The 56,118-nt window shown below is 58.1% G+C and carries 53 protein-coding genes (1 of these 53 only partly in view); 31 read left to right on the top strand and 22 right to left on the bottom strand.

The window, feature by feature from the left end; genetic code table 11:
- Positions 1-1,372, bottom strand: partial view of a 2-isopropylmalate synthase gene (locus ABJM03_RS07905; protein ID WP_348416864.1) — the 5' portion only. Its footprint begins 194 nt before the window's first position; 1,372 of the gene's 1,566 nt are visible here — the first part of the coding sequence; it begins with the start codon at positions 1,370-1,372; its stop codon lies off the left edge, out of view.
- A 281-nt stretch (positions 1,373-1,653) separates the two neighbouring features.
- Here ABJM03_RS07905 and ABJM03_RS07900 point away from each other — a divergent pair, with 281 nt between their 5' ends.
- Together ABJM03_RS07900 and ABJM03_RS07895 are read left to right on the top strand one after the other, a co-directional pair.
- A complete protein-coding gene (locus tag ABJM03_RS07900; protein ID WP_348416863.1) occupies positions 1,654-2,319 on the top strand; it encodes an SDR family NAD(P)-dependent oxidoreductase in 666 nt (221 codons plus the stop codon).
- Positions 2,313-3,842 (top strand): cryptochrome/photolyase family protein, encoded by a 1,530-nt coding sequence (locus ABJM03_RS07895; RefSeq protein WP_348416862.1) that lies wholly within the window; start codon positions 2,313-2,315, stop codon positions 3,840-3,842. Before ABJM03_RS07900 ends, ABJM03_RS07895 begins: the two co-directional genes overlap by 7 nt.
- Positions 3,843-4,036: 194 nt before the next feature.
- Here ABJM03_RS07895 and ABJM03_RS07890 read toward each other — a convergent pair whose 3' ends face one another.
- On the bottom strand, positions 4,037-4,381 hold the full coding sequence (locus ABJM03_RS07890) for an antibiotic biosynthesis monooxygenase (protein WP_348416861.1): 345 nt from the start codon (positions 4,379-4,381) through the stop codon (positions 4,037-4,039).
- A 29-nt stretch (positions 4,382-4,410) separates the two neighbouring features.
- On the bottom strand, positions 4,411-5,847 hold the full coding sequence (locus tag ABJM03_RS07885; protein ID WP_348416860.1) for a 2-isopropylmalate synthase: 1,437 nt from the start codon (positions 5,845-5,847) through the stop codon (positions 4,411-4,413).
- A 160-nt stretch (positions 5,848-6,007) separates the two neighbouring features.
- Between ABJM03_RS07885 and ABJM03_RS07880 the strand changes: the two genes are divergently transcribed.
- The 3 genes from ABJM03_RS07880 (at position 6,008) to gltX (ending at position 9,943) form a co-directional block, all read left to right on the top strand.
- Positions 6,008-7,666, top strand: a complete 1,659-nt coding sequence (locus ABJM03_RS07880) for an NAD+ synthase (RefSeq protein WP_348416859.1) — start codon at positions 6,008-6,010, stop codon at positions 7,664-7,666.
- Between the two features lie 72 nt (positions 7,667-7,738).
- On the top strand, positions 7,739-8,536 hold the full coding sequence (locus ABJM03_RS07875) for a prolyl oligopeptidase family serine peptidase (protein ID WP_348416858.1): 798 nt from the start codon (positions 7,739-7,741) through the stop codon (positions 8,534-8,536).
- 72 nt (positions 8,537-8,608) lie between these two features.
- Complete coding sequence (gltX, locus tag ABJM03_RS07870; RefSeq protein ID WP_348416857.1) at positions 8,609-9,943, top strand: glutamate--tRNA ligase; 1,335 nt, start codon at positions 8,609-8,611, stop codon at positions 9,941-9,943.
- 46 nt (positions 9,944-9,989) lie between these two features.
- Here gltX and ABJM03_RS07865 read toward each other — a convergent pair whose 3' ends face one another.
- Entirely contained in the window at positions 9,990-10,550 is a 561-nt protein-coding gene (locus tag ABJM03_RS07865) for a gamma-glutamylcyclotransferase family protein (RefSeq protein WP_348416856.1), read from the bottom strand.
- 130 nt (positions 10,551-10,680) lie between these two features.
- Between ABJM03_RS07865 and gcvH the strand changes: the two genes are divergently transcribed.
- Positions 10,681-11,046 (top strand): glycine cleavage system protein GcvH, encoded by a 366-nt coding sequence (gene gcvH, locus ABJM03_RS07860; RefSeq protein ID WP_348416855.1) that lies wholly within the window; start codon positions 10,681-10,683, stop codon positions 11,044-11,046.
- Between the two features lie 3 nt (positions 11,047-11,049).
- Here gcvH and ABJM03_RS07855 read toward each other — a convergent pair whose 3' ends face one another.
- The 3 genes from ABJM03_RS07855 to ABJM03_RS07845 all read right to left on the bottom strand — a co-directional run bounded on the left by ABJM03_RS07855 (position 11,050) and on the right by ABJM03_RS07845 (position 15,207).
- Entirely contained in the window at positions 11,050-11,955 is a 906-nt protein-coding gene (locus ABJM03_RS07855; RefSeq protein ID WP_348416854.1) for an inositol monophosphatase, read from the bottom strand.
- 70 nt (positions 11,956-12,025) lie between these two features.
- Positions 12,026-14,542, bottom strand: coding sequence for an FtsX-like permease family protein (locus tag ABJM03_RS07850; protein ID WP_348416853.1), 2,517 nt, complete (start codon positions 14,540-14,542; stop codon positions 12,026-12,028).
- A complete protein-coding gene (locus ABJM03_RS07845) occupies positions 14,539-15,207 on the bottom strand; it encodes an ATP-binding cassette domain-containing protein (protein ID WP_348416852.1) in 669 nt (222 codons plus the stop codon). Before ABJM03_RS07845 ends, ABJM03_RS07850 begins: the two co-directional genes overlap by 4 nt.
- Before the next feature lie 48 nt (positions 15,208-15,255).
- Here ABJM03_RS07845 and ABJM03_RS07840 point away from each other — a divergent pair, with 48 nt between their 5' ends.
- From ABJM03_RS07840 to preA, 4 genes are all read left to right on the top strand, one after another.
- On the top strand, positions 15,256-15,903 hold the full coding sequence (locus ABJM03_RS07840; RefSeq protein ID WP_348416851.1) for an arylesterase: 648 nt from the start codon (positions 15,256-15,258) through the stop codon (positions 15,901-15,903).
- Between the two features lie 127 nt (positions 15,904-16,030).
- Positions 16,031-17,353: an NAD(P)-dependent oxidoreductase gene (locus ABJM03_RS07835; protein WP_348416850.1), complete on the top strand. Its 1,323-nt coding sequence runs from the start codon at positions 16,031-16,033 to the stop codon at positions 17,351-17,353.
- A gap of 28 nt (positions 17,354-17,381) precedes the next feature.
- Positions 17,382-17,729, top strand: a complete 348-nt coding sequence (locus ABJM03_RS07830) for a DUF1428 domain-containing protein (protein ID WP_348416849.1) — start codon at positions 17,382-17,384, stop codon at positions 17,727-17,729.
- A gap of 11 nt (positions 17,730-17,740) precedes the next feature.
- Complete coding sequence (gene preA / locus ABJM03_RS07825) at positions 17,741-19,045, top strand: NAD-dependent dihydropyrimidine dehydrogenase subunit PreA (RefSeq protein WP_348416848.1); 1,305 nt, start codon at positions 17,741-17,743, stop codon at positions 19,043-19,045.
- Positions 19,046-19,048: 3 nt separating this feature from the next.
- Here the strand turns inward: preA and ABJM03_RS07820 are convergent, their stop codons facing one another.
- Positions 19,049-19,522: a hypothetical protein gene (locus tag ABJM03_RS07820; protein ID WP_348416847.1), complete on the bottom strand. Its 474-nt coding sequence runs from the start codon at positions 19,520-19,522 to the stop codon at positions 19,049-19,051.
- A gap of 73 nt (positions 19,523-19,595) precedes the next feature.
- Positions 19,596-20,216: a TetR family transcriptional regulator C-terminal domain-containing protein gene (locus ABJM03_RS07815; RefSeq protein WP_348416940.1), complete on the bottom strand. Its 621-nt coding sequence runs from the start codon at positions 20,214-20,216 to the stop codon at positions 19,596-19,598.
- Between the two features lie 210 nt (positions 20,217-20,426).
- On the opposite strand from ABJM03_RS07815, the gene ABJM03_RS07810 reads away from it, so the two are divergent.
- From ABJM03_RS07810 to ABJM03_RS07785, 6 genes are all read left to right on the top strand, one after another.
- Positions 20,427-21,677 carry a Zn-dependent hydrolase gene (locus tag ABJM03_RS07810; RefSeq protein ID WP_348416846.1) on the top strand — a complete coding sequence of 417 codons (1,251 nt, stop codon included), beginning with the start codon at positions 20,427-20,429 and terminating at the stop codon, positions 21,675-21,677.
- A gap of 85 nt (positions 21,678-21,762) precedes the next feature.
- Positions 21,763-23,223, top strand: coding sequence for a dihydropyrimidinase (hydA, locus tag ABJM03_RS07805; RefSeq protein WP_348416845.1), 1,461 nt, complete (start codon positions 21,763-21,765; stop codon positions 23,221-23,223).
- A 47-nt stretch (positions 23,224-23,270) separates the two neighbouring features.
- Positions 23,271-24,044 (top strand): ABC transporter ATP-binding protein, encoded by a 774-nt coding sequence (locus ABJM03_RS07800; protein ID WP_348416844.1) that lies wholly within the window; start codon positions 23,271-23,273, stop codon positions 24,042-24,044.
- Positions 24,045-24,092: 48 nt separating this feature from the next.
- Positions 24,093-25,013, top strand: a complete 921-nt coding sequence (locus ABJM03_RS07795; protein WP_348416843.1) for an ABC transporter permease subunit — start codon at positions 24,093-24,095, stop codon at positions 25,011-25,013.
- Positions 25,010-25,852 carry an ABC transporter permease gene (locus ABJM03_RS07790; RefSeq protein ID WP_348416842.1) on the top strand — a complete coding sequence of 281 codons (843 nt, stop codon included), beginning with the start codon at positions 25,010-25,012 and terminating at the stop codon, positions 25,850-25,852. Before ABJM03_RS07795 ends, ABJM03_RS07790 begins: the two co-directional genes overlap by 4 nt.
- Before the next feature lie 56 nt (positions 25,853-25,908).
- Positions 25,909-26,904 carry an ABC transporter substrate-binding protein gene (locus ABJM03_RS07785; protein ID WP_348416841.1) on the top strand — a complete coding sequence of 332 codons (996 nt, stop codon included), beginning with the start codon at positions 25,909-25,911 and terminating at the stop codon, positions 26,902-26,904.
- A 161-nt stretch (positions 26,905-27,065) separates the two neighbouring features.
- On the opposite strand, the gene ABJM03_RS07780 is transcribed toward ABJM03_RS07785, so the two are convergent.
- Both ABJM03_RS07780 and ABJM03_RS07775 read right to left on the bottom strand, forming a co-directional pair.
- Positions 27,066-27,617 carry a L,D-transpeptidase gene (locus tag ABJM03_RS07780; RefSeq protein WP_348416840.1) on the bottom strand — a complete coding sequence of 184 codons (552 nt, stop codon included), beginning with the start codon at positions 27,615-27,617 and terminating at the stop codon, positions 27,066-27,068.
- Positions 27,618-27,775: 158 nt separating this feature from the next.
- Positions 27,776-27,982 carry a cold-shock protein gene (locus tag ABJM03_RS07775; RefSeq protein ID WP_007117950.1) on the bottom strand — a complete coding sequence of 69 codons (207 nt, stop codon included), beginning with the start codon at positions 27,980-27,982 and terminating at the stop codon, positions 27,776-27,778.
- 690 nt (positions 27,983-28,672) lie between these two features.
- On the opposite strand from ABJM03_RS07775, the gene ABJM03_RS07770 reads away from it, so the two are divergent.
- Positions 28,673-29,647 carry a response regulator gene (locus ABJM03_RS07770; protein ID WP_348416839.1) on the top strand — a complete coding sequence of 325 codons (975 nt, stop codon included), beginning with the start codon at positions 28,673-28,675 and terminating at the stop codon, positions 29,645-29,647.
- A 79-nt stretch (positions 29,648-29,726) separates the two neighbouring features.
- On the opposite strand, the gene ettA is transcribed toward ABJM03_RS07770, so the two are convergent.
- Positions 29,727-31,382, bottom strand: coding sequence for an energy-dependent translational throttle protein EttA (gene ettA, locus ABJM03_RS07765; RefSeq protein WP_348416838.1), 1,656 nt, complete (start codon positions 31,380-31,382; stop codon positions 29,727-29,729).
- Positions 31,383-31,470: 88 nt separating this feature from the next.
- Here ettA and ABJM03_RS07760 point away from each other — a divergent pair, with 88 nt between their 5' ends.
- Both ABJM03_RS07760 and ABJM03_RS07755 read left to right on the top strand, forming a co-directional pair.
- On the top strand, positions 31,471-32,802 hold the full coding sequence (locus tag ABJM03_RS07760; protein ID WP_348416837.1) for an alpha/beta hydrolase: 1,332 nt from the start codon (positions 31,471-31,473) through the stop codon (positions 32,800-32,802).
- 80 nt (positions 32,803-32,882) lie between these two features.
- The gene (locus ABJM03_RS07755) at positions 32,883-33,494 is read left to right on the top strand and encodes a nicotinate-nucleotide adenylyltransferase (RefSeq protein WP_348416836.1); all 612 of its coding nucleotides are present in this window, start codon (positions 32,883-32,885) and stop codon (positions 33,492-33,494) included.
- Here the strand turns inward: ABJM03_RS07755 and ABJM03_RS07750 are convergent.
- Positions 33,477-34,301 (bottom strand): DMT family transporter, encoded by an 825-nt coding sequence (locus ABJM03_RS07750; RefSeq protein ID WP_348416835.1) that lies wholly within the window; start codon positions 34,299-34,301, stop codon positions 33,477-33,479. The genes ABJM03_RS07755 and ABJM03_RS07750 overlap by 18 nt on opposite strands.
- Positions 34,302-34,389: 88 nt before the next feature.
- Between ABJM03_RS07750 and dacB the strand changes: the two genes are divergently transcribed.
- Positions 34,390-35,886, top strand: a complete 1,497-nt coding sequence (gene dacB / locus ABJM03_RS07745) for a D-alanyl-D-alanine carboxypeptidase/D-alanyl-D-alanine-endopeptidase (protein WP_348416834.1) — start codon at positions 34,390-34,392, stop codon at positions 35,884-35,886.
- Here dacB and ABJM03_RS07740 read toward each other — a convergent pair.
- The gene (locus tag ABJM03_RS07740) at positions 35,883-36,305 is read right to left on the bottom strand and encodes a tellurite resistance TerB family protein (RefSeq protein ID WP_348416833.1); all 423 of its coding nucleotides are present in this window, start codon (positions 36,303-36,305) and stop codon (positions 35,883-35,885) included. The two genes, dacB and ABJM03_RS07740, sit on opposite strands and share 4 nt — an antisense overlap.
- A 118-nt stretch (positions 36,306-36,423) precedes the next feature.
- Between ABJM03_RS07740 and ABJM03_RS07735 the strand changes: the two genes are divergently transcribed.
- Both ABJM03_RS07735 and ABJM03_RS07730 read left to right on the top strand, forming a co-directional pair.
- Positions 36,424-38,004, top strand: coding sequence for a lysine--tRNA ligase (locus ABJM03_RS07735; protein ID WP_348416832.1), 1,581 nt, complete (start codon positions 36,424-36,426; stop codon positions 38,002-38,004).
- Between the two features lie 206 nt (positions 38,005-38,210).
- Positions 38,211-40,490, top strand: a complete 2,280-nt coding sequence (locus ABJM03_RS07730) for a glycosyl hydrolase family 28-related protein (RefSeq protein WP_348416831.1) — start codon at positions 38,211-38,213, stop codon at positions 40,488-40,490.
- Between the two features lie 38 nt (positions 40,491-40,528).
- Here ABJM03_RS07730 and ABJM03_RS07725 read toward each other — a convergent pair whose 3' ends face one another.
- On the bottom strand, positions 40,529-41,191 hold the full coding sequence (locus tag ABJM03_RS07725; RefSeq protein WP_348416830.1) for a hypothetical protein: 663 nt from the start codon (positions 41,189-41,191) through the stop codon (positions 40,529-40,531).
- Positions 41,192-41,320: 129 nt separating this feature from the next.
- Positions 41,321-41,506, bottom strand: coding sequence for a PLDc N-terminal domain-containing protein (locus tag ABJM03_RS07720; protein ID WP_348416829.1), 186 nt, complete (start codon positions 41,504-41,506; stop codon positions 41,321-41,323).
- Between the two features lie 89 nt (positions 41,507-41,595).
- On the opposite strand from ABJM03_RS07720, the gene ABJM03_RS07715 reads away from it, so the two are divergent.
- Positions 41,596-41,988: a hypothetical protein gene (locus tag ABJM03_RS07715; protein ID WP_348416828.1), complete on the top strand. Its 393-nt coding sequence runs from the start codon at positions 41,596-41,598 to the stop codon at positions 41,986-41,988.
- Here the strand turns inward: ABJM03_RS07715 and uvrB are convergent.
- On the bottom strand, positions 41,985-44,189 hold the full coding sequence (gene uvrB, locus ABJM03_RS07710) for an excinuclease ABC subunit UvrB (protein WP_348416827.1): 2,205 nt from the start codon (positions 44,187-44,189) through the stop codon (positions 41,985-41,987). The genes ABJM03_RS07715 and uvrB overlap by 4 nt on opposite strands.
- A 159-nt stretch (positions 44,190-44,348) precedes the next feature.
- Here uvrB and ABJM03_RS07705 point away from each other — a divergent pair, with 159 nt between their 5' ends.
- Positions 44,349-44,660, top strand: a complete 312-nt coding sequence (locus ABJM03_RS07705) for an ETC complex I subunit (protein WP_348416826.1) — start codon at positions 44,349-44,351, stop codon at positions 44,658-44,660.
- A 36-nt stretch (positions 44,661-44,696) separates the two neighbouring features.
- Here ABJM03_RS07705 and queF read toward each other — a convergent pair whose 3' ends face one another.
- Genes queF through queC form a run of 4 tightly spaced genes read right to left on the bottom strand, consistent with a single transcriptional unit; the run spans position 44,697 to position 46,938 of the window.
- The gene (queF, locus tag ABJM03_RS07700) at positions 44,697-45,158 is read right to left on the bottom strand and encodes a preQ(1) synthase (RefSeq protein ID WP_348416825.1); all 462 of its coding nucleotides are present in this window, start codon (positions 45,156-45,158) and stop codon (positions 44,697-44,699) included.
- Between the two features lie 18 nt (positions 45,159-45,176).
- Complete coding sequence (gene queE / locus ABJM03_RS07695; protein WP_348416824.1) at positions 45,177-45,887, bottom strand: 7-carboxy-7-deazaguanine synthase QueE; 711 nt, start codon at positions 45,885-45,887, stop codon at positions 45,177-45,179.
- Positions 45,884-46,237: a 6-carboxytetrahydropterin synthase QueD gene (gene queD / locus ABJM03_RS07690; protein ID WP_348416823.1), complete on the bottom strand. Its 354-nt coding sequence runs from the start codon at positions 46,235-46,237 to the stop codon at positions 45,884-45,886. Before queD ends, queE begins: the two co-directional genes overlap by 4 nt.
- Complete coding sequence (queC, locus tag ABJM03_RS07685; RefSeq protein WP_348416822.1) at positions 46,237-46,938, bottom strand: 7-cyano-7-deazaguanine synthase QueC; 702 nt, start codon at positions 46,936-46,938, stop codon at positions 46,237-46,239. Before queC ends, queD begins: the two co-directional genes overlap by 1 nt.
- Before the next feature lie 203 nt (positions 46,939-47,141).
- Here queC and ABJM03_RS07680 point away from each other — a divergent pair, with 203 nt between their 5' ends.
- Positions 47,142-49,460 (top strand): Tex family protein, encoded by a 2,319-nt coding sequence (locus ABJM03_RS07680; protein ID WP_348416821.1) that lies wholly within the window; start codon positions 47,142-47,144, stop codon positions 49,458-49,460.
- 10 nt (positions 49,461-49,470) lie between these two features.
- Here ABJM03_RS07680 and ABJM03_RS07675 read toward each other — a convergent pair whose 3' ends face one another.
- On the bottom strand, positions 49,471-50,160 hold the full coding sequence (locus ABJM03_RS07675; protein WP_348416820.1) for a GntR family transcriptional regulator: 690 nt from the start codon (positions 50,158-50,160) through the stop codon (positions 49,471-49,473).
- 253 nt (positions 50,161-50,413) lie between these two features.
- On the opposite strand from ABJM03_RS07675, the gene ABJM03_RS07670 reads away from it, so the two are divergent.
- From ABJM03_RS07670 to ubiG, 6 genes are all read left to right on the top strand, one after another.
- The gene (locus tag ABJM03_RS07670) at positions 50,414-51,415 is read left to right on the top strand and encodes a TRAP transporter substrate-binding protein (RefSeq protein WP_348416819.1); all 1,002 of its coding nucleotides are present in this window, start codon (positions 50,414-50,416) and stop codon (positions 51,413-51,415) included.
- Positions 51,416-51,505: 90 nt separating this feature from the next.
- Positions 51,506-52,000, top strand: a complete 495-nt coding sequence (locus tag ABJM03_RS07665; protein WP_348416818.1) for a TRAP transporter small permease — start codon at positions 51,506-51,508, stop codon at positions 51,998-52,000.
- Positions 51,997-53,307: a TRAP transporter large permease gene (locus tag ABJM03_RS07660; RefSeq protein ID WP_348416817.1), complete on the top strand. Its 1,311-nt coding sequence runs from the start codon at positions 51,997-51,999 to the stop codon at positions 53,305-53,307. Before ABJM03_RS07665 ends, ABJM03_RS07660 begins: the two co-directional genes overlap by 4 nt.
- 83 nt (positions 53,308-53,390) lie before the next feature.
- The gene (locus ABJM03_RS07655) at positions 53,391-54,314 is read left to right on the top strand and encodes an MYG1 family protein (RefSeq protein WP_348416816.1); all 924 of its coding nucleotides are present in this window, start codon (positions 53,391-53,393) and stop codon (positions 54,312-54,314) included.
- An 81-nt stretch (positions 54,315-54,395) separates the two neighbouring features.
- Positions 54,396-55,202 (top strand): crotonase/enoyl-CoA hydratase family protein, encoded by an 807-nt coding sequence (locus ABJM03_RS07650; protein ID WP_348416815.1) that lies wholly within the window; start codon positions 54,396-54,398, stop codon positions 55,200-55,202.
- A gap of 58 nt (positions 55,203-55,260) precedes the next feature.
- The gene (gene ubiG, locus ABJM03_RS07645; protein WP_348416814.1) at positions 55,261-55,980 is read left to right on the top strand and encodes a bifunctional 2-polyprenyl-6-hydroxyphenol methylase/3-demethylubiquinol 3-O-methyltransferase UbiG; all 720 of its coding nucleotides are present in this window, start codon (positions 55,261-55,263) and stop codon (positions 55,978-55,980) included.
- Positions 55,981-56,118 lie beyond the last annotated feature (138 nt).

The raw sequence follows: 56,118 nt of genomic DNA, 5'->3' as shown, positions 1-56,118 counted from the left end.
CGGTGACAGCGGCCACTTGATACAGCTGTAGGCGTGCGGAGTGCTCGACCAAAGCCTTGATGCATTTGAACGAGGCATCCACAGGGCCGTCGCCGTCCTGTTCGGTGCTTTGTTCCGCGCCGTCAATGACCAGCGTCATTTTCGCGTGGTTCGGCCCATCAGTGCCGCAGACCACATGCATTGACTGTAGCTTGATCCGGTCCGCTTCAGGGTCCGAGGCCACACGCATCAGTGCGATCAGATCCTCGTCATAGATTTCCTTTTTGCGGTCGGCCAGTTCCTTGAACCGCACAAACACATCCTTGAGCTGGTTATCGCCCAATTCAAATCCGAGGTTTTCGAGCTTGGAACGCAGCGCGGCGCGGCCCGAGTGTTTGCCCATGACGATATTCGTCTCGGTCAGGCCAACGTCTTCGGGGCGCATGATCTCGAAGGTCTCGGCGTTTTTGAGCATGCCGTCCTGATGGATGCCGCTTTCGTGGGCGAATGCGTTTTTACCCACGATGGCCTTGTTGAACTGCACGGCAAAGCCGCTCACGGTGGCCACACGGCGCGAGATGTTCATCAGCTTGGTCGCGTCAATGCGGGTCTGGTAGGGCATGATGTCATTGCGCACTTTGAGCGCCATCACGACTTCTTCCAATGCGGTATTGCCGGCACGTTCGCCCAGACCGTTGATGGTACATTCGATCTGGCGCGCACCGGCTTCAACCGCGGCAAGGCTGTTGGCCGTCGCCATGCCCAGATCGTTGTGGCAGTGGGTGGCAAAGATGATCTCATCCGCGCCTGGTACGCGTTCGAGCAACATCTTGATCAGCTCTGCGCTTTCACGCGGCGCGGTGTAGCCCACGGTGTCGGGGATGTTGATCGTGGTGGCACCTGCCTTGATCGCGATTTCAACGGTGCGGCACAGGTAGTCGGCTTCGGTGCGGGTGGCATCCATCGGCGACCACTGTACGTTTTCGCACAGGTTGCGCGCGTGGCTTACCGTTTGTTGAATGCGCTCGGCCATCTGGTCCTTATCAAGGTTCGGAATGGCGCGGTGCAGCGGCGAGGTGCCGATAAACGTGTGAATGCGCGGGTTTTTCGCGTGTTTGATCGCTTCCCAGCAGCGGTCGATATCGCCGAATTGCGCGCGGGCAAGGCCGCAAATCTGCGCTGTCTTGGCCTGCTTTGCGATCTCGGATACGGCGGCAAAGTCGCCCTCGGAGGCGATGGGAAAGCCTGCCTCGATCACGTCTACGCCCATCTCATCGAGCAGCTGCGCAATTTCGAGCTTTTCGGCGTGGGTCATGGTGGCACCGGGCGATTGTTCGCCATCACGCAAAGTGGTGTCAAAGATCAAGACGCGGTCTTGGGGGGTATTGGTCATGGGATTGTCTTTCTGTTGTCTGCTGTTCTTGGCGCGCGGCACTTCCCTCTGAGCGGGCGCGCCGATGGGCACGCTCAGAGGCGGGCTAGCAGCAGGGCACGTAGCAGGGGCGCGATGGCGCGTGCGGTTTGGGGGCTATGTGCAACGTTTTTCATGAGCGTAGTTATAACGGCGGTTTTGCGGATGGAAAGGGGGGGAAACATGTCTTTGTACAAAGTTTGTCAGGACCGGAAACCAACCCCTAATATTGATACCCGTAATCCCCGCCCTAATTGCCCGATATGGAAAAAGTTTTGATCATTGGTGGTTCGGGCGGGATTGGCGCAGCCTTGGTCGCGGGCTTTGAGGGGCGTGGCGCGCAAGTGGTGGCATTGTCGCGATCAAAGGACGGGCTGGATATCACGGATGAGGCTTCGGTCGAGGCGCATCTGGGGGCGCTGGAGGGGCCTTTTGACGCGTTGATCGTGGCGACGGGGGCGTTAGAGATCGAGGGTGCCGCGCCCGAGAAAACAGTGCGCGCGGTGAGCGCGCGGGCGATGGCGGATCAGTTTGCGGTCAATGCCATCGGGCCTGCGTTGATCTTGCGCCACGCGGCACGCCTTTTGCCGCGAGCGGGGCGTAGTGTTTGCGCGGTGCTGACCGCGCGTGTGGGCTCTATCGGTGATAACAGGATCGGCGGCTGGACCAGTTACCGCGCGGCCAAGGCGGCGGCCAACCAGATCGTGCATACGACTGCGATCGAGCTGGCGCGCACCCATTCCGAGATGGTCTGTGTCGCGCTGCATCCCGGCACGGTCGAGACACCGTTTACGCAAAAATATCTGGGTCGGCATCCGGCGGTGCCAGCGGCGGAGGCGGCGCAAAACCTGCTGGCAGTTATGGATGATCTGGGCCCGAAGGACGCGGGCGGGTTTTTCGACTGGGCCGGAAAGCGGGTGCCGTGGTGAGCCGTCTTATTCTGGTGTTGGGTGATCAGCTGTCGGACGGGTTGAGCGCGCTGGCCGCGGGGGACCGTGAGGCCGATACCGTGGTGATGGCCGAGGTCAGCGAAGAGGCGACTTATGTTCGCCACCACCCCAAGAAAATAGCATTGATTTTCAGCGCTATGCGCAAGTTCGCGGCGCGTCTGGAAAAGGCTGGCTGGACCGTCGCCTATAGCCGGTTGGATGATCCCGACAATGCCGGCTCCATTGTGGGAGAGCTTGTGCGGCGGGCTGCGCAGACGGGTGCGGCGGAGGTCATTTGTACCGAGCCCGGAGAGTGGCGGCTGATCAACAAACTGACCCATGCGCCGATCAAAACCACCCTTCTGGGCGATGACCGTTTCCTTGCGACGCATGGTGATTTCGAGGAATGGGCCAAGGGCCGCAAGGCGCTGCGGATGGAGTATTTCTATCGCGAGATGCGCAAGCGCACGGGGCTGCTGATGGACGGGGACCAACCCGAGGGCGGACAGTGGAATTTTGACCATGACAACCGCAAACCGGCCCCGGATGACATTGCGCCCGAAGGGCCGCGCAAGTTTGAGCCGGACAATATTACGGGCGAAGTGTTAACCATGGTGGAGGCGGAATTCGGCGGTCATTTCGGCGATATCCGGCCTTTCTGGTTTGCCACCACGCGGGCGCAGGCACTGGATGCGTTGGAGCATTTTATCGCGCATGCCTTGCCGCGCTTTGGAGACTATCAGGATGCGATGCTGCGCGGTGAGGATTTTCTGTATCACGCGGTGATTTCCCCCTATCTGAACATCGGTCTGCTGGGGCCGCTTGAGGTATGTCAGGCCGCTGAAAAGGCTTATAAAAAAGGGGACGTGCCGATCAACGCGGCAGAGGGGTTTATCCGCCAGATCATCGGTTGGCGGGAGTATGTGCGGGGCATTTATTTTCTAGAAGGGCCCGAGTATGCGGCGCGCAACCGTCTTGAGCAGAACCGTGATTTACCAGCGATGTATTGGGGTGGCGAGACGCGCATGGCTTGCATGTCGGCGGCTGTGGAGCAGACGCGCCGCGAAGCCTATGCGCACCATATCCAGCGGTTAATGGTGACGGGCAATTTCGCGCTATTAGCGGGGATTGATCCGTCGCAGGTGGCTGATTGGTATCTGGAGGTTTATGCGGACGCTTTCGAGTGGGTCGAGGCCCCGAATGTTGTCGGCATGAGCCAGTTTGCCGATGGCGGTGTGATCGCGTCAAAACCTTATGTCTCGTCAGGGGCTTACATCAATCGCATGTCGGATTACTGCAAAGGCTGCGACTATAAGGTGAGCCAGAAAACAGGCGAGGGGGCGTGCCCGTTCAACACGCTGTATTGGCATTTTCTGGATCGCCACAGGGAACGGTTTTCGGGCAATCACCGCATGGGGAATATGTACCGGACATGGGACCGGATGGACGAGGAAAAGCGGCAGGCTGTGCTGGCTGATGCGGGGGCGGTTCTGGCAAAGCTGGACGCGGGCGAGGTGGTGTGAGGCAACGTGCGCAGGCCGTTGCCCGATGCGGCTGCGAATCGTAGGTTAACGCCATAAAAATATGGGCATTTGCGATGTGATCGGCGTACACCGCGCGTGCACCATGCGTACACCGATGATGTGACAATCGGGCGGTTAAGCCAGCGGCCGTTGCAATCGTTGTCGCAGGATTAACCCTGACATGGCCCGCGCGCCTAGCCGTGCAGTTCTTTGCTGTCGGTGGGGGCCTCATCGCGGTCGAACATCGCATAGTCGCGCAGCACGTGAGCCACGCGGATGCGGTAGTCGCTGAACATGACCTCGCGGCCTGCTTTTTGCGCGCCGCGGTGGCCCGTCAGGCGGCGCCATTCATCCAGAGCAGCCTCGTCGCGGAAAAACGATATCGAGAGCAGCTTGTCGGGGTTGGTCAGGCTTTGGAACCGCTCGACCGAGATAAAGCCGTCGATCTGTTCGACCAGCGGTCGCATTTCTGCTGCCATGGCAAGATAGGCATCTTTTTTGTCAGGATGCGGCATGACTTCGAATATGACGGTGATCATCTTGCGGGTCCTTTCGCGGCTGGCGTGGGTTATTCGCTGGCCGGAGGCGGGGACGGTGGCGTTGTGGCGGCGGGTTGCGGGGTGAGTGTGCCGTTTTCCCAATCGCCCGAAATCTGTTCGCCTGTGGCATAGGTAATGGTGCCGGTGCCGTGCCGTTGGCCGCCCTTGAACTGACCCACATAGACATCGCCATTGGCGTAGGTCGCTGTGCCATTGCCTTCGATTTCACCGGCTTTCCATTCGCCTTCATAGGTAAAACCGTTGGCCATGGTGATTTTACCCGTCCCCTCGCGGCGGCCTTGGGTAAATGCGCCCTCGTAGACGGTGCCATCGGGGTAGGTGGCGGTGCCTGTGCCATCGCGCAGGCCCCCTTTCCATGTTCCGACATAGGTACGGCCATCGCCATAGTTCAGCATGCCTTGCCCTTCGTTGCGGGCATTCACAAAATTGCCCTCATAGACCATGCCATTGGGGTAGGTCGCGATGCCACGCCCCTCAATCACGCCAACCGACCAGTTGCCTTCGTAGGTGGAGCCATCGGGATAGGTGATTTTGCCCGGACCTTCGGCAAGATTGTCTTTGAACAGGCCGGTCTGCACCGAGCCATCGGGATAGGTGACAGTGCCCATGCCTTCGGCGCGGCCTTCATTCCATTCGCCTTCGTATTTATAGCCATCCGCATCGGTGAATGTGCCAGTGCCATGCCGCTGATCGGCGAGATAGCCGCCGACATAGACATCGCCGGCAGCAGTGGTGGATGTGCCTGTTCCTTCGCGGCGCCCTTCGACCAGATCACCGTCGTAGGTGTCGCCGTTTGCCTGAATGATGCTGCCCTTGCCGTTGAGTTGGCCATTGGCCCATGTGCCTTGCAGGGTAAAGCCCTCGGGGTGGACCAGTTTGCCTTCGCCGCTGCGCGTGCCGTTGACGACTGCGCCTTCATAGACCGCGCCTTCGGCGTCTTTGATCACGGCCTGACCGGTGGCTTTTCCATCGACCCAGTCGCCCTTGTATTCATAGCCTGATGGCAGGATCAGAACGCCTTTGCCGTGGCGTTTGCCGTTGCGAAACCCGCCCTCGTAACGTTCGCCGTCGACATGGATGGACACGCCCTGGCCCATGATCGAACCGCCAAGCCATTCGCCTTCATATGTGCCGCCGTCCGACATGGTGATCTTGCCGATGCCTTCGGGTTTGCCTTTGGCGAAATCGCCTTCGTAGACGGAGCCGTTGGGGAAGCGTGCGGTGCCTTTGCCGCGGATTTCCCCGTCGACCCATTGGCCGCTGTATTCATAGCCGTTTGGCAGGGAGTAGGTGCCTGTCCCGTGTTGCAGGCCATCCTTGAACGTGCCCTCATACACGCCGCCGTCGTCGTATTGTTTGCTAAGCACCTGAGTGTTTTGTGCCAATGCGGGCAGTGACATCAACGGCATGAAAGCAGCGGCGAGGAGAAGGCGGGAACGGGTCATGGGGATCCTGTTGTCTGAGGCGGCCACGTCTGGCCGCCGGTTGCCACCAGACTAGTCAGGCGGGCGCAAAGGGGCAACGACCTTTTGGCGCAGGGGCTTTGCGGTCTTTCCCTTGGGCGGTGATCTGCTACATCTTGCCCAAACGTTGAGAGGAATAATCATGGCAGAGCGGTTTCGCATCACCTTGGCACAGCTGAACCCCACCGTGGGGGATGTCGCCGGTAACGCCGATCTGGCGCGCAAGGTCTGGGCGCAGGGGCGCGAGGCGGGTGCCGATCTGGTGGCGCTGCCCGAGATGTTTATCGCGGGGTATAATGCGCAGGATCTGGTGATGAAGCCCGCGTTTCAACGTGATGTGATGACCCATATCGAGGCCTTGGCCCGCGATTGTGCCGATGGTCCCGCGTTGGCGATTGGCGCGCCCTATGCCGAGGGGGCGGCGTTGTATAATGCGTATCTGATCCTGAAAGACGGCCAGATTGCCAGCCGTGTGCTCAAGCATCATTTGCCCAATGAGACAGTGTTCGACGAGGTGCGGATTTTTGACAGCGGGCCGCTGGGTGGGCCGTATTCGCTGGGCGATGTGCGTATTGGTTCGCCGATCTGTGAGGACGCATGGCATGAGGATGTGGCCGAAACATTGGCCGAGACCGGCGCGGAGTTCCTCTTGGTGCCCAATGGGTCGCCCTATTACCGTGGCAAGTTCGAGACGCGGATGAACCACATGGTGGCGCGGGTGATCGAGACAGAGCTGCCGCTGATTTACCTCAATATGGTGGGCGGTCAGGATGATCAGGTGTTTGATGGCGCAAGCTTTGGCTTGAACCCCGGTGGCAAGCTGGCGTTCCAGATGCCTGCCTTTGACGCAGAGGTCTGTCACGTCGATCTGGAGCGTAAGCCCGAGGGCTGGCGCATTGTAGAGGGCGACAAGGGGTTGCACGCCGAGCCTTATGCGCAAGACTACCGCGTGATGGTTCAGGGTTTGCGCGATTACATGCGCAAGACGGGCTTCAAAAAGGTGCTGTTGGGCATGTCGGGCGGGATTGATTCGGCGCTGGTGGCGACGATTGCGACCGATGCGCTGGGCGCTGAAAATGTGCGCTGTGTTATGTTGCCGTCGGAATATACGTCGCAGGCATCGTTAGAGGATGCCGAGGCCTGCGCGAATGCTTTGGGCGTGCGCTATGATTATGTGCCGATCAAACAGGGGCGCGATGCGATCACCGATACGCTTGCGCCACTGTTCGAGGGGACCACGCCGGACCTGACCGAGGAAAACATCCAAAGCCGTCTGCGTGGTCTGTTGCTAATGGGGCTGAGCAATAAATTCGGTGAGATGCTGCTGACCACGGGGAATAAATCCGAAGTGGCTGTCGGCTATGCCACGATTTATGGCGATATGGCGGGCGGGTATAACCCGATCAAGGACCTGTATAAAATGCGGGTGTTCGAGACCTGCCGCTGGCGCAATGCCAACCACAGCGATTGGATGATGGGGCCTGAGGGCCGTGTGATCCCCGAGAACATCATCACCAAAGCGCCTTCGGCTGAGCTGCGCGATGATCAAAAAGACAGCGACAGCCTGCCCGATTATCCCGAGCTGGACGCGATGCTGGAGATTCTGGTGGATCAAGACGGCGCGATTGAGGATTGCGTGGCCGCAGGGTTTGACCGCGATGTGGCCAAAAAGATCGAGCATCTGGTCTATATCTCGGAATACAAACGGTTTCAGTCCGCGCCGGGGCCGCGCCTTACCAAAAGCGCATTCTGGCTGGACCGCCGCTATCCCATCGCCAACCGCTGGCGCGACCCGAGCTAGGGCAAACACGCGTCAGTGATTTGCCTCTGTGGTGGCGGGGGGCCATGTTTGCTTCAAACAAGGAGCAGATAAATGCGATTAATCTTATTGATCTGGGCCGTTTTGGCGGCACCGATGGCGATGGCCTGTGGGGTGGATAGTGATTGTGCCGTGGGGGACCGGAGCTACCGGATTTCGATGCCTGACGGGGCAAGGGCCCCTGTGGGCGCGGTGATCTGGGCGCATGGCTATCGCGGTACGGCGGCGGGCGTGATGCGCAACAAGGCGCTGCGCAAGATGGTGCATGACCGCGGTCTTGCATTGATCGCGGTGCAGGGGGTGGAAGGCACGTGGGATTTGCCCAAAGGGCCGGGATCGTTCAACAGCACCGGCGCGTCCGAATTTGCCTATTTTGACGCTGTGATTGCAGATGCTTCCAAGCGGTTTGACATTGATACCGCGCGGCTGGTGGCATCGGGGTTTAGCGCGGGCGGTATGATGGTGTGGAACCTTGCCTGTGCGCAGCCCGATATGTTTGCCGGTTTTGTGCCCATGTCGGGGACCTATTGGCTGGAGCCGCCAGCGACATGTGCGGCACCTGTGGCCAGCATTGTGCATATCCACGGTGACGCCGATAGCACTGTTCCGTTGGACGGGCGTGTTATTGGCCCGACCCGTCAGGGCAAAGTGTCTGAGGCGCTTGCGACCTATGCTGATTTCGGCGGCTTTGGCCCCGCGCAACCGGTCAGCGCCCCCGAGATGCGCTGTGAGGCGCAGACAAACGCACGAGACGATATTCTGGAGTTTTGTTTGTTCGAGGGTGGTCATTCGTTCAGCACGGCCCACCTTGCTTACGGGATTGATGAATTAGCGGCGGCAGGCAAGCTTTAGCGCCGGTTTAGGGTGGCCTAACTGGACAAATGCGCCGTGTTGTGACAGCACCCGCTGCAACAGGAGGCTATTATGTCTGACAAAACCATTACCCGTTTCGCCCCGTCCCCTACCGGCTGGATTCACGTGGGCAACTTGCGCACCGCGCTGATGAACTATCTGATTGCCCGCAAGGCAGGTGGCGAATTCATCCTGCGCATTGATGACACGGACCCGAACCGCTCGAAGGAAGAGTACGTAGACGGGATCAAGCGTGATCTGGATTGGCTGGGCCTGCATTGGGACCGCGTTGAGCGTCAATCCTTGCGCCTCGAGAAATACCATGCAGCAGCTCAAGAGCTGCGTGAAATGGGCCGGTTTTATGAGGCGTTCGAGACGCCAACCGAGCTGGACCTCAAGCGCAAGAAGCAGCTGAACATGGGCAAGCCGCCGGTCTATGACCGTGCTGCGCTGGCGTTGGATGATGCGGCCAAGGACGCGCTGCGGGCAGAGCGTGGCGATGGCGTCTGGCGGTTCAAGCTGTTGCATGAGCGGATCGTTTGGAATGACGGCATTCTGGGTGATGTGAGCATCGACGGCGCGTCAGTGTCCGATCCGGTGCTGATCCGCGGTGACGGGCAGATCCTGTATACGCTGGCCAGCGTCGTGGATGATACGGAAATGGGCGTGACAAATGTTGTGCGCGGTTCGGATCACGTGACTAACACGGGTACGCAAATCCAGATCATGCAGGCGCTGGGCGGCACACCGCCTGCCTTTGCGCACCATTCGCTGCTGACCGGCCCGCAAGGTGAGGCACTGTCCAAACGTCTTGGCACGCTGGCGCTCAAGGACCTGCGCGAGGCAGGGATTGCTCCGCAGGCGTTGCTGAGCCTGATGTCGCGTTTGGGCTCTTCCGATCCTGTTGAGCTGCGCACCGAGATGGAAGCGCTGATCGACGGTTTTGATATCTCGCGCTTTGGTTCTGCACCGACGAAATTCGACGCCGAAGACCTCAAGCCGCTGACTGCGAAATATCTGCAAACGCTGGATGTGGCCGATGTGGCTGACGAGATTGCAGCGCTGGGTGTGCCGGAAGAAAAGGCGGCGCAATTCTGGGCTGTGACGCGTGAAAACATCACCACGTTGCACGACCTCGAAGGCTGGTGGACGATGTTTACGCAGGGCGCTGATCCTGTGATCGACGATGAGGATGCCGAGTTCGTAGCGCAAGCGATGACGCTGCTGCCCGAGGGGCCGTTTGACGGTGACACTTGGGGTGCATGGACGGCTGCGGTGAAAGAGGCCACGGGCCGCAAGGGCAAGGGCCTGTTTATGCCTTTGCGCAAGGCGCTAACGGGTCAGCCGCACGGGCCGGACATGTCGGCGGTATTGCCGTTGTTGCAAGTGATCAAAGCGCGCGGATAATGCCGCGCGCCATACGGCCCTTATTGGGCCGAAGCATCCCTGCCGCCTAGGCGGGGATGACGCGCACGTTGCGCAGTGCCAGATGTTGATCGACCAGCGTCGTTTCCTGCCGGCTTAGGCTTTGGGCGCGGGGATATTGCGGCGCGGCGCGGTCATCATGCACTAATGTGTCCCAGCCATCGGTGGTGTCAAAGAAATCAACGACCCCCTGTGCGCCGTATTCGCGCAAATAGCCCTGAATCACGACATCAATATAGCTGAGCCAGATATGCTGTTCTCCGCCCGGCACCCATGTTTCCCGTGGAACAGCGTAATGTGAAATCTCTGTCTGGGTGTCGCGGGGATGGATGACATCGTTGCCCGATGGAATGCGGTCATACCCGTATTCGCGCGCATCCAGCACGGCCCAATCCGCGTTCGGGACATCGGCGATCAGGCCCTGAATAGTAGTGTCCGCATCGGGCACCACGCTTAGATAGGCCAATCCGCGTTCCGCGGTATAGACCCAGCGTCTGCGCCATCCTTTAAGCTGGGCGCGGGTCGCGGTGGTGTAGGTATGGGTATCGCGGTTTACGAGGCTGCCGTAGCCGAAAAAGCAAGGGTGCATGCTGGACCTTTTATCAGGTGGGTTTGGCCTTACATAACCCTTGCCGACAGGGCTGGGCAACTCTGCACACAGTGGATTGAAAAAGCTGTTCACCTTTGGCAAAAAGACGAACAGGCCGGAGGTTATGCCAATGAAATTTACCGAAGAACATCTATGGTTGCGTGTCGAAGACGGCGAGGATGAAGTCACCGTGGGCATCAGCAGCTTTCGTGCCGAAGAATTGGGCGATGCGAAATATCTTGAGCTGCCGGAGGAAGGTGATGTGGTTTCCGCTGATGATCCGGTTGTTGTGATCGAAGCGGGCGATGATGCCGTCGACATCCTTGCGCCAATGGATGGCGAAATCACAGAGGTGAACACACCTTTGGTCGACTCACCCGAAACCATCACCGATGATCCGCAGGGCGATGGCTGGCTGTTCAAGATGATGATCGACGATATGGACGCCCTCGAAGACCTGATGTCCGAGGGCGCCTATCAGAAATACATCCGCTAGGGATCAGTCAGCTGCGGCCTCTGGCGTGTCGATCAGGAAGCTGAAGATTTTCTTGAGCTTGCCCCATGTGACCTTGTCCGGTGCGATCAGCAGGTGACCGTCGTGACGGGTGGCGGTGTAATCGCCGCCATCCAGCATTTCCACATGGGCACCCGCACGCTGGGCAATCAACGCGCCGGCGGCGTGATCCCACGGGTGCAGCAGGGCGGTAAGGCTAAAGTCGATGTGGCCCTGTGCCAGCATACGGTATTCATGAGCCGAGCAGCGCAGCGTGTTGACGCGGCCAAAATCGGGGAAGGTGGCGGCAAGGGCGGCTTGTTTGTCCTTGGGGAACAGGTGCAGCGGGATGATGCCTGACATCTCTTCCAGCGGTTTGGCCGCTGCGGCTTTCAGCTCTTTGGCGGCCCCGAGGGGGCGCTGGAGCTGCGGTGTCATTTCTTCGTCGGCGATGGCCCAGTCGTCGGCGACCGGATCATAGATCAGGCCGAACACCGGCGTGCCATAGCGTGTTGCGGCGATGATCACGCCGAACATGGGCAGCCCGTGGGCAAAATTCCATGTGCCGTCCACAGGATCAATCACAAAGGCAAGCTGTGCATCCTTGATACCAGCAAGCGCTGCAGGCTTTTCGGCCACGGCCTCTTCGCCAATCACGAGGGCCGAAGGGAACGCGATTTGCAATGCGCGGGTGATCATGGCTTCGGCGCGGGTGTCTGCTTCGGTCACCAGATCGTCGGCGTGGGATTTGGTGCGGATGTCACCATCCGACAGGCGGCGGAAGCGGGGCATGATTTCGGTGCGCGCGGCGCGGCGCACGATATTGATGATTTGTCTGCGTTGGGCGGGGGTGACGGCAGCGGGCAGGGTTGCAGGTAGAGTTTGATCGGTTTCAACGTTGGTGTCGGACATAGGGACGCTCCTTTGTTGTGTTAGGTTTTAAGGGGTTGGGGCAGGGAGGCAAAGGGGGAACCTGTGCCGCTTACTCCCTTCCGCGTAAAACTTGTGCAGGGCGCGCCTGAAGCGCGCGGCGCGCAAAGCCTAGACCGGCAAGCACGGTCGCGATGATTCCTGCTGCAACGATCCCAAGCGCCGAAGGCCAGATGATGGTATAATCGGTTTCCATCACGAAGGTGCTGACCGCCCAACCGCCGAGCGTACCGGCCAGCAGTGCCACCGTCCCCGCGGCAAAGCCCAGCAAGGCGGCGCGCAGGATAAAGCTGGCCGCGATCATGCGCCGCGGCGCGCCCATGGTTTTGAGCATCGCCGCCTCATAGGTGCGCGCATCGGCGCCAGCTGCGGCCGCGCCGATCAGGACCAGAAAACCGGTGAGCAGGGTCGCCCCCGCGCCATAGGAGGTGGCTGCCGCCAATCCGTTGAGCACATCCGCCACCCGCGCGAGCGCATCCTTGACGCGGATGGCGGTGATGTTGGGGAATTGTTGGGCAAGGTCGCGCAGGATCTGTGCTTCGGCCTCGGGTTCGGCGTAGACGGTCGAGATAAATGTATGCGGTGCGCCCTGTAGGGCTGCGGGGTTCATGGTGAACACAAATCCGATGCCCGCGTTCGAGAAGTCGACCTCTTGCATGGCGGTGATCGTGCCTTGGATATCGCGGCCAAGGACGTTGACCGTCATTGTATCGCCCAGCTTGAGACCGATTTCATCGGCCTCTTCTTTCGCCACCACGATCTGGGGCGGGCCGGTGTAATCTTCGGGCCACCATGCGCCATCCGTGATGATTGCGGTCTCATCGGGTTTGGCCGAGTAGGTCAGGCCGCGGTCGCCGCGCAAGGCCCAGTGGTCGCCGCCAACTTCGCGTGCGGGGCGGCCATTGATCTGTGTGACCACGCCGCGCAGCATGGGGGCGCTGTCGATGCGGCTGACGGCGGGATCGCTTTCCAGTCGCTCGGTGTAGGCGGGCATTTGGTCCTTCTGGATGTCTACAAAGAAATAGCTGGGTGCGACTTCGGGCAGGTTGCCGTCGATGGCTTGGCGCAGGTTGCCGTCGATTTGCCCGACAGCGGCAAGAACCGATAGGCCAAGGCCAAGCGACAGGATCACGGCTCCTGCGCCTTCGCCCGCGCCGCCGATGGCGGCCATGGCCCAACGCAGACGGGGATGCCCGCGCAAGCGGTGGCTGAGGCTACGCGCGCCGATGCGGATGAGGAAGGCCGCGAGGGCCAGCAGCGCCAGCGCACCCGCGATCCCGCCAAGGGTCCATAGGGTCAGCCACCAGCTGCCATTGAACAGCCCCGCCATAATGACCAGCGCGGCAATAGCTGTGCCAGTGGCGATGATGAAGGGCCATGCGGGCAGGCGGCTGGCCCCGTCCCACGAGTCGCGGAACAAGGTCGCGGCGCGCACGCGGTCGGTGCGAGCCAGTGGCCAGAGTGTAAAGATAAATGCGGTAAGCAGGCCGTAGAGACCTGCCTCGATCAGCGGTGCAGGATAGACGGAAAGGGAGGCAGGGATCGGCAGGCGCGCCTCGAGGATCGGAGCAAACATCAGTGGCAAGCCCGCGCCGAGGATGAGGCCGATGGTGACGCCCAGCAGAGAGAGAATTCCGATCTGGATGAAGTATGTGAGAAAGATCGTAGAGCGGTCGGAGCCAAGCGCGCGCAGGGTGGCGATGACTTCGGTTTTGCGGCTGAGGTAGCTGCGCACAGCTGCCGAAACGCCGACCCCGCCCACCGCAAGGCCCGATAGGCCGACAAGGATCAGGAATGCGCTGATCCGTTCGACAAAGCGTGCCACACCAGGCGCGCCGTTGCGTGAATCGCGCCAGCGCATACCGCTGTTGGCAAAAGTTTCATTGGCTTGTGATTTTACGACGTCAAGCGACGCACTGTCCGGCAGGGTCAGGCGGTATTTGCTGTCAAACAGGGTGCCAGAGGAAAGCAGGCCAGAGCTGGCGAGCGCCTCACGCAGCACCAGCGTGCGGGGGCCAAGCGCGAAACCTGCGCCCGCGCTATCCGGCTCGCGGGTGATTTCAGCGCGCAGGGTGAAATTCTGGCTGCCCAAAGCGAAGCTGTCCCCGAGGCTTAGCCCGAGACGGTCAATGAGCGCGCGTTCCATCACCGCACCGGGTTGGCCGTCTTGCAATTTGAGCGCATCGGCCAAGGGCATTTTGGGGTCAAGTTGCACGGAGCCGACCAGCGGATAAAGGTCATCGACGGCTTTGACCTGTGTTAGGGCACGGTCTTCGCCCTGTACGGCCATGGAGCGGAATTCGGCCACTTCGGAGACCGCCGTGGCATTCTGGCGCATCCATGCCAGTTCGTCTTCATTGGCAAAGCGGTAGGTCAGTTCAAGCTCGGCATCGCCGCCCAGCAAGGCGGACCCTTCACGGGCAAGGCCTGTTTCGATCGCTGCGCGGACTGATCCAACGGCAGCGATGGCCGCGACGCCAAGCGCAAGACAGGCCAGAAACAGGCGGAACCCGCGCAACCCACCGCGTAGCTCGCGGCGGGCGAAGGTGGCGGCAAGGCGAAGGCTCATGCGATGCGCCCGTCGCGTAGGGTGATGACACGGTCGCAGCGGTCGGCCAGTGCATCGGAGTGGGTCACCAGCACCAGAGTGGCACCGTGTTGATCGCGCAGGTTAAACAGCAGATCCATGATCGCTTCGCCATTGGCGCTGTCCAGATTGCCTGTCGGTTCATCCGCGAGCAGGATCGCAGGGCGCGGTGCGGTGGCGCGGGCAAGGGCGACACGCTGTTGTTCTCCGCCTGACATCTGTGCGGGATAGTGGCCGGCGCGTGCGCCAAGGCCCACGGTCTCAAGTGCGGCCTCGGCGCGGGTGAACGCGTCTTCGTGGCCTGCCAGCTCTAGCGGGGTGGCGACGTTTTCCAATGCGGTCATCGTGGGGATCAGGTGGAAGGATTGAAACACAATCCCCATCCGGTCACGCCGGAATTGCGCAAGCGCGTCCTCGTTCATCGCGGTCAGGTCTTCGCCCATGGCCATCACGCTGCCGCCCGAGGCCTGTTCCAACCCGCCCATGACCATCAGCAGCGATGATTTTCCGGACCCTGACGGGCCGATTAGTCCGATGCTTTCGCCCGCAGCAACCTCGAGCGAGATGCCATGCAGGATATCGACAGGTCCGGCATTGCCATTCAGCCGCAGGGCTGCATCTTTAAGAGAGAAAATTGGATTATTCATATGGGGCCCTTTGGTGGCGTCCCTATGGGATATGGAGGGAATATGCGGATGCGCAAGGCTTTAGCAGGTATTCTAGTGATGTGTGCGTCAATGGCGCAGGCTGACGAGGTTGTGATTGCCGCGCTTGGCGATAGCCTGACCCAAGGCTACGGATTGGTGCAGGACGAGGGGTTTGTGCCGCAATTGCAGCAATGGCTGGTTGAAAATGGCGCGCCAGAGGTGCGGTTGATCAATGCAGGTGTGTCCGGCGACACCACCGCGGGGGGCTTGTCGCGCGTGGGCTGGACGCTTGAGCCGGAAGTAGACGGGATGATCGTCACGCTGGGTGGTAACGATATTTTGAGGGGGCTGGACCCCGCACAGGCCCGCAGCAACATCGACGGAATTTTGCAGGCGGCCGGGGCGGCCGATGTGGATGTGCTGTTGGTCGGGTTGCAGGCACCGCCGAATTTCGGGGCGCAGTATAAAACCGATTTCGACAGGCTTTATCCCGATCTGGCCGAAACCTATGGCACGCTTTACTTCCCCAGCTTTTTCACGGGGCTGAGTGAGAATGGCGAATTGGCACCTCCTTCCGAGCTGCGGGAATGGTTTCAGGCGGATGGAATCCACCCGAACGCACAGGGTGTGGCCCGTATTGTTGCTGCGATGGGGCCTGCTGTGTTGGAGTTAGTGGCGCGGATCGAGGAGGAATAGATGCGTTTTGCCTAAAAATTATGCGTGGTTCATTGTTGTTGTGTGTTCGCTAAATTTTACCAGTTGATAAAAAAATAGACCTGTGCAAGCGTTTCTCTATCGAGATATTTTCGCAAGGGGCCGCAGGATGGCAGACAAGGTATTTGAAGCAGGGGTGCAAGCGGGGCGCTTGGACCCGCAAATGTATGAAACGCAATTTGCGGATCTGCACCCGCCGCTGGGTGCGCATGAGGCGGTGATCGCGGCGGATCGCTGTTATTTCTGCCATGATGCGCCTTGTATGACGGCCTGCCCGACAGACATCGACATCCCCCTGTTCATTCGCCAGATCGCCACCGGGACACCGGATGCGGCGGCCAAGACGATCCTGAGTCAGAACATTATGGGCGGGATGTGCGCGCGGGTCTGCCCGACAGAGCAGCTTTGCGAGGAATCCTGTGTGCGTGAGGCGGCAGAGGGCAAGCCGGTATTGATCGGCCAGCTTCAGCGCTTTGCGACGGATCATTTGCAAGCGCAAGGGATACACCCTTTTACCCGCGCCGAGGCAACGGGCAAACGCGTGGCGGTCGTGGGGGCCGGTCCCGCCGGTCTGAGCGCGGCACACCGTTTGGCGATGTTGGGCCATGATGTCGTGGTATATGATGCGCGTCCAAAGGCGGGCGGGCTGAATGAATATGGCATTGCGACGTATAAGACCCCTGATGGTTTTGCACAGGACGAGGTCGACTGGCTCCTGAAAATCGGCGGCATCAAGATCGAGACAGCGCGCGCGCTGGGCGTTGACCTGAACCTTGATGGCTTGCGGACAGAATTTGACGCGGTCTTTCTCGGTATGGGCTTGGGCGGTGTAAACGCCCTGTCTGTGGAGGGTGCCGATAAAGACGGCGTGCTCGATGCGGTGGATTTCATTTCGGTTTTGCGGCAGGCCGCAGATGTGAGCACGGTGCCGATTGGCCGCGATGTGGTGGTGATCGGTGGCGGTATGACTGCTGTGGATGCCGCTGTTCAGGCCAAGCTGTTGGGCGCGCTGAATGTGACGCTTGTGTACCGTCGCGGGCGTGAACGGATGAATGCCAGCCCGTTCGAGCAGGATCTGGCCGCGTCCAAGGGCGTACGGATCGTGACCCATGCAACGCCAAAGGCGGTGATCGGCAATGGTGCCGTGCGCGAGATCGAATTTGACTATGTCAGCGACGATATGACCCCGACAGGCGAGACACTGCGGTTGGCGGCGGATCAGGTGTTCAAGGCCATCGGTCAGACGCTAGACGGCGAGGGGCTGCCTGCGCTCGAGCGCGGCAAGATCGCGGTGGATACAGTCGGGCGCACCAGTGTTGAAGGTGTCTGGGCCGGTGGCGATTGCGCGACGGGCGGCGATGACCTGACGGTGACTGCAGTGGCCGAGGGCCGCGATGCCGCAATGGATATTCACGCGGTGCTAAGCGCGTGAGGGGCGGCGGTTTCGGGGGAGGCGTATCATGTATGTGATGAGTTTCGTCGCAGCGGTGCCTACGGCTTCGAAAGAGATGTATCTGACCCATTGCAAGGCCGCAGCCGAGGTTTTCAAATCGCATGGCGCGCTGCGGGTGGTCGAGCTTTGGGGCGCGGATGTGCCTGCAGGTCAGACGACATCTTTTGCCATGGCTGTGCAGGCCAAAGAGGATGAGACCGTTGTAACCGGTTGGCAGGAATGGCCCGACAAGGCGACCTGCGATGCGAATATCGAGAAAGCAATGAGCGACCCGCGACTGGCCGAAATGGGGGCGCTGCCCTTTGACGGTTCACGCATGATTTACGGCGGCTTTGATACGCTGATTGACGTTTAGGAGTAGATGAGATGGCTGATCTGACAACTGATTTTCTGGGCATTAAATCGCCCAACCCTTTCTGGCTGGCCTCTGCGCCGCCGACGGATAAGGAATATAACGTGCGCCGCGCCTTCGAGGCCGGCTGGGGTGGCGTGGTCTGGAAAACGCTGGGCATGGAAGGCCCGCCCGTTGTGAACGTCAATGGCCCACGGTACGGCGTGATCCACGGGGCGGACCGGCGTGTGCTGGGGCTCAATAACATCGAGCTGATCACCGACCGCGATTTGCAAACCAATCTGGACGAGATCACGCGCGTGAAGGCCGACTATCCTGACCGGGCCATCATCGTGAGCATCATGGTACCTTGTGAAGAACAGGCGTGGAAAGACATTCTGCCGCTTGTCGAGGCGACAGGCGCGGACGGGATCGAACTGAACTTTGGCTGCCCGCACGGCATGTCAGAGCGCGGCATGGGCGCGGCTGTGGGTCAGGTGCCGGAATATATCGAAATGGTCACCCGCTGGTGCAAGCAATATTATTCAAAGCCGGTGATTGTAAAACTGACGCCGAATATCACGGACATCCGACAGCCTGCGGCAGCGGCGCGGCGCGGCGGCGCAGATGCGGTGAGCCTGATCAACACGATCAACTCGATCATCTCGGTCGATCTGGATAGCATGAGCCCCGAGCCGAGCATTGATGGCAAAGGAAGCCATGGCGGCTATTGTGGGCCTGCGGTGAAACCTATCGCGCTAAGCATGGTTAGCGAAATTGCCCGTTCGCCGGAAACAGCCGGTCTGCCGATCAGCGGGATCGGTGGTGTGACCACATGGCGTGATGCGGCTGAATATATCACTATGGGCTGTGGTAATGTGCAGGTCTGCACCGCGGCGATGACCTATGGCTTTAAGGTCGTGCAAGAGATGATCAGCGGCTTGTCCGAATGGATGGACGAGAAAGGGCACACCAGCATTGCCGATTTCATGGGGGCAGCGGTGCCCAATACGACTGATTGGCAGTACCTGAACCTCAACTACATCGCCAAGGCGTCGATCAACCAAGATGATTGCATCAACTGCGGGCGCTGTTATGCGGCCTGCGAGGATACATCGCATCAGGCGATTGCCATGTCTGATGACCGCACATTCACCGTGATCGAAGAGGAATGTGTTGCCTGTAATCTATGCGTCGAGGTTTGCCCGGTCGAGAGTTGTATCTCGATGGTTGAGATGCCCGCGGGTGATGTTGATCCGCGCACAGGCAGGATCGTCGAAGACGCCTATGCCAATTGGACAACGCATCCCAACAACCCTGCGGCGACAGCTGCAGAATAGATATCAATTCTCCGCAGGCGGCACTGGTGTGATCGGTTTATCCTTGAGCACCGGTGCCGTGGGGAGGGGATCAGGCGGGGCATAGCGGTCGAGCTTGTCGATACGCTCTGTTTGGGCCTCGGGTTGGGTCGCAGCAAGCGCTTCTACCATTGCTTTTTCGAGCACGGGGCTCGTTTCGCGGCTTTTGAGTGTTTGCTGTGCCGCTGTGGTGCTTTGTGCTGTGACGACAGATTGCGGCTCTGCCGTGTTTAAAGCGCTGCGCGTTATGGTAGCGCGTCTATAAGTAAGGGCCTGTTGCTGGCTGCTGGCTTGCCCGCCGGCGTTCTGGTCACTTGCCGCGCTTTGGCTGCCAGAGCTGGCCGCAGCGGGTTGGACCGAAGTTTGGGCATTGATGCTGGCAATGCTATTCAGGTTTGATTGCGCAGCAGTCGATGGTGCCGCGCTTGTCATCAGATTTACAGGCATCGTATATGCCATAGTCTGCTTCCTTCTATTCAAAAGAAAGCCCGCCACCCGATGAAAAGATGGCGGATGGGGTCCTAATGAAAGGTTAATCCGGCGCTGAATCCTGCGATTTGGTTAACGGTTGGCCTGCCTGCGGTTCCAGCAAACGGCGGAACATTTGTTCAAGGTGTGACGAGGCCCGCGCTGCCGGATTTTCGTGATCCAGAAGGACGCTCACCTGTGCGCCGAAATCGGCGTAATGCTGTGTGGTAGACCAAAGGGTAAAGATCAGATGTGCAGGATCAACCGGAGCAATGCGGCCTGTGTCTACCCAATCTTGAATGATGGCGCATTTCTCATCGAACAAGGGTTTGAGATCATTAACAAGATAGGTGCCCATGCGCGGCGCGCCCTGTAGCATTTCCACGGCGAATAATTTGCTTTCGGCGGGCAGGTCCAGCGACATATCCAGCTTGCGCTGCACATATGCCAAAAGTTCGCTCACGGGGTCGCCATCGGGGTCGAGTTCGATCAGCGGGTCGAGCCATGTCTCGAGGAGCTGGCTGAGCAGGGTGATGTAGATTTCTGTTTTACCACCGAAGTAATACAGGACGTTCGGTTTGCTTAACCCTGCGCCGCTGGCAATGCTGTCGAGGGTCGCGCCGCCAAATCCGTCGCGTGAGAAGACTTCGAGAGCGGAGTCGAGAATCAGGCGGCGGTTGCGCATCTGAATGCGGCTGGGCTTTTTTTCAGGGGGTGTGGTCAATGTAGCCTCCGCGGTGTGCTTGGAAAATAGGCAGAATATAAAGCGTCCTGTGCTAGTTTCTAATGCAGTTCTTGACAGACAGGAAGGGAGGCGCAATCGTCGCTTTACCAATTGGTAAAATTTAGGAGCGCCAAAGTAGAGCGTTCCTCCTTTGCAGACAGGAGCGAGCCGATGCCAGCGCCCGGACAAAACCTTAAAATCAACCCTGACCGTTTGTGGGACTCTTTGGAGGAAATGGCAAAAGTTGGCCCCGGTGTAGCGGGCGGCAACAATCGCCAAACCCTGACCGACGAGGATGCCGAAGGGCGCGCGTTGTTCCAAAGCTGGTGTGAAGCTGCGGGATGCACGATGGGATTGGACCAGATGGGCAATATGTTCGCCCGCCGTGAGGGCACCGACCCCGATGCGTTGCCGGTCTATGTGGGATCGCATCTGGATACCCAGCCGACGGGCGGGAAATATGACGGTATTCTGGGTGTGTTGGGCGGGTTGGAAATTCTGCGTACGATGAATGATCTGGGTATCCAGACAAAGCACCCGATTGTGGTGACCAATTTTACCAATGAAGAAGGCACGCGCTATGCGCCTGCGATGCTGTCGTCGGGGGTGTTTGCAGGCATCCATACGCAAGACTGGGCGTATAGCCGTGTGGATGCAGAGGGCAAATCCTTTGGGGATGAACTCAAGCGTATTGGGTGGCGCGGCGAAGAAGAAGTCGGTGCGCGCAAGATGCATGCGTTTTTCGAGCTGCACATCGAGCAGGGGCCCATTCTGGAGGCCGAAGGAAAAGATATTGGCGTGGTCACCCATGGTCAGGGGCTCAGCTGGACCCAGGTGACGGTGACCGGCAAGGACAGCCATACGGGATCGACGCCGATGCCGATGCGCAAGAACGCGGGCCTTGGTATGGCGCGTGTTCTGGATAAGGTGGACGAGATTGCATGGTCCCATGCACCCCATGCGGTGGGCGCGGCCGGCCATATTGATGTTTTTCCGAACTCACGGAATGTGATCCCCGGCAAGGTCGTCTTTACGGTGGATTTCCGGTCGCCCGAGTTGCACGTGATCGAGGACATGGAGGCGCGGCTGCGGGTCGAGGGGCAAAAGGTTGCCGACGATATGGGGCTGGAGATTGAATTCGAAAAGGTCGGCGGTTTTGATCCGGTTGCCTTTGATGCGGATTGTGTCACGGCGGTTCGCAATGCGGCGGAACGGTTGGGATACAGCCACATGGATTTGATCTCGGGCGCTGGGCATGATGCCTGCTGGATCAACCGCGTGGCCCCGACGGCGATGGTGATGTGCCCTTGTGTGGACGGGTTGAGCCATAATGAAGCGGAGGCAATCACCAAGGAATGGGCCATGGCGGGGGCCGATGTGTTGCTGCATGCGGTCGTGGAGACAGCGCAGATCGCCGGATAGGCCAGTGTTTGTCATTCCGGTGCAGACTGGGGCCAGCCCCAGACCCCGGAGTATTTATGGCTAGAAGAAATAGGGGAAGATGGACATGAGCAAGGTAATCAAAGGCGGCACGGTGGTCACGGCAGACCGGACGTGGAAGGCGGATATTCTGATCGAGGGTGAGACGATTGCCCGGATCGGGGAGGACCTGAAGGGGGACGAATATATTGATGCCGAAGGTGCCTATGTAATCCCTGGCGGAATTGATCCGCATACGCATTTGGAAATGCCATTCATGGGGACCACTGCGGCGGAAACGTTCGAGAGTGGCACATGGGCGGCGGCCTGTGGCGGGACCACGATGATTGTGGATTTTTGCCTGCCCGGCGCAGATGGTTCGATCAAGAACGCGATCAATGAATGGCACCGCAAAAGCGCGCCGCAGATTTGCTCGGACGTTGGGTATCATATGGCGATCACCGGCTGGAACGAGAATGTCTTTAACGAGATGAAAGACGCTGTGGATATGGGGGTGAACTCGTTCAAGCACTTCATGGCCTATAAGGGTGCGTTGATGATCGAGGACGACGAGATGTTCGCCTCGTTCAAGCGCTGTGCGGAGTTGGGTGCACTGCCGATGGTGCATGCCGAGAACGGCGATCTGGTGGCGGAGTTGCAGCAGAAGTATTTTGATCAGGGGATCACGGGCCCTGAGGGCCATGCCTATTCGCGCCCGCCTGAATTGGAGGGCGAAGCGGCCAACCGTGCGATCACAATTGCCGATACGGCGGGCGTGCCTTTGTACATCGTGCATGTGTCCTGTGAGCAGACCCATGAAGCCATTCGCCGTGCGCGGCAAAAGGGGATGCGGGTGTATGGCGAGCCGCTCATTCAGTTTTTGACCTTGGATGAGAGCGAGTATTTCAACAAGGATTGGGACCACGCGGCGCGGCGGGTGATGTCGCCGCCGTTCCGCTCCAAAGATCATCAGGACAGCCTGTGGGCGGGTTTGCAGTCGGGGTCTTTGCAGGTGGTGGCGACGGATCATGCCGCCTTCAGCACCGAGCAAAAGCGCGCAGGCAAGGATGATTTCCGGATCATCCCGAACGGTTCGAACGGATTGGAGGAGCGGCTGGCCGTTCTGTGGACCGAAGGGGTAGAGACGGGGCGTTTGACGATGAACGAATTCGTTGCTGCGACATCGACCAACGTGGCGAAGATCTTGAACATCTATCCGCGCAAGGGGGCGCTGGTTGAAGGGGCCGATGCGGATATCGTGGTGTGGGATCCGAAAATCACCAAGACGATCTCGACAGCGAACCACCATTCGGTGTTGGATTACAACGTGTTTGAGGGGTTCGAGGTGCGCGCGCAGAGCCGATTTACGCTCAGCCGTGGTGAAGTGATTTGGGCGTGGGGGCAGAATTCGCAGCCTAATCCAGGGCGCGGGCGGTTTGTGCCGCGGCCAGCTTTTGGGGCTCCGAATATGGCGTTGAGCAAGTGGAAAGAGTTGAACGCGCCCAAGATGATCAAGCGCGATCCGCTCAATATTCCGGCGGGGATTTGAGGTCTTGCGTTACTTTTTGCTTTGCGTTTTGAGACATGAGGTCTGAATTGCCTGTTATTTCCGCCCAGAATCTTGACCTTACGTTTCCGACGAATGACGGCCCTGTGCATGCGCTTAGAGGTGTGAACCTCGACATTAATGAAGGTGATTTTGTCAGCTTTATCGGGCCTTCGGGTTGCGGGAAGACGACGTTCCTGCGGGTGATGGCGGATTTGGAGCAGCCCACGGGCGGCGAGATCACCGTGAATGGGGTGTCGCCCCGCGCGGCGCGGGAAGCGCGTGCCTATGGCTATGTCTTTCAGGCGGCGGGCTTGTATCCGTGGCGCACGATTGGCGGCAATATCAGGTTGCCGTTGGAGATCATGGGGGTTCCCAAAGCAGAGCAGGCCGAGCGCGTGGCGCGGGTGTTGGAGCTGGTGGAGCTTGGCGGGTTCGAGAAAAAGTTCCCTTGGCAGTTGTCAGGCGGGATGCAGCAACGGGCGAGCATCGCGCGGGCGTTGGCGTTTGATGCCGATCTGCTGCTGATGGATGAGCCCTTTGGCGCGTTGGACGAGATTGTGCGGGATCATCTGAACGAGCAGCTGCTCAGACTGTGGGACAGGACAGGAAAGACGATTGCCTTTGTCACACATTCGATTCCCGAGGCGGTGTATCTGAGCACCAAGATCGTGGTGATGAGCCCGAGGCCGGGGCGGATTACCGATGTGATCGAGAGCCCGCTACCGCGGGAGCGGCCGCTGGAAATACGTGAGACGCCGGAGTTTTTGGAGATTGCGCATCGCGTGCGTGAAGGATTGCGGGCAGGGCATGCGGATGACTGATCTGTGTGCCTTACAATGCCCCCTTTCCCTGAGCGGTGGAGCGTTGGAGTGAAGTCGGTTTTGCCTATTGTGACGGTGGTTGCGGTGATCTTTGGCATCTGGATGCTGGCGGTCATACCAATGAACATGCATCTGGTGGCGGATCAGGCGCAGCGGGATGGCCAGGTGGTACAGCCCGAGACACCTGCCGAGCGGCAGGCGTTGAGCGGTACGGGGCTGGCGATACGCAACTCTGCTTTAATCCCGCTGACCTATGGTTTTGCGCGGCCACGCCTGCCCAGCCCGCAACAGGTGGCGGGAGAGATGGGCAAGACCATTTTCGGCACCAAGATCACGTCAAAACGCTCGTTGGTGTATCACGGTTGGGTGACGCTTGCGCCGACGTTGTTGGGGTTTGTGATTGGCACGGGGTTGGGCATTCTGCTGGCGGTGGGGATTGACTATAGCCGCGTGATGGACCGCTCGGTCATGCCATGGGCGATTGTGAGCCAGACGATTCCCATTCTGGCACTGGCTCCGATGGTGATTGTGGTGTTGGGGTCGATGGGGATACAGGGGCTTTTCCCCAAATCCCTGATCGCGGCCTATCTGTCGTTTTTTCCGGTGGTTGTTGGCATGGTCAAAGGGCTGCGTAGCCCGTCGGCGATGCAGCTTGATCTGTTGCGTACCTATAACGCGTCGAGCGCGCAGGGGTTCTGGGCGCTGCGGTTGCCTGCTTCTGCGCCTTATCTTTTTGCCTCGCTCAAGATCGGGATATCGGCGTCATTGGTGGGCACGATTGTGGCCGAGCTGCCGACCGGCGCGCGGGCAGGGTTTGGCGCGCGCATGTTGGTGGGTGATCAATATGGGCAACCTTTGGTCAGCTGGGCAGCGCTGTTTGCCGCGGCTTTGACAGCGGCGGCGCTGGTGGGGATTTTCAGCGCGATTGAGCGGTTGACGCTGCGCCGTATGGGGATGGCAGCGACATGATGTATGTGGTTCTGGCATGTGTGATCTGGGCCGCCGGATGGTGGTTGAATGTGCGGCTGGCCAATGGTGCCGCGGGCGATGTGGGATTGGTCAAGATCGTGATCCCTACAATATTCGGCCTGACAATTATCATTGTCTGGGAGTTGATGGTGCGCGGCTTCGGGGTGAACCCCGTGATCTTGCCGGCTCCTTCGGATGTCATTGCACGTCTTTTTCAGGAAGGGCCAACATTGTGGGCCGACTTTAACCAGACGGTTCTGAAGGGGGCGTTGAGTGGCTATGTCATTGGCATGATCGCTGCATTTGCAGTGGCTGTTCTGGCCGACCGGTCCGAGTTTTTGACCCGTGGGATTCTGCCCGTGGGCGGTTTTATGGCGGCTTTGCCGATCGTCGGCACAGCGCCGATTTTGGTGAAATGGCTGGGCAGCGGATGGGAATCCAAAGCGGCGGTGGTGGCCGTGATGGTGTTCTTTCCGATCCTCGTGAACACGGTGGCGGGGCTAAAGGACACCAGCGGAATTCAGCGGGACCTGATGCGGACCTATGCGGCGGGATATTGGGCGAGCCTGTTCAAGCTACGCCTGCCAGCGGCGATGCCGTTCATCTTTAACGGTTTGAAAATTGGCACCACCTTGGCGTTGATCGGGGCCATTGTTGCTGAATTTTTCGGCTCACCTACGGTCGGCATGGGCTTTCGGATATCGACCAGCTTTGGGCAGCTTGCGCTGGACATGGTCTGGGCCGAGATTGTTGTGGCCGCTTTGGCTGGCAGCGCGTTTTACGGCGTTATGACATGGATCGAAAAACGGGTCACCTTTTGGCACCCGTCACAGAGATAACCACGACCCCGCACAAGCGGGGCACCCTACCAACCAACCGACTTGGAGGTCGAAAGATGAAGAAATTTATGATGGCAGCGGCATGCGCTGCAACAATGACGGGTGTACCTGTTGCTGCTGAAACCGATCCGGATGAGGTGAGGCTGCAATTGCAGTGGGTCACACAATCGCAATTTGCGGGCTATTATGTGGCGCAAGAGCAGGGGTTTTTCGAGGAAGAAGGTTTGGACGTGACAATCCTGCCCGGTGGCCCTGACATTGCCCCGCCTCAGGTTCTGGCCGGTGGCGGCGCGGATGCGATGCTGAACTGGATGCCCTCCGCGCTGGCCGCGCGTGAAAAGGGTCTGCCGGTTGTGAACATCGCGCAGCCGTTCAAAAAGTCGGGTCTGATGCTGACCTGCTGGAAAGATACCGGCATCACCGGGGTGCAGGATTTCAAAGGCAAGACCATCGGCGTGTGGTTCTTTGGCAATGAATACCCTTTCCTCGCGTGGATGAGCAAGGAAGGCATTAGCACGGATGGTGGTGAGGACGGCGTGACGGTGCTCAAGCAGGGCTTCAACGTGGATCCGCTGTTGCAGCGTCAGGCAGATTGTATTTCGACGATGACCTATAACGAATACGGTCAGGTGCTGGATGCGGGGGTAAGCCCCGACGAATTGGTGACGTTCAAATACGAAGATCAGGGCGTCGCGACATTGGAAGATGGCATCTATGTTCTCGAAGACAATTTGGATGATCCGGTATTTGTCGACAAAATGGTGCGGTTTGTGCGCGCCTCGATGAAGGGTTGGGCCTATGCCGAAGAGCATGTCGAAGAAGCCGGTGCGATCATCATCGAGAATGATGAAACAGGTGCGCAATCAGAGGCCGCGCAGGTGCGGATGATGACAGAGGTGGCCAAGCTTACAGAGGGCTCTACCGGCGCATTGTTGGAAGCGGATTTTCAGCGCACGGTTGATACGCTGCTGGCAGGTGGTTCCGATCCGGTGATCTCAAAGCAGCCCGAGGGTGCTTGGACCAGCGTGATCACGGATAAAGCGCTGAAGTAAATCTGGCGACTAATAATGAGCGAAGGCCGGTCCGTTGTGGCCGGCCTTTTGCGTGCTGTGGCTTTGTTGGGGGTAATCCGATTTCGAGCAGCAGATGGAAAAGAAAAAAGGGCTGGTGGGAACACCAGCCCTTTAAAATTAACGCTGCTTTGGCACCTGGCTTACAGAACCGTCACTTTGGTGCCGATTGGCACGCGTGCGTACAGGTCTTCTACATGGCCGTTCAGCATGCGGATACAGCCGCTGGATACGGATTGCCCGATCGAGCTTGGCTGTGTGGTGCCGTGGATACGGTAATATGTGTCCACACCGTTTTGGAACAGGTAGAGCGCGCGTGCGCCAAGCGGGTTACCGGGGCCGCCGGGCTGGGCGTCGGTGTTTCCGATAAAGCGTGAGTAGGCTTGAGGGTCGCGTTCGATCATTTCGTTGGTCGGGCGCCATGTGGGCCATTCTTTTTTCACGTCGATTGTGGCGGTTCCGGTGAACTCAAGACCTGCTTTGCCGACGCCTACACCATAACGGCGGGCGATGCCGGGGGCGGTGACGAAATACAGGTAATAGGTGCGGGGCAGGACCAGCAATTCGCCAACCGCATAGCTTTTTCTGATGCGAACCTCTTGGGGGGTAGGATCAAATGCTGCAACTTGGGCAGAAGCAAGCTGTGGAAAGGCGGTTGCAGCGGCTGTGCTGGCGATGAAAGTACGGCGGCGCATGGAATTATTCCTTTGTCAGCAGTTTCAGCATTAATGGAGCAAAACTGCTTTTGTTATCAAGTCTAGACATCAAAAAACCGGCCAATCGTTGAAGAAAGGCCGGTCAATTGTATGTTACTCATCAATTGGGTGCCGCCTTTGCGGTCCAATCACGAGATTTATGCGAGCGCGATGTTTGTCGCGGATTCGCGGCCGTCACGGCCAGCTTCGATGTCGAAGGTCACTTTCTGGTTGTCGGCCAGACCGGTCAGGCCTGCGCGCTCAACAGCGGAGATGTGTACGAATACATCTTTGCTGCCGCCATCGGGTGCGATAAAGCCGAAGCCTTTTGTTGTGTTGAACCATTTTACGGTGCCAGTAGCCATCCGTCGTCTCCTAGTGTGTATGCCATCCGCAGTGTGCGATGGCCCGGCTTGGTCGGTCTGTAATCGAGAGACTGAACGCGAAAGCGGAGACAGTGGTCTGGATATAGATAACGTTTGCACGCCAATATATTGCATAAGGATGCTCAAATTTCAAGTATCAACCAGCCATTTGGCAGAGAACTGCCTGTGGTCTCTAACCGCTTGGGTTGTGTTGCCTAATTCCTTAGGGCGCTGATTAATATGGTGAATCAATAGGTGATCCGGTGGATGGAGTTCGGATCGGCGCGGGGCGGTGCCTGCACGGATCTTGCATTGCGGCGCTAGGTTGCGGGAATTGAGGCTCGCTTGGTTTGCGATTCCTTTGGTGGTGTCGCTAGGGGGCAGGGAAGGGGGAACTATGGGCACCCCGGCCTGCGCTTGACCTGCGTACCACTGAGGGAGCTGATGTTGCGGAGGGGCCTTTGCGGTATGCGCGCGGCGCTGGGGAGACCCGATTCTCTGAACCATGGTGTTTTTCCGAAAATTGCGCTTGAGGCTGGCGAAATACACCGGTGAGCAACCGAATATAGCCTGTTTCCCTCAAATTTTGATGGCCCGCCGCCCTCGCGCCTCAGGTCTGCCGTAGAATCGCCTGCATTTGTTTGCACCAACGATGGCAGGCAATTTTGATGTAGTTAGGGTAGTGGGCTGATGCGAATTTTAGCAGTAGATGATGATCCGGTGATCCTGGACCTTTTGGGCCGTTCGTTGGAAAAAAACGGCTTTGATGACATCACCTTTGCAACAACGGCCGAGGATGCGCTTGAGCTGATCGAGGTTGTAGAGCGGCCTTTCGATATTTTTCTGTTGGATGTGATGCTGCCCGGGACCAGCGGGATCGAAGTATGCAAACGCCTGCGGCAATTCGAATGCTACCGTGCAACGCCTGTGTTGATGATCACGGCCAGCCGTGCGCGTGACATGATGGCGCGCGCGTTTGAGGCAGGGGCAACGGATTTTGTCAGCAAGCCCTTTGATACGCTGGAATTGGCGACACGGATCAATCTTGCCGCGATGCTGAACGATAGCCGTCAGCGTGAAAAGATGAATGAAGCCGCAGTCGAGCAGTTGGACCGGATGAGCGAAGTATCGTTTGACGAGCGGTTTGATCTGCTGTCCGGTCCGGGCGTTAAAGGGTTCTACGTGCTTGAGAACGAAATGCTGCGGCGTGCGGACTCTCTCAATGAGGTGGCGCTGTTTACGGTGCAGGTCGACAATGCGCTGGGGTTTTTCCGTGGGAGCAGACCTGCCCAATTCCGCGCGGGCATTAATGCGGTTGGTCGGGCCTTGTCGGAAGTGATTGATACCGACAACATCCGTTTTGCCTATGCCGGTCGCGGTGCGTTTGTCGCCGTGGCACATGCCCATGCCGAGGTCTTTCCCGCACAGGTCGCCAGCATGACGAACGCGGCGCTTGCGGATAGTTGGGACAGTTTTGTAACGGGGCAGGGGGTTCCTTTGACGCTAACGGTGGAGCGTCTGGCCGGGCCACCTCTTTGGACGGGGAAGGCTGTGGCCGATAAGATGCGTGATTTCCAGCGCCGTGCAGAGCTGACGGTGCAGGCTGATCCTTACGAAGTTGACGGATTGTTCAAGCGGCTTTCTTTGCGCATTGCTGGGGTTTGATCCCTGAAGCACTGATTAGATGTGAAAAAGGGCACCGATAGAGTGCCCTTTTTGCTGTTTTTATGGATGCGAAAGATATTTAGCGCACGAATTTCTTGTGCTTGAGGCGCTTTGGCTCGAGCGCATCGGCACCAAGGCGGCGCTTTTTATCTTCTTCGTAGTCTTCAAAGTTCCCCTCGAACCATTCCACATGGGCTTCGCCTTCAAAGGCAAGGATGTGGGTGCAGATCCGGTCAAGGAAGAAGCGGTCGTGAGAGATGACCACGGCGCAGCCCGCGAAATCCACAAGCGCGTCTTCGAGCGCACGCAGAGTTTCCACGTCCAGATCGTTTGTAGGTTCATCGAGCAGCAGCACGTTGCCGCCAGATTTCAGCAGGCGGGCCATGTGCACACGGTTACGTTCACCACCTGACAGCAGGCCGACTTTTTTCTGCTGGTCGCCGCCTTTGAAGTTGAACGACGAGCAATAGGCGCGGGAGTTCACTTCGGCATCGCCCAGTTGGATCAGCTCGGCACCGCCGGTGATGGCCTGCCAGACGTTGTCTTCGGGGTTTAGGTCGTCGCGTGATTGGTCGACGTAGGACAGCTGTACAGTGTTGCCGACTTCAACCGTGCCTGAATCGGGCTGTTCCTGACCGGTCAACATTTTGAACAGGGTCGATTTACCTGCGCCGTTGGGGCCGATGACGCCAACGATCCCGCCGGGTGGCAGCGAGAATTCGAGGTTCTCCACCAACAGTTTGTCACCCATTGCCTTGGTCAGCCCCTCTACGTCGATCACCTTGGAACCGAGGCGTTGGCCATTGGGGATAACGATCTGGGCTGTTGCCAGCTTTTCGCGTTCGGACTGTTCGGCCAGTTCGTTGTAGGATTTGATCCGCGCCTTGGATTTCGACTGGCGGGCTTTGGCCCCTTGGCGCATCCAGTCAAGTTCGCGCTCAAGCGTTTTCTGGCGGGATTTATCTTCGCGCGATTCTTGGGCCAGACGTTTTGCTTTTGCTTCCAGCCAGTCGGAATAGTTGCCCTCATTTGGAATGCCGCGACCACGGTCGAGTTCGAGAATCCATGTGGTAATGTCATCCAGGAAATAACGGTCGTGGGTGACGATCAGGATTGTGCCTTTGTAATCAATCAGGTGCTGTTGCAACCATGCGATCGTTTCGGCGTCGAGGTGGTTGGTCGGTTCGTCAAGCAGCAGCATGTCAGGCGCTTCGAGCAGCAGTTTGCACAATGCGACACGGCGGGCTTCACCGCCCGACAGGTTGGCGATATCCGCATCATCCGGAGGGCAGCGCAGCGCTTCCATGGAGACGTCGATCTGGCTGTCGAGGTCCCAAAGGTTTTCGGCGTCGATCTGGTCCTGCAGGGCGGCCATCTCGTCGGCGGTCTCATCGGAATAGTTCATCGCCAGTTCGTTATAGCGATCCAGAATGGCTTTTTTAGCTGCCACACCCAGCATCACGTTTTCACGCACTGTCAGGCTTTCGTCGAGCTTTGGCTCCTGCGGCAGGTAGCCAACGCGCGCGCCTTCGGCGACCCAGGCTTCGCCGGTATAGTCTTTGTCTATCCCGGCCATGATTTTCATCAGGGTGGATTTACCCGCGCCGTTGACGCCGACAACACCGATTTTGACGCCGGGAAGAAAATTGAGGTGGATGTTTTCAAAACATTTTTTGCCACCTGGATAGGTTTTAGAAACCCCTTGCATGTGATAGACGTATTGATAGGCGGCCATGATGTGCTCCTCATGAATGTCTCGATTTACTTTGCAATATCGGGCACTGGAGGCAAGATCAACGCCGCAAGGGAGTACAGTAGGCGACATGAGAAGATTACTATGGGCCTCGATTGCGCTGGCGCTTGCGGGATGTGCTGTAGGCATCGAGCTTGCTGCGCCGCCGAACCTCTATTCCGAGGGGACGAATTATCCTGTAAATGAGGTGCCTTTGGCCCTGCGTAGCGTAGAGCCACAGATCCTTTATATCACGGACCGCGAAGCCGTGCGTGAGGGCGGCGAGGTTGTCGGCTATAGCGCGACCCGTTCGGATGCGATGGTCTTTGGGGCTGCCAAGGTGCGTTTTGGCGCGCGGGACTGGCCCGATCTTATTGAACGGACCCATGTGGACCGGCGTGGCCGGATCAGTAATCTGAGCCTGATGGGGGTGCATGAGCAGGTGTCCTTTGATGCGTTGCCGCTTCCTGACGAGCGCCGCGATGGCGGGCTGCGGGTGCTGCCTGCGGCGGAGCAAAGCTATGAAGAGGGGCGGCGTGCATTTCAGGCGCGGATACGGGCGGAAATTGCACGCACGGGAAATCGCCGTATTCTGGTCTACGCCCACGGGATTGCCAATAATTTCGAAGATTCGGTAACGGCGCTTGCCAATATCTGGCATTTTGCGGGGCGGCAAAGCATTCCTTTGGCTTTTTCGTGGCCCGCAGGCAATCGCGGCCCGCTGGGATATTTTCGCGACCGCGCGGCAGGAGATTTCAGCGTCTTTCACGCCAAGGAATTCTTGCGGACATTGGCGGAGATGCCCGAAGTTGAAAGCATCGATATCGTGGCCCATTCACGGGGCACGGATGTGATTACGCAGGCGCTACGCGAAATGATCATCTTTCAGCGCGGGCGTGGCGTGCCGCCGAAGCTTGGGATGAAGACAGGTACACTGATCCTTGCTGCGGCTGATTTGGACACAGGGATTGTGCGCCAGAGATTGCTGGCCGAGCGGTTTTCAGAGGCTTTCGAGCAGGTCAGCATTTACGTGAACCCCGATGACAGAGCGTTGAAGCTGTCGTCTTTTGTAACCAAGTCGGGGCGCATCGGAACATTGGCTGGAGACACATTTACAAGCGATGACGTCAGGCGATTGGCCAAAGAGGGGTTGGTATTCTTTATTCGGGTGCAGGGGGCTGGACGGACAAACAGCCACTCGTATTTCCGGCAAAACCCTGCGGTCTTGTCCGATATCGTGCTAACGCTTCGCACGCGCGCCTTTCCGGGCGGCACGTTGCGCCCCTTGGATGCGGAGGATGACGGGTTCTGGTTGTTGCGGGCAAATTATCCGCTGGAGCGTTTGCCGGACCTTTCGACAGTATATGATGAACTCAGCGATGCGTTTCCCGACAGGATTAGGCGTGTCGAGCGGGTGCGCTAAACTAGTTAAAACGAGCACAGGCTGACTGACCCCGTGGGACATTCTATGTGGACGGTTAGCACGGGAGGATAGAGCAGCTCTTGCGGTACGATATTCCTTATGCGGCACCCGGTCAGGTGATCGGCCTGCTGGGTGGGTCATTTGATCCTGCCCACGCAGGGCACGTGCATATTACACGCGAGGCGATCAAGCGGTTCGGCCTTGATCAGCTATGGTGGCTGGTCAGCCCGGGAAATCCGTTGAAATCCCACGGGCCCGCGCCGATGGCTGCCCGTATCGCGCAAGCGCGCGCTGTGATGGAGCATCCAAGGGTCAAGATCACAGGAATAGAGGCGCGTTTGGGCACGCGGTATACGGCGCAGACAATCGCGGCTTTGCGGCGGCTGTACCCTGCACAGCGTTTTGTATGGCTTATGGGGGCTGATAACCTTGCGCAATTCCATCTTTGGCAGGATTGGAAGCAGATCATGCAGACGGTGCCTGTTGGTGTTTTGGCCCGACCGGGCGAGCGGATTTCAGCGCGGATGAGCCGGGCGGCGTCGCTCTATGGTTCCTACCGGATCGCCGGACGGCATAGTGGTGCATTAGCGCGGGCAGAGGCTCCTGCGTGGTGTTTTGTGAATGTGCCGATGATGGATGTGTCTTCTTCGGCGATACGCGCGGCGGGGGCGTGGTCACCGCAGGCGGGCTGATCCCAGACCAGCACCGAGGATGATGGCAAGGCCTGTCCATGTCCACAGATCGGGCAGGTCGCCGAAGATATACCAGCCAAGTGCAACCGCGGCGACGAGCTGAAAATATACCAAAGGTGCCAGCCGTGTGGCGGGGGCTAACCTGTAAGCGTAAAGCAGCAGTAGATTTCCCAGCATGGAACACAATGCGGAGACCGTGGTGAGCAGGGCGATGGGGGCGGTGACTTTGGGGATTTGGGCGAGGCCAAATGGTGCGAGCAGCACTCCCGCGATCAGCAGCTGGACTACGATCATTCCTTTGGGGGAACCAAGCGAGCCGAGCCAGCGCGACATTGTCAGGAAGACGCCATAGAAACACCCCGCTGCAACGGCCCAAAGTACGCCAATGCTCATGTCTGCGCCCGGGCGTACAACCACCAGCACGCCGGTAAATCCGGCAAGCACCAGCATTGAGCGCAAAAGACTGACGGGTTCGCGCAGGAAAATCACCGCCAGCACATAGCTGATCAGGGGGCCGATAAAGAAAGCCGCAAAGACTGTTGCGATTTCTTCTGTTTGCAAGGCTATCTGGATCGAGGAAATGCCGCAGGCAAGTACGGCTGCGCGCACCCAGATGCGCCAATTGCGTAGTAGCGCCCATTCCCCGCGCGGCATGAAGGGGAGGATGAGCAATGTACCCAACACAAAACGCGACCACGAGATAAAGATCGGGTCGATACCATAGCTGCCTGACAGCAGTTTTCCGGCGCTGTCGCCTGCGGGGATAAGTGACATCGCCAGAAACATGATCAAGACAGCGCGCTGCATATGGTGTCGCTATCACAGATCTGCCTGCTCGCAAATGTGATTTGAAGGGTGCTTGTAGGCTTGTTGCTTCTTGGGGTACGTCTTGGCTATGACACATAAAATCTCCAGACGGGGCCTGCTTGGCACATCGACGGCTTTTGCCGTTTTCGGAGCGGGTGCTGCGCAGGCGGAACCGCCAAGCACGTCTTTGCGACCTGTGCTGCGCGGGGAGGATTTTTTCAAGCGTGCAGTGCGCGGCGTTGATGAAATCACGCAGCAGGCGCAGCTTACGGGCAAAGTGTCGTTTACAGTGGCAGACACGGCCACAGGTGCAAAGCTTGAGACATTGGAGGGCGATGTCGCCCGCCCGCCCGCAAGTGTCGCCAAGGCTATCACCGCGCTTTATGCTTTGGATGCGCTGGGGCCGGATCACCGGTTTAAAACACAGCTGTTGGCCACAGGCGGTGTCGCGGATGGTGAGATTCTGGGGGACTTGGTATTGGTGGGCGGCGCTGACCCGACGCTAAGCACGGATGGATTGGCCTCCATGGCGGCCAATTTGAAGGCGGCAGGCATTATCGGGGTGCGCGGGGGCTTTAAGGTTTATGAGGCTGCCATACCTGTAATTGACCGTATCGACGCCAAGCAGCCGGATCAGGTGGGCTATAACCCCGGTGTTTCCGCGCTCGCGCTCAACTACAACCGTGTGCATTTCGAATGGCGGCGGGTGAGCGGGAAATACACAGTCACGATGGAAGGACGCACGGATAAATACCGCCCCGCTGTGCAGATGGCGGTGATGCAGATCCGCGATCGTTCTGCTCCGGTCTATACGTACGAAAACCGCGGCGGTGTGGATGCATGGACAGTTGCGCGCGGCGCGCTGGGGGGCAGTGGTTCGCGTTGGTTGCCGGTGCGCAAACCGGGGCTCTATGCGGGCGAAGTGTTCCAGAGCCTTGCAGGATCGAACGGTATCCGCCTTGGCAAGCCGCAAATGGTTGCAGCATTGCCTGCAGGTGAGGTGCTGGTCACTCACGAGAGCCCGGATTTGCGCCGTATTTTGCGCGATATGCTCAAATGGTCGACAAATCTGACGGCAGAGATGATGGGGCTTGCTGCCACAAAGGCGCGCGGCGGTCGTGCCAATAGTTTGAAGGCGTCAGCAGCGCTGATGAACCGTTGGACGAAAGATGCGCTTGGGATGCGCAGTGTTGCCTTGGTGGATCATTCGGGGCTGGGAGACGACAGCCGTATCACGGCAGATGATATGGTTACGGCATTGGTGAAGGTGCGGGGCCAAGGGCTACGCGATATTCTCAAGCCGATTGCGATGCTGGATGAAAACCGCCGTGTGATCAAAGATCACCCTGTGAAGGTGGATGCCAAGACGGGCACGTTGAATTTTGTCTCGGCGTTGGCGGGGTATATGACGGGACCGGACGGGACCGAAAAAGCGTTTGCGATTTTTGCTGCTGATACGGATATCCGCGCGACGCTCAGCCGCGCAGAGCGGGAAAGGCCGCCCGGCGGTCGAAGCTGGAACCGGCGGGCGAAGGTGATGCAACAACAGCTGATTGAACGCTGGGGCGTGCTTTACGGCGCTTAGGTCAGGTGGCGCGCGCGTGCGCCGCGCTCGATCGCTGCGGCGTGAAGCCGGTCGATGTTCAGCTCATAGCGGATTTCTTCGAGCAGGCGCAGTTCGGTTTCCTCGAGCATGCCGTCGGCGGCGGCCACATCACAGGCCAGCGCATAGGCGGTTTCATTCAACCGGTCTGGCAGTGCTTCTTTGACAAGGCCGAACAAGGCATCAAGCCCGTCTTCAAGTTCGAACAGGTCAAAAACCATGCGGCTGACGGTTTTGATGCGGTCGTTGTCGAAATCGGCAAAAACGGGCAGCAGGTTCACCGAGGCCTGAATTTTGATCAGCTCGGTCGTGCCGATGTCCCCATCAGATGCTGAAATTGCGACCATAACGGCGACCAGACAGTCTTGTGCGCTGAGGGCGAGGGAGGGGTCGTCGGACATGGTGGCATTCCTTTGGGTAGTAGTGTTAGGCGACAGAATATTGACGGCATGGGCCTTGCGCAATAGATGAAGCCGGATAGGCGCGATAGTGCGCAGATGATTTTTCGGGAAGTTTGATATGTCTGAGATGCGGGATGCAGCAATGCAGAGCAAAGCGTGGCCTTTTGAAGAAGCACGCCGGTTGCTGAAACGCTATCAGGGGAAAGCCCCCGAAAAGGGCTATGTTTTGTTCGAAACCGGCTATGGTCCCTCGGGGCTGCCGCATATCGGGACCTTTGGCGAGGTGGCGCGCACGACGATGATCCGCCGCGCGTTTGAAGAAATCAGCGATATTCCCACGCGCCTGATCTGTTTTTCGGACGACCTGGACGGGATGCGCAAGGTCCCGGGCAATGTGCCGGACCCTGCGGCATTGGAAGAACACTTGCAGCGGCCGCTCACATCTGTGCCGGACCCGTATGGCACGCATGAAAGCTTTGGCCATCATAACAACGCCATGCTGCGCCGTTTTCTGGATACTTTCGGGTTCCAGTACGAATTCTATTCCGCGACCGAGTTCTACGGGCAGGGGCATTTCGACGAAATTCTGCTGCGCGCAGTTGAGAAATACGACGAGATCATGGAAGTCATGCTGGCATCGCTGCGCGAAGAGCGTCGTCAGACCTATTCGATCTTTTTGCCAATCCATCCCGAGACGGGTCGCGTGATGTATGTGCCGATGAAGTCGGTGGATGCCAAGAATGGCACGATCACGTTTGACGATGAGCATGGCAAGGAAATGACGCTGCCGGTGACCGGTGGCAACGTCAAGCTTCAGTGGAAGCCGGACTTTGGCGCGCGCTGGGCCGCGCTGGGTGTGGATTTCGAGATGTACGGCAAGGACCATTCGACCAATACGCCCATCTACGACAAGATTTGCCGCATCCTTGGGGCGCGTGCGCCCGAGCATTTCACCTATGAGCTGTTCCTTGATCAGGACGGGCACAAGATTTCCAAAACATCCGGCAACGGCCTGACCATTGATGAATGGCTGACATATGCCAGCGCGGAATCGCTGTCGTATTTCATGTATCTCAAGCCGAAGACGGCAAAGCGGATGTATTTCGATGTGATCCCCAAGGCTGTAGACGAATACCACCAACAGCTGCGCGCCTATGAGACGCAGGATGCCAAGGGCCGGTTGAACAACCCCGTTTGGCATATCCACGGTGGCGATGTGCCCAAGTCGGATATGGTTGTGCCGTTCTCGATGTTGCTGAACCTCGCGTCTGTATCTTCGGCCGAGGATAAGGCGCAATTGTGGGGCTTTATCCAGCGTTATGCGCCCGAGGCGACGCCGGAAAACAATCCCGGCATGGATGCAGCAGCTGGCTATGCGGTGCGATATTTCAATGATTTTGTGAAGCCTGCCAAAGTGTTCCGCGCGCCCAGCGATCTGGAGCGTGAAGCATTGGAAGACCTGCGCGGTCGTTTGGCTGTCTGGGAAGGCGGGCTAGATGCCGAGGCGCTACAATCCGAGGTGTTCGCCTGTGGGCGTGATCGGTTTGATCCGCTGCGCGATTGGTTCACCGCACTTTATGAGGTGCTTTTGGGGGCATCACAGGGCCCGCGTTTTGGTGGGTTCATCGCGCTGTACGGCGTGGATGAGACAATTGCGTTGATCGACGACGCGCTGGCGGGCAAGTTGCTGGCTGATTGATTCACCGGTCTTTGCCCTGTCTTGCTTGATCGAAGTGAGACAGGGGAGGGCCAGTAATCTATGGGTCAGGTCAAGCGCGACCGGAGCTTTGCGCGGTGCGCGGGCAACGCTCATCGTGACGGTGCTATAGTCCGCTCTTAATTCTGCATTGGTATTTCCTTTTCCCCGTCCGGCAGCTGCGCCGGAGAAGCGCGAAAGGGATATTTATGACCACGGCAATACTCACCCCCGCCCCCTATTCCGAGGGGCTTGGGGCCTATTCAACAACCGATGGCACGGCAGGTTCGCCAACCTATGCATCTTCGGGGAATGCGGCATTTGTACCTGCGGATCAGGACTTTGGTGGGGCAATCGAAATTCTCAAGACCGCAAGTACCCAGAGGTTGCGCTATACTGGGCAGACGCCGATTGAGCCTGGGTGCTACATTGAGGTTAAGGCCCGGATCAAAGCGATAAGTGGAAACCTCCCCTCTGTTCGGATTGCGGCCTTTGCGGCGCAGTCCGGTGGCAATGCGATCCCGGGTGTGGTGACGACAGGGGAAACTGTGGCGCTGACTTCGTACGGTGAGGTTGTTGAGGTAAGTGCAATCGTCGGGATCGGGAATCGGGACGGTGTGGACATGGTCTGGGGCCCGACGGCGACCTATGGGCATTTCGGTATTGATCTGATCGGGCAGAACGGCGGCATTGTGCGTGTGGACGACATCGAGATCACCGATGCCTCTTCCCTGTTTTTTGGTGATGTTCTGGCCACGGTGGATGTGCGCGATTTTGGCGCGATCGGGGATGGCTCTACGGATGATACAGCGGCCTTTGCAGCAGCAAATGCTGCGGCAGGCGGACAGACGGTTCTGGTGCCCGAAGGGGTGTTTTATCTGGGCGGGAATGTAACATTCGATACGCCGGTGAAGTTTGTGGGTTCAGTAAGTATGCCAACAGAGGCGGTTTTGCTGCTGCGCCGCAACTTTGACCTTAGCAACTATATCGAGGCATTCGAGAATGAGGAGCTGGCCTTTCGCAAGGCGTTTCAGGCGTTGCTGAATAACTCTGATCACGAATCTCTGGATCTGTGTGGCCGTAAGGTTGGGCTGACCGGGCCTGTTGACCTGCAGGCTGCTGTGCCGGACCGGACAAGATATGAAACACGCCGCGCGATCCACAATGGACAGTTAATTGCGCTGACAGGCGGAGATTGGGACACGATTTCGGTCACTGCGCGCGCGACCTATGATCCCGACGATCCGCGCACGCTGACCAATGTGGCAAATATTGCGAATATCCCTGTCGGCTCTCATGTGAGTGGTGCAGGGGTCGGGCGCGAGATTTACGTGCGCAGCAAGGACGTTGCCGCGGGCACACTGACGTTGAACGGACCCCTTTATGATGCCGCCGGCACGCAGAATTTCGTGTTCCAGCGTTTCAAATATATTCTGGATTTCAGCGGCTTTGGCGTTATCTCGAAGTTCGTACTGCATAACATCGAATTCCAATGCCAAGAGCTGTGCAGTGGCATTATGCTGGCCAATGCCGGTGCGATCTTTACGGTGCGGGATTGCTTTATCACCACACCAAAGGATCGCGGGATCACATCTATGGGCGGTGGTTGTCAGGGGATGTTCATCGAGCGGTGCCAGTTTTTGTCGTCCGAGAATAATCTACCTGTGTCCCAGCGTACGTCGATCGCGTTGAACGTGAATGCCAATGACGTAAAGCTGCGCAATTGCCGCTCCGAGCGGTTCCGCCATTTTGCTGTTATGTCGGGGCAGAACCATCTGATTGTCGGGAACCACTTTTTTCAGGGGGATACCGTGGTTGGTGGCATCCGGTCTGCGGGGGTGGTGATTGCAGAGGCTTATGCTTCGGTTCTCTTTACCAATAACTACGTGGACAACGCGATGTTGGAGTGGACCAACGAGCGTGACGCCAGCCCCGCGTTCAATGGTGGTTTCTCATTCAGCTCGTTGGATATCACCAGTAATATTTTCCTCTCCGGCGAGGTCTCCACAAGTTTCAGCTATATTATGATCAAACCCTACGGGGAGGGGCATTTCGTTAACGGGCTTAACGTTGCGGGCAACCGGTTCCGCAGTATCAACGGCTATGTTGATCGGGCCGAGCGAGTCGATACGAGCTTTGCCGATTTGAACTTTGCGCGGATGCGCAATGTCCGCTTTGAGGGTAATTCGTTCCACGGTGTCAGCAATCCGGTCGCGAACCCCCATCTGATCGAGTACGGGAATAATAGCAACGCGCAGACCTGGGTTGTCGATACGGGGCCGGGGCTGCCGTTTCAGGCTTATGCGCTGAGTGTGGATGCGGTGGTTGTGCGCGGCGGAGTGCGCAATGCGGCAAATGCCTTGAATTATGACGCCCCGTTTGTCCGCGCGCAGCAGGGGGCAGATGCCGATCAGGTGCATGTCGTATGGTCCGAACCGGTGCGCGGCAAGATTGCCGTGACGGCGCGTATGGATAATGACGTCGTATGATATTAATGACCCCGGCGCGGTTTGCGCCGGGGTTAACCTCAAAAATCCCTCCAGAGGCTGAGCTTTATTGCGCTATTTTCCCTATTTCCGATCTGGCTTTCAGCACCGATCTGGAGGCGGAACTTGGACTTTTTGTGGGTGAGAATGATTGAGGGCGCAATCGTCGCGATAGAGCCGCTTTCGAAACGAGCTGTGTAAAGTTGCAGCATAGCGGCGGTGACGTCCGTGAAATTTATACCGATCGTCGAATCCAGCTTTATGACGTGCTGGGCGTATGTGACATCCCATAAAGCTGAAGCCTCTACTGTGGCCCAGCCATTTTTCTCGCCCCATTTTATGCCGCGCCCCCATGTGAGTGCGGTGCGGATGTTCGGCAAAACATCGTCTCCGATCCAGCCAGCGCCAAAGCCGAGCTCATAGGCCCATTTCGATGTTGCGTCGGGCTTGGTCAGGGCGCGCCGGATGGATAAGGTGGCATTCCCGCCACCTACGGCAAAGCGTGGGCGTAGAAAACTTACATCGGCGATGACTGTCGTCTTATCGGTAAGGCCGTATTCAAGGAAAATCTGGCTGGTGGTGTCGAAATAGTAGTTGCCGGTCACGGAGGTGGATAAGAACCCCTTACCCTTCTCGCGCAGCCAAGGTCCGGCGGTCGCGCTTTGTGCGAGGGCCGCAAATACTATGAACAGAATAAATCTCATGATCACCTAAGCAGGCCTCCTGCAGGTGATCTTGGTTAATTCGCCTTAACAAACGATTACTCATGTGTCGAAAATTTGACAAAGCGCGGGCGTGATGCGGGATCTGCGCCCGCGCCAGTCGAGGTGGTTTTAGACAGGAGCGGAGGATTTGCGGGGGCCTGCCAAGAGCCATACAAGAAAGCCGATGATGGGAAACACGACGACGACGATGGTCCAGATGACCTTTTGTGCTGTTGGTGCGGTGGAAGACACGATGTGGTAGATGGCATAGATACCAGCGATAAAGACCAACAGGCCAAGAATGCTCCATTCCATTGTAGTTCTCCATAGGTTGTAAAACATTGTTAAGGAGATAACCCTGCTGCCCCGCACATGGTTCCATTCCCAAACGCAAGCGAGGTCGGATGCGCACGCATATTTCCATTGACGGGTCGAATGTATTGTTCTGGCAGGTAGGGCAAAAACGTGGCGATTTGCCCGCGGTTGTGGCCCGCGCATTGATCGCGCGGCGGTTCGCGCCAGTCGTGTATTTCGATCACAGCATCGGTCGGCATATGTCGCGGTGCCAGCTTGATGCCTTGGCCGAACTGGTCCCCATTGTGATCGCCGACAAGGGGACGCCTGCGGATATCTTGTTATTGGAGACAATCGCGCAAGGCCAGATCATCAGCAATGACAGGTTCCGTGATTGGCGGGCGCAATTCCCGCAGCTGCGCAATGACAGGTTGGTTACCGGACGCATCGAGCAGGGCGGGCGGGTCGCGTTTTCGAAAAAACTGCGACCCGCACCGCTTTAGCGACCGCGCCGTTTTACGCCGCCGCGCATGCCGCCACGCCCCATTGTGCTGCGGCCTGATTTCGTTTTGGCATCATCAACAGCTTTTTCGACCGCATATTGCCGCGCCATTGGATCATCTGCGATGGTAAGGTCGACGGCTTCCAATCGCTTGACCTCATCGCGCAGGCGCGCGGCCTCTTCGAACTCGAGGTTTTCGGCGGCCTTGCGCATGTCCGTGCGCAACCCGTCGAGTACCGATTGCAGGTTCCCGCCCGCCAGTGGATTGTCGATCTTTGCCGTCACGCGGGATTGGTCGGTATCGCCTTTGTAGAGACCGGCCAGAATATCCTCGACGTTCTTCTTTACCGTCATGGGGGTGATCCCATGCTCTTCGTTATAGGCCAGCTGTTTGGTGCGGCGGCGCTCGGTCTCGCTCATGGCGCGCTCCATGCTGCCGGTGATGCGGTCGGCGTACATAATGACCCGGCCTTCAGCGTTGCGCGCGGCACGACCGATGGTCTGAATGAGCGAGGTCTCGGAACGCAAAAAGCCCTCCTTATCCGCGTCCAGAATAGCGACCAGACCGCATTCAGGGATGTCGAGCCCCTCGCGCAGCAGGTTGATCCCGATCAGCACGTCAAAGGCTCCAAGGCGCAGATCGCGCAAAATCTCGATCCGCTCGATCGTATCAATGTCGCTGTGCATATAGCGCACGCGAATACCTTGTTCGTGCATGTATTCGGTCAGGTCTTCGGCCATGCGTTTGGTCAATGTGGTGCATAGCGTGCGCATCCCGTTCGCAGAGACTTTGCGCACCTCGTCAAGTAGATCGTCGACCTGCATCTCGACGGGGCGTATCTCGATCACCGGGTCAATCAGGCCGGTGGGGCGAATGATCTGTTCGGTGAAGACACCGCCGGTCTGCTCCATCTCCCAGGCGGCTGGGGTGGCAGAGACAAAGACAGATTGCGGGCGCATGGCGTCCCATTCCTCGAACTTGAGGGGGCGGTTGTCCATGCAAGACGGCAAGCGAAAGCCGTGTTCGGCCAGTGTCATTTTGCGCCTAAAGTCACCCTTATACATGCCGCCGATTTGCGGCACGCTCACGTGGCTCTCATCGGCAAAAACAATGGCATTGTCGGGGATGAACTCAAACAAGGTGGGGGGCGGCTCACCGGGGGCGCGGCCCGTCAGATAGCGCGAGTAGTTCTCGATGCCGTTGCACACGCCAGTAGCCTCGAGCATTTCGAGATCAAAGTTGGTGCGCTGCTCCAGCCGCTGCGCTTCGAGCAGCTTGCCTTCGGAAACAAGTTGATCAAGCCGCATCCGCAGCTCTTTCTTGATGCCGATCACGGCCTGATTCATTGTGGGTTTGGGCGTCACATAGTGGGAGTTCGCATAGACGCGGATTTGCTCCATCTTGCCGGTCTTCTCACCGGTGAGCGGATCAAATTCGGTAATGCTTTCGAGTTCTTCGCCAAAGAAGGACAGCTGCCATGCGCGGTCATCCAAGTGGGCTGGAAAAATTTCGAGACTATCGCCACGCACGCGGAAACACCCGCGTTGAAAGGCGGCGTCATTGCGTTTGTAGGCTTGGGCCACCAGATCGGCGATCACTTGTCGTTGGTCATAGGAATTGCCGACCTTCAAATCCTGCGTCATCGCACCGTAAGTCTCGACCGAGCCGATACCATAGATGCACGACACAGAGGCCACGATGATCACATCGTCACGCTCCAACAGCGCGCGCGTGGCCGAGTGGCGCATCCGGTCGATTTGTTCGTTAATCTGGCTTTCTTTCTCGATGAACGTGTCGGAGCGCGCAACATATGCTTCGGGTTGGTAATAGTCATAATAGCTGACGAAATACTCGACCGCGTTATCGGGAAAGAAGCCTTTGAACTCACCATAAAGCTGCGCTGCCAGTGTTTTATTCGGTGCCAGAATAATCGCGGGGCGCTGGGTCTCTTCGATCATCTTGGCCATGGTAAAGGTCTTGCCCGTGCCTGTGGCCCCCAGCAGAACCTGATCCCGTTCGCCTTGGCGAATGCCCTCTGACAGCTCTTTGATGGCTGTGGGTTGATCGCCTGCTGGCTCGAACTCAGTCGCGAGCACGAATGTCTTTCCGCCCTCAAGCTTGGGGCGGTTGCGCACATCGGGTGCGGGATTGGCCAGAAAATCTTCTGTTAATTCGCTCTTGTCAGTCTGGGCATAGGGCATCGCGGCAGTCTCCGGCAGGGTTATGGTATAGATGCCCTGTTTTGGCGGAGGATCAAGGCATAGGCGGCATTCACATGTTAGAAACTGTCCGCAGAGCGCACCCTTGATCCACGCGGCCCTGCGTGCCATATCCAGAACAGCTAATAACGGAGAGCCCTGATGCGCGCGCGAATCTATCAACCTGCCCGTACTGCCATGTCTTCTGGGACAGCCAAGACCAATAAATGGGTGCTTGAGTTCGCACATGAAAGCGCGCGTGAAGTTGACCCGCTGATGGGCTGGACCTCGTCTACGGATACGCAAAGTCAGGTAAAGTTGCAGTTCGCGACCAAACAGGACGCTCTGGACTATGCCGAAGAGCATGGGATCGACGCGCTGGTACAAGACCCCAACCGCCGCAAGCCAAACATCCGCCCCGGCGGTTATGGCGAAAACTTTGCGACCAACCGCCGGAGCGTCTGGACGCACTAGCCTGCCCAAGGCAAGGCCAGTGCTTCACCTGGCTCGCTAGCCTCGACCGCGGTAGGGTGGCACGCCCTGATCGGGAATCCATACGCCTTCGGGCAGGGGGCCGGTCTGCCAGAAAACATCAATGGGAATGCCGCCGCGCGGGTACCAATACCCGCCGATGCGCAGCCATTGGGGGTTCAGGAAGTCGACCAGCCTGCGCGCAATCGAAATGGTGCAATCCTCATGGAACGCGCCGTGGTTGCGGAAGGACCCGAGGAACTGCTTGAGCGACTTGGATTCCACCAAAAACTCACCCGGCACATAATCCAGCACAAGATGTGCGAAATCAGGCTGGCCTGTCATCGGGCAAAGGGAGGTGAATTCGGGGGCGGTGAAACGCACGCAATAGGCCACATCGGCCTGCGGGTTGGACACGCGCTCAAGCACGGCCTCTTCGGGTGAGGAAGGCAGCTCTGACTGGCCGCCCAATTGCTTCAAATCACTGTAAATCGTTTCCATCGTTTTCTCCTTTGCAGGTCAAACCCCGCGTTTGTTACCCCAAAGCAGGACATGAAGTTGCGGCAAAAGCCGTGGCGTGAACCAATTGTCGGCCATGGTTTTATCTACCAGCCATAGCAATTTATCGGCCAATGCCTGCGGATCCACCGCAACGGTGGGATCAACCTCAAGATTGCCGGGTTGTAGATACAGCGGCAGTGTCGGGTAGCGGTCTGCCGCTTTGCGCGCCCAAGCATAATCCGCGTCATCAAAGATCACGATTTTCATCACAACCGATCCGGCACCCTGCGCAGCCTCTAGGCAGGCGTCAAACGCGGCCCAATCGACGGTTTGTTGGCTGGAGGGCGGTTTGGGGCTGAGCACAAGCGTATCAAGATCGCCGAACCATGGTTTAGCAATCGAGCCTTGGGTTTCGCAGGCAAAGCGGTACCCTTGGGTATGACCAAGCGCGATCAGAGGGCCAAAGTCTTGAATGGCGGGGTTGCCACCAGACAGCGATACGGTGAGCGGATTGCCTTTGGAAAGTCGCTGTAGCTCGGTCCAGACATCTTGGGTTTCCATCGCGGCCCATGTGTGGCGAAACTCTGTGTCGACGGCATGCAGGCTGTCACACCAGGCACAGCGGTAATCACAGCCCCCCGTGCGGACAAAAACCGTTGGCTCGCCGATCAGCGCGCCTTCGCCCTGTATCGTTGGGCCAAAAATCTCGGCAATGCGCAAGCGGCTCATGGCCGGTACTCAGCCCATGTTTTTGGCGTTTCGCTGACCTTGACAGCAGTGGTTTCTGGCCAGCGCGCGGCGCACCATTCATAAAAATGCCGTGCCATGTTTTCACCGGTGGAAGGCTCGGACATGACATCGTTCAGGTGGCGGTGGTCAAACGTGTCATCAATATAGGTCTTGAGCGGTTTAAGCTCGCCATAATCGCGCACGAAACCGTCGGCATTTAAGGTTTCCGAGGCCAGCTCGACCACGACGACGTAATTATGCCCGTGCAGACGCGCGCATTGGTGCCCATCGGGCAGATGCGACAGTTGGTGTGAGGCCGAAAAGTGGAACTCTTTTGTAATACGGTACATCAGCCAACATCCTTTTGCGCAACGGCGCAGAGCCAATAGTCAGGATCGGCATAAGATGTCGGGTCTGCGATGCCCGCCAGATGAAACGCTTCGCGCCGCTCCACGCAGGTGCCACAGCGCCCGCAATGCGTCTCGCCGCCTTTGTAGCAGGACCATGTCTGATCAAAGGGGGTGTTGTGGCGCGCGCCCGCGGTGACAATGTCGGCCTTGGAACGGTGCACAAACGGCGTATAAAGAGACACATCCGCATAGCCGTCCAGCGCGGCCTTTTGCATGGTCTCAAACGCTTGGGTAAAGGCGGGGCGGCAGTCGGGATAGATGAAATGATCGCCGCCATGAACGGCGGTAGCGACAGCATCATCGCCTTGCGCTGCGGCAACGCCAAAGGCAACCGCGAGCATGATTGCATTGCGGTTTGGGACCACGGTGACACGCATGCTTTCTTCGGCATAATGCCCGTCCGGCACATCAATATCATCGGTCAGCGCAGAGCCTGTGAGCGCCGCGCCAATGGCGCGCAGATCAATAATGTCATGGGGGACATCCAACCGCTGCGCACAGCGCGCGGCATAGTCGAGCTCCTTACGATGGCGCTGGCCATAATCAAAGGACACGAGGCGGGTGAGCTGTTGTTCCTGCGCGACCATATGCGCCAGAGAAACAGAATCGAGCCCGCCGGAGCAGATAACGATAGTCTTCATTTTAAAACCCTTGTTTTGATATCCGGGTAGGCTGCGACCGGAGTGGCGCGCTTGTAATTCGTTTCTGCTCCAAGGCCAAGGGGGCTTTGATCACGGTCTTGTGGAGGCGGTTCGCAGAAACCTGCCGCCGATATTTATCAGAGCCTTGGCGCGGGCGGTTCGCATCGCTATCACAGCCTTCCGAACAGTTTGAGGATGCTCCCATGACCGCCATTGCCGACCGTATCGCCCGCAATATCGCCAGTGAGATTGACGCGCTGCCCAAACAGGTGGTTGCAACAATCGCTTTGTTGGACGGTGGGGATACGGTGCCGTTTGTCGCGCGTTACCGTAAAGAAGTGACCGGTGGTCTGGATGATGCCCAATTGCGCAAATTGTCCGAGCGTTTGGGGTATCTGCGTGAGCTTGAAAAACGCCGCGCGGCCATTCTGGGTGAGATCACAGGGCAGGGGAAGCTGACCGACGATCTGGCCCGCGCGATTGGTGCGGCAGATACCAAAGCTGTTCTGGAAGACCTCTATCTGCCCTTTAAACCCAAGCGGCGCACCAAGGCGATGATCGCCCGCGAAAATGGGTTGGAGCCACTGCTGCGGGCCATCATGATCGACCGCACTGCTGATCCTGCCGTGCTGGCCAAGAGTTATCTGTCGGACGCTGTGGCGACAGAGAAAGACGCGCTGAACGGGGCGCGCGATATTCTGGTGGAAGAGCTGGGTGAGAACGCGACGCTGCTGGGGCGTTTGCGTCAGGTGATGCAGCAAGAGGCGCATGTGATCGCCCGTGTGAATAAAGGCAAGGAAGAGGCGGGCGCGAAGTTTTCCGATTACTTTGCCCATTCCGAGAAATGGGCCGCGATCCCCTCGCACCGCGCGTTGGCCATTCTGCGGGCCTCGAAGGAAGAGATTGTCAGCCTTGATATTGCCCCCGCTGATGATGAGGCGGTCGAGCGGCTGGTGGCCGTCATTGCCGCGCAAATCGGGATCACTGGACAGGCGGCGGGCGACCTTTGGCTGCGCGGCGTGGCCGCATGGGCGTGGCGGATCAAGTTGAGCCTGACAATGTTCATGGAGCTGCTGACCGAGCTGCGCCGCCGTGCCCATGCCACAGCGATCGAGGTATTTGCCCGCAACCTGCGTGATCTTTTGCTGGCGGCCCCTGCTGGTGCCCGCAGGACGCTGGGCCTTGATCCGGGAATCCGCACGGGCTGTAAGATTGCGGTGGTGGATGAGACGGGCAAGCTGCTTGATACTGCGACGATCTACCCGTTTCAGCCGCGGAACGATACGCGCGGGGCAGAGGAAACACTGCTGCATCTGATCAAAAAGCATGGGGTCGCTTTGGTCGCGATTGGCAATGGCACGGCCAGCCGCGAATCCGAGCGTTTGGTGGCAGATGTGTTGAAACGCCTGCCAGAGGGGGTGGCGCGCCCCACGCCGGTGATCGTGTCTGAAGCAGGTGCTTCGGTCTATTCCGCCTCCGAGCTGGCCTCGCTGGAATTTCCTGACGTGGATGTGTCGATCCGCGGGGCGGTTTCTATTGCGCGGCGCTTGCAGGATCCACTTGCAGAGCTGGTAAAGATTGAGCCGCAGGCGATCGGGGTGGGGCAATATCAGCATGATGTGGACCAACGCCAGCTTGCCCGTTCGCTTGCGGATGTGGTGGAGGATGCGGTGAACGCGGTTGGGGTTGACCTCAATATGGCCTCGGCGCCGCTTTTGTCGCATATCGCGGGGCTTGGGCCATCGCTGGCGCAGAACATCGTCGCGCACCGCGATGCGAATGGCGCGTTCGACAGCCGGCGTGCGCTGCTCAAGGTGGCAGGGTTGGGTCCCAAAGCCTATGAGCAATGCGCGGGATTTTTGCGGATTGCAGAAGGGAAAGAGCCACTTGATGCCTCCTCGGTTCACCCCGAAGCATATGGTGTTGCCCGCAAGATCGTGCAGGCCTGCGGCCGCGATGTCAGGGCGATCATGGGCGACAGCAGTGCGCTGGCGGGTTTGCGCGCCGAGGATTTTGTGGACGAGAGCTTTGGCTTGCCCACGGTGCGCGATATTCTGTCAGAGCTGGAAAAACCGGGCCGTGATCCGCGCCCTGCGTTCAAGACAGCGACTTTTGCGGAGGGGGTCGATAGTATCGGGGATCTCAAACCGGGCATGTCGCTTGAGGGGACTGTAACCAATGTCGCGGCCTTTGGCGCCTTTGTGGATGTGGGTGTGCATCAAGACGGCTTGGTCCACGTGAGCCAGCTTGCCGATCGGTTTGTGAAAGACCCGCATGAGGTGGTCAAGGCGGGTGATGTTGTGCGCGTGCGCGTGACCGAGGTTGATGTGCCGCGCAAGCGGATCGGCCTGACGATGCGTAAAGACAACAGCGCAGAGCCGCGGCAGGCCAAGGAGCCGGGTGCGGGGCCAAAGGGCAAAGCGGGCGGCAAACCACGCAGTTCAGCAGCGCCAAAACAGGCCAGCAGTCAGGGGGCGCTTGGATCGGCCTTGGCTGATGCGTTGAAAGGGCGCGGGTCGTAGCCTGCGTTCCTTAATCCTGAAAGAAGTCGGGATAATTTCCTGCAGCCTTGGCGAGCGTGTCGTCAAGATGGGCAAGATGCACGCGGGCAGCCTTTACCGCGCGCTCTTCGTCGCGGTCGCATAGGGCTTCGAAAATCAGTTGGTGGCCCTCAAGAACTTCGTGCATGCCTGATGTATCTTCGAGTTCAAGCGTGCAAACGCGGTCCGTGTGGGCCTTGTTTTCCGCGATGATAAGGAAGGCAGGCAAGCGGTTTGCAGCGGTACAGATCAATTTGTGGAATTCATAGTCCAACGTCCTGAGGGCGCGGGCGTCCAGCGCGTCGATGGCATGGCTTTGATGAGTGAGATTTTCCTTGATAGCCGCCAGATGTTCCTCCGTGGCGGTTTGGCAGGCCAGGCGGATAACCTCGACCTCGAGCGCTGCGCGGACAAAGCGTGTGTTGCGCAGATCGTTGAGGGAGATTTTGCGCACTCGGGTCGCGCGCTGGGGCCTGATCTCGAGCAGGTTCAGCGCGCTTAGACGCAAGAATGCTTCGCGGACAGGCTGTCGCGAAACACTAAAGGCTTTGGCGACTTCGACTTCGGAAATCTTTGAGCCGGGGGCGAGGTTCAGGTCGATAATATCGTGGCGCAATTGGCGAAAGACTTCTTCCGCAGTGGTGAGCCTTGTAGGCTCTGGAGGCGTTTGGAGTTCGATCATGTCATCGTCCCGGTCACTAATGGAGCTTTGTGCGCTATACCGCACGGCTGGAGTCTTCATTAACTAAGTCTTAACGTTTGGCGAACAACTTTTTACTCTGCCAATGGCAGTCTTAATGTTCCGTAAATTGCCATACTAGTCTACATTTTTGTTGACGTATGAATTTTTGCGGGCTTATCTCGGTGCAGATTTGTATAAAATCGAGCCGTCATGCGCAAAGCGCAGGCGGAAAACTGTCACGGGAGGACAAACAATGACCTATTTTTACAAAGCCGCAGGTTTCGCCAAAAGCGTCGCGCTTGCCGCAGGGCTGGGTGCTGTTGCAGCAACTGCTGCTTCGGCAGAGACCACTCTGCGCGGGGCAAGCATGTTTGACGATAATCATGCTTTCACCAAAACACTTGTGAAATTCGCCGATCTTGTGGGGGAGAACTATGACGGCGATGCGGTGTTCGATCTGCGTTTGAATGGCGAGCTGGGCGTTGAAAGCGATTACGTCAACTTCCTGCAGCAGGGTGTGGCGATTGATTATACCATCATGGCACCGTCCAATATGGCGAAATTCGCACCGGCGATCCCGCTGATGGATATGCCGTTCCTGTTCCGTGATCTGGACCACTGGAATGCCGTTTTGTCCAGCGACGCCTTTGCTCCGCTCGAAAAAGAGCTGTTGGACAATGCTGATATCATGGTGATCGGCTATACGGGTGGCGGTGTGCGTAACCTTGTATCCAGCGCGCCGATTGCAAACCTTGATGATTTGGCAGGCCACAAGATGCGCGTGATGGGTGCGCCCATTCAGGCGCAAACATTCGCGGCGCTTACTGCGGCTCCGTCAGCGATTGCCTATAACGAAGTCTACAACGCCATCCAGTCCGGCGTGATTGCAGGGTTCGAGAATGAAGCGGCCAGCATCCAGAACCTCAAGTTCTATGAAGTTGCCCCTAATGTGACCCTGACCAAGCACACGATCACAGTGCGTCCCATCGTGATGAGCGGTAAAACCTTCCGCAAGCTGCCCGAAGATCTGCAAGCTGCAGTTCTGAAAGCTGGCAAGGAAGCGGGGGCCTTTGGCCGCGCGTTGGAATCGCGCGAAGATGGTGAGAAGCTGCAAGAGATGGTCGACGCAGGCCAGGTCAAAGTGATCGAATTCGAAGGCCGCGAAAAGCTGCTGGAAATGGTGGTTCCGGTTCAGGATTCTTTCGCCGCCGAGATCGGTGCGACTGAGCTGCTTGAAAACGTACGCGGCATGTAAGCTGCGCTTTGGCATCCTCTTTCGGGGGGATGCCTTTTTATATTTTCATCGGGCGGGATGGCCCGATTTTTTGTGTGCGGGGGCATTCCCATGGTCGGGCGACTACTAGAAAAATTTTGCGGGATTTTGCGCATCGTGTTGGGGGCGTTGATGGCAGTGCTGGCTATTCCCGTCGGCATGCAGGTGATTTCGCGCTATACCGGTCTGATCCCGACCTATTTGTGGACCGAGGAGCTGGCGACATTCATCTTTATCTGGGTCGTTATGATCGGCTCAATGGTGGCGGTCTGGGAGGGGACTCATTTTGACGTGGTCCTTACCTCTGATGTCAAATCCCCGCTGGGCCGGTTGATCCAGCAGGGCATTGTGCAGGTGTTTATCCTGATCTTTGCTTTGCTGTTTGCGTGGTATGGCATCGAGTACGCTAAAATTGGCAGTATCCAGAATTCGGTGATGCTGCGGGCGAACCTGATGTGGATCTACGTCACTGTACCACTGGCGGGAGCGGTCTGGACCGTGTTCAGCGCCTACCGCCTATATGAGGCCTTTGCGGTCTATTCCTTGAGCAGAAAGACAGCTTCATGATCGTCTCTACCGGCCTTGCCTGTGCCATCCTTGTCGGTGGGTTCCTGTTGCTGATTGCGATCCGCGTGCCTGTGGCGTTTGCGCTGGGCATTGCGACAATTCCTATTGTTATGATGGATATTCGCCTCACGCCCTTCATTATTCTGGATCGCATGTTCCAGTCGTATAATTCGTTCATCCTGTTGGCTGTGCCGTTTTTCCTGTTGGCTGCGAACTTGATGAACTCAGGCAAGATCACGACCAAGCTGATTGATCTGGCCCGCGTGCTGACCGGCTGGATGCCGGGGGGCTTGGGGCATGTGAACGTGGCGGTGTCGATGCTTTTTGCCGGTATTTCGGGGTCTTCGACCGCCGATGCCGCAGGGTGTGGCAAGATTCTGATCCCTGCGATGGTCAAGGAAGGGTATGACACACGGTTCGCAATCGCGATTACTGCCTGTTCGGCGGTGATGGGCGTCATTATCCCGCCCAGCATTCTGATGGTGGTCTGGGGCGGCGTGATGCAGATCTCGGTCGGTGCGTTGTTTCTGGCAGGGGCTATTCCGGGGCTTCTGATTGGCGGAGCGCTGATGGCGACGGTCTATGGCTATGCCAAGGTTTATGACTACCCGATTGCGCTAAAGCCGACCTTTGCCGAATTCTGGCGTGCGTTCAAAGGGGCCGGCCTTGCGCTGCTGACGCCGATCCTTGTGATCGGCGGGATCGTGGGCGGCATCGTGACCCCGACAGAAAGCGCAATCATCGCGGCGGGCTATGCGCTGTTCCTTGGCATGTTCGTCTACCGCACCGTGAGCCTGCGCGATCTGGGTTTGATATTTTATGATACGGGGCGGTTTGCGTCGATTTCACTGTTTGCGATTGGCACGGCCTCTGCCTTTGGCTGGATGCTTGCGTTTTATAATGTGCCGCGGCTGATTGTCGAAACGATGACGGCCAGCGAATTTGGCATGATCGGCACGGCCTTGGTTATTGCCGCGCTTTTCTTGTTCTTTGGGCTGTTCATTGATGCGATCCCGACGATCATTATCCTCGGGACGGTTTTGCTGCCGGTCGCCACTGCGGCGGATATCCACCCTATCGCATTTGCGATCATCGGGATTATCTCGCTCGCGTTTGGATTGGTCACACCGCCCTATGGGTTATGTTTGCTTATATCGGCGGCAATTGGGGGGATGAATGTGGTCAGCGTGATGCGCGATGTTATCATTATTCTTGCGCCGATGCTGCTGATCCTGATGCTGATCATTATCTTCCCTGAAATCGCCTTGTGGCTGCCACGCACATTGATGCCCGGTACATTCCAGTAAAGGTAAGAAGGGTTGAACCCGGCCGAGCACTCTAATACCCGTCAAGAGAGAAAGCGATCGGCAACTAGCGGAGAGAAAAGCGCATGAGTATCACCCATCTTGTCACCCATTCGGGGGGCTTTCACGCGGACGAGCTTTTGTCCACGGTGATCCTGCAGCGTCTTTACCCCGATGCAAAACTGGTCCGTAGCCGCGACGAAAGCTGGATCACGCCTGCGCCGGATAAGATAGTCTATGACGTGGGGCGGGGTTTTGATGCCCAAGGGCAGATCTTCGATCACCATCAGCGCGACAGTCCACTGCGCGCCGACGGCCAGCCCTATAGCTCGTTCGGGTTGATTTGGGCGCATTACGGTATGGCCTATTTGCGTTCTTTCGATGTGCCCGAGGCAGATCTTGAGGATATCCACGCCAGCTTTGACAGCAGTTTCGTGCTGCCGGTTGACCTGTTGGATAATGGCGCGATTGAGCCGGCAACCGCTGGTGTGCTTGCAGGGCTTACGTTGCCTGCGTTGTTAGAGACACTCAAACCGCCCTTTGATGCGCGTGAAGCAGGTTCGGACGATCGCGCCTTTGCCGCAGCACTGCCGATTGCACGTGCATTTGTCGAGGCATCTATCTCGGGTAAGGCTGCCAAAAGGCGCGCCCACACCATGGTAACCAAAGCGATTGAAGATGCAGGTGACAACCATGTGCTGGAGCTGCCTAGGGGCATGCCGTTTCGCGGGGCCGTGCGTGATGCGGGAGCCGATCATTTGCTGTTTGTTGTCCATCCGCGCGACGTGGATTGGGCCATCACCGGTATCCGCGTGAGTGGCGACAGCTTTGAACAACGTGCGGATCTACCTGTTGCATGGGCGGGGCTGATTGATGGTGCGCTTGAACAGGCCTGTGGAGTGATCGGCGCAAAGTTCTGCCACAACGGTCGTTTCATCGCGGTGGCCGCTACACGTGAGGCTGCGCTTGAAATGGCGCAGCTGGCGGTGGCTGAACACCTGACGGCGTAACGACCACTGCCCGCTTGCGTTGTGGCTGGAAATAGCAGACCAAAGTTGTAGCAGTTTACAGCTTTGGACAAGGACAGTCGCATGGCCCTCACAATAGATAACTCTCGTTTTACCAATCTTGCCCTTGAGGCCAATGAGGGCGGCGTTTGGGTCGTGACCCTGAACCGTCCTGAAAAACGCAACGCCTTGGACATTGATACCATCGAGGAGCTGGTTGATTTCTTTTCGATCGCCCCGCGCGCGGGAGTGCGCGCAGTGGTGTTGGCCGGTGCAGGGGATCATTTTTGTGCGGGTCTGGACCTGATCGAGCACCACGATCAGGATCGAAGCCCTGCAGACTTTATGCATGTTTGTCTGCGTTGGCATGAAGCTTTCAATAAAATGGAATATGGCGGCGTGCCGGTGATTGCCGCGTTGCAGGGGGCTGTTGTGGGCGGCGGGTTGGAGTTGGCCAGCTCTGCTCATATCCGTGTGATGGATCAAACCGCCTATTTCGCCTTACCCGAAGGCCAGCGCGGCCTGTTCACGGGCGGCGGCGCAACAATCCGTGTGACGGATCTGGTCGGTAAGGCGCGTATGATCGACATGATGTTGACGGGCCGTGTCTATCAAGGACAGGAAGCCGTCGATCTGGGGCTTGCACAGTATATTGTAGAAGGCTCCAGTTTTGATGCGGCGATGGAGCTTGCCCGCAAGGCAGCCGAAAACCTGCCTCTTTCGAACTTTGCAATCTGTTCGGCGGTTAGCCACATGCAGAATATGTCGGCCATGGATGCCGCTTATGCCGAGGCGGTCGTCGCCGGTGTGGTGAACACGCAACCGGACGCCCGTGCCCGTCTTGCTGCCTTCGCCGACAAGAGCGCAGCCCGCGTGCGTCCAAACAAATAGAACTCGTCCTCTCGAGCCCTTGCACTAGATCTTGAATCTGACAGTGGAGGGGTGGGATATGGCACGACAAGATCGCAATAACCTTGATATCTACGATGATGTGGCTGCGCAGTGGTGGTCGGATGACGTCCGCTGGATCCGAACGCTCAGAAACATGGTGCCGAGTCGGTTAAGGTATTTCGACAAGCTGGTTGATTGGCGGGGCAAAGCTGTCCTTGATCTGGGATGTGCGGGCGGCTTTATGGCCGAAGCGCTCGATGATCGCGGTGCGCTTGTGACCGGCATTGATCCTGCAAAAGAGTCGATCGCCGCAGCCCGTGCTCACGCACAGGGCAGGGCCATTACCTATGATGTCGGTGTGGGAGAGGCTTTGCCCTATTCTGACGGCACATTTGATACTGTGGTCTGTGTTGACGTGCTGGAACACGTACAGGATGTCGAGGCGGTTCTAAAAGAAGTCCACCGCGTCCTTAAGCCCGGGGGGATGTTTCTGTTTGATACGATCAATAGAAATGTCCTTGCGCGATTAGCGGCGATTACCCTGGTCGAAGACATCCTCAAGCTTCTTCCCCGAGGCACCCATGATCCCGACAAATTCATAAAGCCTGCGGAATTAGCTTCGGCACTGCGGGCGGCCGGATTCAGTTTGGGCCCGCTGACCGGGCTCGGGCCATGGGGCATCAACCGGCGAGGAGACCTGATATTCGGGCAATTGCCGCTCAAGACGGTGATCTACATGGGTAGTGCGCAAAAGCGGGGTGGGGACCCAGCCCGTTGATTCCGGTTTTTGTCTGGTGAGTCGTGAATTTGGTGTCGATTCTGCCTGAATTTATGACTTTGGGGTTTGGATTGGAGTGGAAAGTGGTGTTGTGGGGGTGGAAGTTGTTGGTTTGGTTTCGGGGTTGGTCCATAAAAA

This window comes from Sulfitobacter sp. (assembly GCF_039977885.1).
Taxonomy (GTDB): domain Bacteria; phylum Pseudomonadota; class Alphaproteobacteria; order Rhodobacterales; family Rhodobacteraceae; genus Sulfitobacter.
The sequence above is the reverse complement of the archived record's forward strand: the minus strand, read 5'-3'. Positions and strand labels throughout refer to the sequence as shown.

Excerpts from the sequence above, each read along its gene's own strand:
- ABJM03_RS07900 (WP_348416863.1), top strand. The coding sequence starts at position 1,654 with ATGGAAAAAGTTTTGATCATTGGTGGTTCGGGCGGGATTGGCGCAGCC.
- ABJM03_RS07890 (WP_348416861.1), bottom strand. The coding sequence starts at position 4,381 with ATGATCACCGTCATATTCGAAGTCATGCCGCATCCTGACAAAAAAGAT.
- ABJM03_RS07885 (WP_348416860.1), bottom strand. The coding sequence starts at position 5,847 with ATGACCCGTTCCCGCCTTCTCCTCGCCGCTGCTTTCATGCCGTTGATG.
- ABJM03_RS07880 (WP_348416859.1), top strand. The coding sequence starts at position 6,008 with ATGGCAGAGCGGTTTCGCATCACCTTGGCACAGCTGAACCCCACCGTG.
- ABJM03_RS07875 (WP_348416858.1), top strand. The coding sequence starts at position 7,739 with ATGCGATTAATCTTATTGATCTGGGCCGTTTTGGCGGCACCGATGGCG.
- gltX (WP_348416857.1), top strand. The coding sequence starts at position 8,609 with ATGTCTGACAAAACCATTACCCGTTTCGCCCCGTCCCCTACCGGCTGG.
- ABJM03_RS07865 (WP_348416856.1), bottom strand. The coding sequence starts at position 10,550 with ATGCACCCTTGCTTTTTCGGCTACGGCAGCCTCGTAAACCGCGATACC.
- gcvH (WP_348416855.1), top strand. The coding sequence starts at position 10,681 with ATGAAATTTACCGAAGAACATCTATGGTTGCGTGTCGAAGACGGCGAG.
- ABJM03_RS07855 (WP_348416854.1), bottom strand. The coding sequence starts at position 11,955 with ATGTCCGACACCAACGTTGAAACCGATCAAACTCTACCTGCAACCCTG.
- ABJM03_RS07850 (WP_348416853.1), bottom strand. The coding sequence starts at position 14,542 with ATGAGCCTTCGCCTTGCCGCCACCTTCGCCCGCCGCGAGCTACGCGGT.
- ABJM03_RS07845 (WP_348416852.1), bottom strand. The coding sequence starts at position 15,207 with ATGAATAATCCAATTTTCTCTCTTAAAGATGCAGCCCTGCGGCTGAAT.
- ABJM03_RS07840 (WP_348416851.1), top strand. The coding sequence starts at position 15,256 with ATGCGCAAGGCTTTAGCAGGTATTCTAGTGATGTGTGCGTCAATGGCG.
- ABJM03_RS07835 (WP_348416850.1), top strand. The coding sequence starts at position 16,031 with ATGGCAGACAAGGTATTTGAAGCAGGGGTGCAAGCGGGGCGCTTGGAC.
- ABJM03_RS07830 (WP_348416849.1), top strand. The coding sequence starts at position 17,382 with ATGTATGTGATGAGTTTCGTCGCAGCGGTGCCTACGGCTTCGAAAGAG.
- preA (WP_348416848.1), top strand. The coding sequence starts at position 17,741 with ATGGCTGATCTGACAACTGATTTTCTGGGCATTAAATCGCCCAACCCT.
- ABJM03_RS07820 (WP_348416847.1), bottom strand. The coding sequence starts at position 19,522 with ATGGCATATACGATGCCTGTAAATCTGATGACAAGCGCGGCACCATCG.
- ABJM03_RS07815 (WP_348416940.1), bottom strand. The coding sequence starts at position 20,216 with ATGCGCAACCGCCGCCTGATTCTCGACTCCGCTCTCGAAGTCTTCTCA.
- ABJM03_RS07810 (WP_348416846.1), top strand. The coding sequence starts at position 20,427 with ATGCCAGCGCCCGGACAAAACCTTAAAATCAACCCTGACCGTTTGTGG.
- hydA (WP_348416845.1), top strand. The coding sequence starts at position 21,763 with ATGAGCAAGGTAATCAAAGGCGGCACGGTGGTCACGGCAGACCGGACG.
- ABJM03_RS07790 (WP_348416842.1), top strand. The coding sequence starts at position 25,010 with ATGATGTATGTGGTTCTGGCATGTGTGATCTGGGCCGCCGGATGGTGG.
- ABJM03_RS07785 (WP_348416841.1), top strand. The coding sequence starts at position 25,909 with ATGAAGAAATTTATGATGGCAGCGGCATGCGCTGCAACAATGACGGGT.
- ABJM03_RS07780 (WP_348416840.1), bottom strand. The coding sequence starts at position 27,617 with ATGCGCCGCCGTACTTTCATCGCCAGCACAGCCGCTGCAACCGCCTTT.
- ABJM03_RS07775 (WP_007117950.1), bottom strand. The coding sequence starts at position 27,982 with ATGGCTACTGGCACCGTAAAATGGTTCAACACAACAAAAGGCTTCGGC.
- ABJM03_RS07770 (WP_348416839.1), top strand. The coding sequence starts at position 28,673 with ATGCGAATTTTAGCAGTAGATGATGATCCGGTGATCCTGGACCTTTTG.
- ettA (WP_348416838.1), bottom strand. The coding sequence starts at position 31,382 with ATGGCCGCCTATCAATACGTCTATCACATGCAAGGGGTTTCTAAAACC.
- ABJM03_RS07760 (WP_348416837.1), top strand. The coding sequence starts at position 31,471 with ATGAGAAGATTACTATGGGCCTCGATTGCGCTGGCGCTTGCGGGATGT.
- ABJM03_RS07750 (WP_348416835.1), bottom strand. The coding sequence starts at position 34,301 with ATGCAGCGCGCTGTCTTGATCATGTTTCTGGCGATGTCACTTATCCCC.
- dacB (WP_348416834.1), top strand. The coding sequence starts at position 34,390 with ATGACACATAAAATCTCCAGACGGGGCCTGCTTGGCACATCGACGGCT.
- ABJM03_RS07740 (WP_348416833.1), bottom strand. The coding sequence starts at position 36,305 with ATGTCCGACGACCCCTCCCTCGCCCTCAGCGCACAAGACTGTCTGGTC.
- ABJM03_RS07735 (WP_348416832.1), top strand. The coding sequence starts at position 36,424 with ATGTCTGAGATGCGGGATGCAGCAATGCAGAGCAAAGCGTGGCCTTTT.
- ABJM03_RS07730 (WP_348416831.1), top strand. The coding sequence starts at position 38,211 with ATGACCACGGCAATACTCACCCCCGCCCCCTATTCCGAGGGGCTTGGG.
- ABJM03_RS07725 (WP_348416830.1), bottom strand. The coding sequence starts at position 41,191 with ATGAGATTTATTCTGTTCATAGTATTTGCGGCCCTCGCACAAAGCGCG.
- ABJM03_RS07720 (WP_348416829.1), bottom strand. The coding sequence starts at position 41,506 with ATGGAATGGAGCATTCTTGGCCTGTTGGTCTTTATCGCTGGTATCTAT.
- ABJM03_RS07715 (WP_348416828.1), top strand. The coding sequence starts at position 41,596 with ATGCGCACGCATATTTCCATTGACGGGTCGAATGTATTGTTCTGGCAG.
- uvrB (WP_348416827.1), bottom strand. The coding sequence starts at position 44,189 with ATGCCCTATGCCCAGACTGACAAGAGCGAATTAACAGAAGATTTTCTG.
- ABJM03_RS07705 (WP_348416826.1), top strand. The coding sequence starts at position 44,349 with ATGCGCGCGCGAATCTATCAACCTGCCCGTACTGCCATGTCTTCTGGG.
- queF (WP_348416825.1), bottom strand. The coding sequence starts at position 45,158 with ATGGAAACGATTTACAGTGATTTGAAGCAATTGGGCGGCCAGTCAGAG.
- queE (WP_348416824.1), bottom strand. The coding sequence starts at position 45,887 with ATGAGCCGCTTGCGCATTGCCGAGATTTTTGGCCCAACGATACAGGGC.
- queD (WP_348416823.1), bottom strand. The coding sequence starts at position 46,237 with ATGTACCGTATTACAAAAGAGTTCCACTTTTCGGCCTCACACCAACTG.
- queC (WP_348416822.1), bottom strand. The coding sequence starts at position 46,938 with ATGAAGACTATCGTTATCTGCTCCGGCGGGCTCGATTCTGTTTCTCTG.
- ABJM03_RS07680 (WP_348416821.1), top strand. The coding sequence starts at position 47,142 with ATGACCGCCATTGCCGACCGTATCGCCCGCAATATCGCCAGTGAGATT.
- ABJM03_RS07675 (WP_348416820.1), bottom strand. The coding sequence starts at position 50,160 with ATGATCGAACTCCAAACGCCTCCAGAGCCTACAAGGCTCACCACTGCG.
- ABJM03_RS07670 (WP_348416819.1), top strand. The coding sequence starts at position 50,414 with ATGACCTATTTTTACAAAGCCGCAGGTTTCGCCAAAAGCGTCGCGCTT.
- ABJM03_RS07665 (WP_348416818.1), top strand. The coding sequence starts at position 51,506 with ATGGTCGGGCGACTACTAGAAAAATTTTGCGGGATTTTGCGCATCGTG.
- ABJM03_RS07660 (WP_348416817.1), top strand. The coding sequence starts at position 51,997 with ATGATCGTCTCTACCGGCCTTGCCTGTGCCATCCTTGTCGGTGGGTTC.
- ABJM03_RS07655 (WP_348416816.1), top strand. The coding sequence starts at position 53,391 with ATGAGTATCACCCATCTTGTCACCCATTCGGGGGGCTTTCACGCGGAC.
- ABJM03_RS07650 (WP_348416815.1), top strand. The coding sequence starts at position 54,396 with ATGGCCCTCACAATAGATAACTCTCGTTTTACCAATCTTGCCCTTGAG.
- ubiG (WP_348416814.1), top strand. The coding sequence starts at position 55,261 with ATGGCACGACAAGATCGCAATAACCTTGATATCTACGATGATGTGGCT.